Source organism: Geobacillus zalihae (assembly GCF_030414215.1).
Taxonomy (GTDB): Bacteria; Bacillota; Bacilli; order Bacillales; family Anoxybacillaceae; genus Geobacillus; species Geobacillus zalihae.
This window is the reverse complement of record NZ_CP129217.1, coordinates 3434819-3492489: the sequence shown is the minus strand read 5'-3', so window position 1 is coordinate 3492489 and position 57671 is coordinate 3434819. Positions and strand designations below refer to the sequence as shown.

At 50.3% G+C, this 57671-nt stretch carries 57 protein-coding genes and 1 pseudogene (2 of these 58 running past the window's edge); 32 read left to right on the top strand and 26 right to left on the bottom strand.

What is annotated here, in order from left to right; translation table 11 throughout:
- The 5 genes from QWV57_RS17585 to qoxD all read left to right on the top strand — a co-directional run.
- Positions 1–714 carry the 3' portion of a TrmH family RNA methyltransferase gene (locus QWV57_RS17585; protein WP_021321301.1) on the top strand. It extends 30 nt beyond the left edge of the window, so the window shows 714 of its 744 coding nt (coding positions 31–744); its start codon lies beyond the left edge, outside the window; the stop codon is at positions 712–714.
- Positions 715–959: 245 nt separating this feature from the next.
- Positions 960–1871, top strand: a complete 912-nt coding sequence (gene qoxA, locus QWV57_RS17580; protein ID WP_371198503.1) for a cytochrome aa3 quinol oxidase subunit II — start codon at positions 960–962, stop codon at positions 1869–1871.
- A 17-nt stretch (positions 1872–1888) separates the two neighbouring features.
- Entirely contained in the window at positions 1889–3835 is a 1947-nt protein-coding gene (gene qoxB, locus QWV57_RS17575; RefSeq protein WP_301100168.1) for a cytochrome aa3 quinol oxidase subunit I, read from the top strand.
- Positions 3836–3838: 3 nt separating this feature from the next.
- Positions 3839–4453 (top strand): cytochrome aa3 quinol oxidase subunit III, encoded by a 615-nt coding sequence (qoxC, locus tag QWV57_RS17570; protein WP_020754199.1) that lies wholly within the window; start codon positions 3839–3841, stop codon positions 4451–4453.
- 2 nt (positions 4454–4455) lie between these two features.
- Positions 4456–4755, top strand: a complete 300-nt coding sequence (gene qoxD, locus QWV57_RS17565; protein ID WP_013146682.1) for a cytochrome aa3 quinol oxidase subunit IV — start codon at positions 4456–4458, stop codon at positions 4753–4755.
- A gap of 189 nt (positions 4756–4944) precedes the next feature.
- Here qoxD and QWV57_RS17560 read toward each other — a convergent pair whose 3' ends face one another.
- From QWV57_RS17560 to QWV57_RS17550, 3 genes are all read right to left on the bottom strand, one after another.
- The gene (locus QWV57_RS17560) at positions 4945–5667 is read right to left on the bottom strand and encodes an amino acid ABC transporter ATP-binding protein (protein WP_015376110.1); all 723 of its coding nucleotides are present in this window, start codon (positions 5665–5667) and stop codon (positions 4945–4947) included.
- Complete coding sequence (locus QWV57_RS17555; RefSeq protein ID WP_011232918.1) at positions 5664–6320, bottom strand: amino acid ABC transporter permease; 657 nt, start codon at positions 6318–6320, stop codon at positions 5664–5666. Before QWV57_RS17555 ends, QWV57_RS17560 begins: the two co-directional genes overlap by 4 nt.
- Positions 6321–6388: 68 nt before the next feature.
- Positions 6389–7207, bottom strand: a complete 819-nt coding sequence (locus tag QWV57_RS17550) for a basic amino acid ABC transporter substrate-binding protein (protein ID WP_015376109.1) — start codon at positions 7205–7207, stop codon at positions 6389–6391.
- Positions 7208–7614: 407 nt separating this feature from the next.
- On the opposite strand from QWV57_RS17550, the gene putP reads away from it, so the two are divergent.
- Positions 7615–9072, top strand: coding sequence for a sodium/proline symporter PutP (putP, locus tag QWV57_RS17545; RefSeq protein WP_015376108.1), 1458 nt, complete (start codon positions 7615–7617; stop codon positions 9070–9072).
- A 54-nt stretch (positions 9073–9126) separates the two neighbouring features.
- Here the strand turns inward: putP and QWV57_RS17540 are convergent, their stop codons facing one another.
- The 6 genes from QWV57_RS17540 to QWV57_RS17515 all read right to left on the bottom strand — a co-directional run bounded on the left by QWV57_RS17540 (position 9127) and on the right by QWV57_RS17515 (position 15877).
- The gene (locus QWV57_RS17540; RefSeq protein WP_060788805.1) at positions 9127–9987 is read right to left on the bottom strand and encodes a carbon-nitrogen hydrolase family protein; all 861 of its coding nucleotides are present in this window, start codon (positions 9985–9987) and stop codon (positions 9127–9129) included.
- Between the two features lie 152 nt (positions 9988–10139).
- Positions 10140–10955 (bottom strand): pyridoxine/pyridoxal/pyridoxamine kinase, encoded by an 816-nt coding sequence (gene pdxK / locus QWV57_RS17535; RefSeq protein WP_053915334.1) that lies wholly within the window; start codon positions 10953–10955, stop codon positions 10140–10142.
- Positions 10956–11000: 45 nt separating this feature from the next.
- Positions 11001–11600 carry a Uma2 family endonuclease gene (locus tag QWV57_RS17530; RefSeq protein ID WP_015376105.1) on the bottom strand — a complete coding sequence of 200 codons (600 nt, stop codon included), beginning with the start codon at positions 11598–11600 and terminating at the stop codon, positions 11001–11003.
- Between the two features lie 208 nt (positions 11601–11808).
- Positions 11809–13140, bottom strand: coding sequence for an IS4 family transposase (locus QWV57_RS17525; RefSeq protein ID WP_129447597.1), 1332 nt, complete (start codon positions 13138–13140; stop codon positions 11809–11811).
- 250 nt (positions 13141–13390) lie between these two features.
- Positions 13391–14524, bottom strand: coding sequence for an alanine dehydrogenase (gene ald, locus QWV57_RS17520; RefSeq protein ID WP_129447221.1), 1134 nt, complete (start codon positions 14522–14524; stop codon positions 13391–13393).
- Positions 14525–14641: 117 nt separating this feature from the next.
- A complete protein-coding gene (locus QWV57_RS17515; RefSeq protein WP_301100167.1) occupies positions 14642–15877 on the bottom strand; it encodes a PucR family transcriptional regulator in 1236 nt (411 codons plus the stop codon).
- Positions 15878–16023: 146 nt separating this feature from the next.
- On the opposite strand from QWV57_RS17515, the gene QWV57_RS17510 reads away from it, so the two are divergent.
- The 3 genes from QWV57_RS17510 (at position 16024) to QWV57_RS17500 (ending at position 19629) form a co-directional block, all read left to right on the top strand.
- On the top strand, positions 16024–17085 hold the full coding sequence (locus QWV57_RS17510; protein WP_015376102.1) for a tartrate dehydrogenase: 1062 nt from the start codon (positions 16024–16026) through the stop codon (positions 17083–17085).
- A gap of 90 nt (positions 17086–17175) precedes the next feature.
- On the top strand, positions 17176–17670 hold the full coding sequence (locus QWV57_RS17505; RefSeq protein ID WP_301100166.1) for a PTS sugar transporter subunit IIA: 495 nt from the start codon (positions 17176–17178) through the stop codon (positions 17668–17670).
- A gap of 18 nt (positions 17671–17688) precedes the next feature.
- Positions 17689–19629 (top strand): BglG family transcription antiterminator, encoded by a 1941-nt coding sequence (locus QWV57_RS17500; RefSeq protein ID WP_301100165.1) that lies wholly within the window; start codon positions 17689–17691, stop codon positions 19627–19629.
- A gap of 48 nt (positions 19630–19677) precedes the next feature.
- On the opposite strand, the gene QWV57_RS17495 is transcribed toward QWV57_RS17500, so the two are convergent.
- Positions 19678–20865 carry an IS701 family transposase gene (locus tag QWV57_RS17495; RefSeq protein WP_081133251.1) on the bottom strand — a complete coding sequence of 396 codons (1188 nt, stop codon included), beginning with the start codon at positions 20863–20865 and terminating at the stop codon, positions 19678–19680.
- A 547-nt stretch (positions 20866–21412) separates the two neighbouring features.
- Between QWV57_RS17495 and QWV57_RS17490 the strand changes: the two genes are divergently transcribed.
- The 4 genes from QWV57_RS17490 to QWV57_RS17475 all read left to right on the top strand — a co-directional run bounded on the left by QWV57_RS17490 (position 21413) and on the right by QWV57_RS17475 (position 25754).
- The gene (locus QWV57_RS17490) at positions 21413–21730 is read left to right on the top strand and encodes a PTS sugar transporter subunit IIA (protein WP_301102150.1); all 318 of its coding nucleotides are present in this window, start codon (positions 21413–21415) and stop codon (positions 21728–21730) included.
- A gap of 222 nt (positions 21731–21952) precedes the next feature.
- On the top strand, positions 21953–22282 hold the full coding sequence (locus QWV57_RS17485) for a PTS cellobiose transporter subunit IIB (protein WP_301100164.1): 330 nt from the start codon (positions 21953–21955) through the stop codon (positions 22280–22282).
- A gap of 542 nt (positions 22283–22824) precedes the next feature.
- Positions 22825–24180 carry a PTS cellobiose transporter subunit IIC gene (gene celB, locus QWV57_RS17480; RefSeq protein WP_301100163.1) on the top strand — a complete coding sequence of 452 codons (1356 nt, stop codon included), beginning with the start codon at positions 22825–22827 and terminating at the stop codon, positions 24178–24180.
- A 137-nt stretch (positions 24181–24317) separates the two neighbouring features.
- Positions 24318–25754 carry a 6-phospho-beta-glucosidase gene (locus QWV57_RS17475; protein ID WP_301102148.1) on the top strand — a complete coding sequence of 479 codons (1437 nt, stop codon included), beginning with the start codon at positions 24318–24320 and terminating at the stop codon, positions 25752–25754.
- 150 nt (positions 25755–25904) lie between these two features.
- Here the strand turns inward: QWV57_RS17475 and pstA are convergent, their stop codons facing one another.
- From pstA to QWV57_RS17450, 5 genes are all read right to left on the bottom strand, one after another.
- Positions 25905–26801 carry a phosphate ABC transporter permease PstA gene (gene pstA, locus QWV57_RS17470; protein WP_011232904.1) on the bottom strand — a complete coding sequence of 299 codons (897 nt, stop codon included), beginning with the start codon at positions 26799–26801 and terminating at the stop codon, positions 25905–25907.
- A complete protein-coding gene (pstC, locus tag QWV57_RS17465) occupies positions 26798–27733 on the bottom strand; it encodes a phosphate ABC transporter permease subunit PstC (RefSeq protein WP_011232903.1) in 936 nt (311 codons plus the stop codon). The genes pstA and pstC overlap by 4 nt, the downstream gene beginning before the upstream one ends.
- Before the next feature lie 73 nt (positions 27734–27806).
- Positions 27807–28667: a phosphate ABC transporter substrate-binding protein gene (locus tag QWV57_RS17460; protein WP_011232902.1), complete on the bottom strand. Its 861-nt coding sequence runs from the start codon at positions 28665–28667 to the stop codon at positions 27807–27809.
- 16 nt (positions 28668–28683) lie between these two features.
- Positions 28684–30441, bottom strand: coding sequence for a stalk domain-containing protein (locus tag QWV57_RS17455; protein ID WP_301100162.1), 1758 nt, complete (start codon positions 30439–30441; stop codon positions 28684–28686).
- A gap of 394 nt (positions 30442–30835) precedes the next feature.
- On the bottom strand, positions 30836–31153 hold the full coding sequence (locus QWV57_RS17450; RefSeq protein WP_011232900.1) for a hypothetical protein: 318 nt from the start codon (positions 31151–31153) through the stop codon (positions 30836–30838).
- A gap of 122 nt (positions 31154–31275) precedes the next feature.
- Here QWV57_RS17450 and QWV57_RS17445 point away from each other — a divergent pair, with 122 nt between their 5' ends.
- From QWV57_RS17445 to QWV57_RS17425, 5 genes are all read left to right on the top strand, one after another.
- Complete coding sequence (locus QWV57_RS17445; protein WP_015376097.1) at positions 31276–32472, top strand: MFS transporter; 1197 nt, start codon at positions 31276–31278, stop codon at positions 32470–32472.
- A gap of 223 nt (positions 32473–32695) precedes the next feature.
- Complete coding sequence (locus QWV57_RS17440) at positions 32696–33553, top strand: glycosyltransferase family 2 protein (protein ID WP_015376096.1); 858 nt, start codon at positions 32696–32698, stop codon at positions 33551–33553.
- A 263-nt stretch (positions 33554–33816) separates the two neighbouring features.
- Complete coding sequence (locus QWV57_RS17435; protein WP_301100161.1) at positions 33817–35199, top strand: glycine--tRNA ligase; 1383 nt, start codon at positions 33817–33819, stop codon at positions 35197–35199.
- A 170-nt stretch (positions 35200–35369) separates the two neighbouring features.
- On the top strand, positions 35370–35519 hold the full coding sequence (locus tag QWV57_RS17430) for a hypothetical protein (protein ID WP_011232896.1): 150 nt from the start codon (positions 35370–35372) through the stop codon (positions 35517–35519).
- A gap of 173 nt (positions 35520–35692) precedes the next feature.
- Positions 35693–36328, top strand: coding sequence for an FMN-dependent NADH-azoreductase (locus tag QWV57_RS17425; RefSeq protein ID WP_015376094.1), 636 nt, complete (start codon positions 35693–35695; stop codon positions 36326–36328).
- Positions 36329–36812: 484 nt separating this feature from the next.
- Here the strand turns inward: QWV57_RS17425 and QWV57_RS17420 are convergent, their stop codons facing one another.
- Positions 36813–37331 (bottom strand): type II toxin-antitoxin system PemK/MazF family toxin, encoded by a 519-nt coding sequence (locus QWV57_RS17420; protein ID WP_015376093.1) that lies wholly within the window; start codon positions 37329–37331, stop codon positions 36813–36815.
- A gap of 150 nt (positions 37332–37481) precedes the next feature.
- Here QWV57_RS17420 and QWV57_RS17415 point away from each other — a divergent pair.
- Positions 37482–37577, top strand: a pseudogene (locus QWV57_RS17415) (FMN-dependent NADH-azoreductase); the annotation flags it as partial.
- A 173-nt stretch (positions 37578–37750) separates the two neighbouring features.
- Positions 37751–39661 (top strand): SpoIIE family protein phosphatase, encoded by a 1911-nt coding sequence (locus QWV57_RS17410; protein WP_301102146.1) that lies wholly within the window; start codon positions 37751–37753, stop codon positions 39659–39661.
- A gap of 49 nt (positions 39662–39710) precedes the next feature.
- Here the strand turns inward: QWV57_RS17410 and QWV57_RS17405 are convergent, their stop codons facing one another.
- Genes QWV57_RS17405 through QWV57_RS17395 form a run of 3 tightly spaced genes read right to left on the bottom strand, consistent with a single transcriptional unit; the run spans position 39711 to position 41276 of the window.
- The gene (locus tag QWV57_RS17405) at positions 39711–40481 is read right to left on the bottom strand and encodes a sigma-70 family RNA polymerase sigma factor (protein WP_020753862.1); all 771 of its coding nucleotides are present in this window, start codon (positions 40479–40481) and stop codon (positions 39711–39713) included.
- Positions 40441–40929 (bottom strand): anti-sigma B factor RsbW, encoded by a 489-nt coding sequence (rsbW, locus tag QWV57_RS17400; protein WP_015376090.1) that lies wholly within the window; start codon positions 40927–40929, stop codon positions 40441–40443. The genes QWV57_RS17405 and rsbW overlap by 41 nt, the downstream gene beginning before the upstream one ends.
- A complete protein-coding gene (locus QWV57_RS17395; protein ID WP_013146655.1) occupies positions 40926–41276 on the bottom strand; it encodes an STAS domain-containing protein in 351 nt (116 codons plus the stop codon). The genes rsbW and QWV57_RS17395 overlap by 4 nt, the downstream gene beginning before the upstream one ends.
- 128 nt (positions 41277–41404) lie before the next feature.
- Here QWV57_RS17395 and QWV57_RS17390 point away from each other — a divergent pair, with 128 nt between their 5' ends.
- From QWV57_RS17390 to QWV57_RS17375, 4 genes are all read left to right on the top strand, one after another.
- Entirely contained in the window at positions 41405–41788 is a 384-nt protein-coding gene (locus tag QWV57_RS17390; RefSeq protein WP_015376089.1) for a YkvA family protein, read from the top strand.
- Positions 41789–41958: 170 nt separating this feature from the next.
- A complete protein-coding gene (locus QWV57_RS17385) occupies positions 41959–42648 on the top strand; it encodes a uracil-DNA glycosylase (RefSeq protein ID WP_013524842.1) in 690 nt (229 codons plus the stop codon).
- A gap of 13 nt (positions 42649–42661) precedes the next feature.
- On the top strand, positions 42662–42961 hold the full coding sequence (locus tag QWV57_RS17380; RefSeq protein ID WP_033004742.1) for a YwdI family protein: 300 nt from the start codon (positions 42662–42664) through the stop codon (positions 42959–42961).
- Positions 42962–43226: 265 nt separating this feature from the next.
- Positions 43227–43598 (top strand): DUF423 domain-containing protein, encoded by a 372-nt coding sequence (locus QWV57_RS17375; protein WP_020753867.1) that lies wholly within the window; start codon positions 43227–43229, stop codon positions 43596–43598.
- A 195-nt stretch (positions 43599–43793) separates the two neighbouring features.
- Here QWV57_RS17375 and gerQ read toward each other — a convergent pair whose 3' ends face one another.
- From gerQ to hemQ, 3 genes are all read right to left on the bottom strand, one after another.
- On the bottom strand, positions 43794–44378 hold the full coding sequence (gerQ, locus tag QWV57_RS17370; protein ID WP_020753868.1) for a spore coat protein GerQ: 585 nt from the start codon (positions 44376–44378) through the stop codon (positions 43794–43796).
- Between the two features lie 18 nt (positions 44379–44396).
- Positions 44397–44843 carry a cell wall hydrolase gene (locus QWV57_RS17365; RefSeq protein ID WP_011232884.1) on the bottom strand — a complete coding sequence of 149 codons (447 nt, stop codon included), beginning with the start codon at positions 44841–44843 and terminating at the stop codon, positions 44397–44399.
- 205 nt (positions 44844–45048) lie between these two features.
- On the bottom strand, positions 45049–45795 hold the full coding sequence (gene hemQ, locus QWV57_RS17360; RefSeq protein WP_021321327.1) for a hydrogen peroxide-dependent heme synthase: 747 nt from the start codon (positions 45793–45795) through the stop codon (positions 45049–45051).
- 228 nt (positions 45796–46023) lie between these two features.
- Between hemQ and pta the strand changes: the two genes are divergently transcribed.
- Positions 46024–47004 (top strand): phosphate acetyltransferase, encoded by a 981-nt coding sequence (gene pta, locus QWV57_RS17355; RefSeq protein WP_015376084.1) that lies wholly within the window; start codon positions 46024–46026, stop codon positions 47002–47004.
- A gap of 123 nt (positions 47005–47127) precedes the next feature.
- Positions 47128–47979, top strand: coding sequence for an octanoyl-[GcvH]:protein N-octanoyltransferase (lipL, locus tag QWV57_RS17350; RefSeq protein ID WP_301100160.1), 852 nt, complete (start codon positions 47128–47130; stop codon positions 47977–47979).
- A gap of 139 nt (positions 47980–48118) precedes the next feature.
- On the opposite strand, the gene QWV57_RS17345 is transcribed toward lipL, so the two are convergent.
- On the bottom strand, positions 48119–48772 hold the full coding sequence (locus QWV57_RS17345) for an RsfA family transcriptional regulator (RefSeq protein ID WP_020753874.1): 654 nt from the start codon (positions 48770–48772) through the stop codon (positions 48119–48121).
- Positions 48773–49066: 294 nt separating this feature from the next.
- Here QWV57_RS17345 and QWV57_RS17340 point away from each other — a divergent pair, with 294 nt between their 5' ends.
- The 4 genes from QWV57_RS17340 (at position 49067) to QWV57_RS17325 (ending at position 52869) form a co-directional block, all read left to right on the top strand.
- Positions 49067–50434, top strand: coding sequence for an ISLre2-like element ISGsp3 family transposase (locus QWV57_RS17340; protein WP_015374689.1), 1368 nt, complete (start codon positions 49067–49069; stop codon positions 50432–50434).
- Between the two features lie 232 nt (positions 50435–50666).
- Entirely contained in the window at positions 50667–50894 is a 228-nt protein-coding gene (locus QWV57_RS17335; RefSeq protein ID WP_011232879.1) for a YuzB family protein, read from the top strand.
- Positions 50895–51038: 144 nt separating this feature from the next.
- On the top strand, positions 51039–52337 hold the full coding sequence (locus QWV57_RS17330; protein WP_013524829.1) for an HD domain-containing protein: 1299 nt from the start codon (positions 51039–51041) through the stop codon (positions 52335–52337).
- A 13-nt stretch (positions 52338–52350) separates the two neighbouring features.
- On the top strand, positions 52351–52869 hold the full coding sequence (locus QWV57_RS17325) for a YwgA family protein (RefSeq protein WP_013146644.1): 519 nt from the start codon (positions 52351–52353) through the stop codon (positions 52867–52869).
- A 182-nt stretch (positions 52870–53051) separates the two neighbouring features.
- Here QWV57_RS17325 and QWV57_RS17320 read toward each other — a convergent pair whose 3' ends face one another.
- Together QWV57_RS17320 and thmT are read right to left on the bottom strand one after the other, a co-directional pair.
- On the bottom strand, positions 53052–54353 hold the full coding sequence (locus tag QWV57_RS17320) for an NCS2 family permease (RefSeq protein WP_033004744.1): 1302 nt from the start codon (positions 54351–54353) through the stop codon (positions 53052–53054).
- A gap of 98 nt (positions 54354–54451) precedes the next feature.
- Entirely contained in the window at positions 54452–54640 is a 189-nt protein-coding gene (gene thmT / locus QWV57_RS17315) for a 2-hydroxymuconate tautomerase (RefSeq protein ID WP_025949649.1), read from the bottom strand.
- 131 nt (positions 54641–54771) lie between these two features.
- Between thmT and QWV57_RS17310 the strand changes: the two genes are divergently transcribed.
- Together QWV57_RS17310 and QWV57_RS17305 are read left to right on the top strand one after the other, a co-directional pair.
- On the top strand, positions 54772–55440 hold the full coding sequence (locus tag QWV57_RS17310; RefSeq protein ID WP_013146641.1) for a site-2 protease family protein: 669 nt from the start codon (positions 54772–54774) through the stop codon (positions 55438–55440).
- Positions 55441–55459: 19 nt separating this feature from the next.
- The gene (locus QWV57_RS17305; protein WP_063330595.1) at positions 55460–55975 is read left to right on the top strand and encodes a YwhD family protein; all 516 of its coding nucleotides are present in this window, start codon (positions 55460–55462) and stop codon (positions 55973–55975) included.
- 131 nt (positions 55976–56106) lie between these two features.
- On the opposite strand, the gene QWV57_RS17300 is transcribed toward QWV57_RS17305, so the two are convergent.
- Positions 56107–57671, bottom strand: the 3' portion of a protein-coding gene (locus QWV57_RS17300) for a transglycosylase domain-containing protein (protein WP_301100159.1). It continues 481 nt past the right edge of the window; only the last 1565 of its 2046 coding nucleotides appear in the window; its start codon lies beyond the right edge, outside the window; the stop codon is at positions 56107–56109.

Here is a 57671-nt window from a genome sequence, read left to right as displayed (position 1 = left end):
GAACAGCTGCGGCAAGAAGGGCTGATCACCGAATCGACGCGTCCGGTTTGGGAAATGATTTTGCCAAGGCGGCTTCGGCGGATGTATGAGGTTTTGAATGAGCGCACCCGCTATATTACCGTCTTGATCGAAGCGGTCGATGACCCGCATAACCAAGCGGCGGTGCTGCGGACGGCTGAAGCGTTTGGCGTTCAAGACGTTCATATCGTGACGGGAAAGGCGCCGTTTTCGCCGAACCGGCTTGTGACGCGCTATGCCGATCAGTGGCTGACGCTCCACCATAAGCCAGATATCAAAACGGCCATTGCCGATTTGAAAAGTCAAGGGTATCAAGTGTATGCAAGCTATCTTGGTGAGGGGACGATTCCGGTTTCCGACATCGATCTGTCCCAACCGACAGCGCTGTTGTTTGGCAACGAGCATAGCGGCGTGTCGGAAGAGGCGCTCCGCTTGGCGGACGGAACGTTTGTCATTCCGATGTACGGCTTTGTGCAAAGCTTTAACATTTCCGTCGCCGCTGCGTTAGCGCTCTATGATGTCACCGAGCGGGCGCGCCGCCAGGCCGGCCGACACTACTATTTATTGCCTGGAGAGAAAAAGGCGTTGTATGAACAATGGATGTGGCAAACGTTAAACCCACGCATTCGTAAACAGTTGCAGCAACAAGGATATGCCATTCAAACGAACGAAGGACAGCTGGGTTCTTTTTCATAAAGAATTCAGCTGTCTTGTTTTATGGCGGGCTTTTCCGCAACTCTCCTTTCTCATCAATATTTCCCTAAACGAGGAAAACAAGTGGCGATTTGTTGAACAATGATTGAACAGTTTGTGACAAATGTTTTGCTGATTTATGAACTTTTTCGCTCATTCGTTTCAAACATTTTCAATTTTGATATGGTAGAGACAAAAGAAAATGCATGGAAGGCCCCGAAATGGTTGGGGCAGAAGAGGGAGGACCGATAGCGATGAAACGGGCGAGATGGCGCGCGGTGCTGGTTTTGCCGTTTTTGTTTTTGCTTGGGGGCTGCGTGGAGCGCACGGCCGTGCTCAATCCGCAAGGGCCGGTGGCGCGCATGCAGTATGATTTGATCATGTGGTCTGTCGGCTTTATGTTGTTCATTATTGTTGTTGTATTTACGTTGTTTGCCGTTTTTCTCATTCGTTATCGCGAGAAGCCGGAAAATGCCGGCTATGAGCCGCCGGATGAGGAAGGAAACACGTTGCTTGAAGTCGTCTGGACGGCCATTCCGATTTTGATTGTCGCTGCGCTCGCTGTTCCAACAGTGAAGGCGACGTTTGCGTTGGAAAAGCCGCCGACCGAGAACGTGAAACCGATCACGATTCATGTGACGGCGGCGAACTGGAAATGGATTTTCAGCTATCCGGAAGAAAACATTGAAACGGTCAACTACGTCCATATTCCGGCCGGTGTGCCGGTCAAATTCAAGCTCACGTCCGTCGGACCGATGAATTCGTTTTGGGTGCCGGAGCTAGGCGGACAAAAATATGCGATGGACGGCATGGAGACAGAGCTGATTTTACAAGCTGATAAACCAGGATCGTATATGGGGCGGAGCGCCAACTTTTCCGGGGAAAAGTTCGCACATATGGAATTTGAGGTTGTCGCCCAAACGGGAACGGACTTCCGCAAATGGATAAATGAAGTGAAACAAACCGCCCCGAAGCTCGATGAGGAAAAATACACACAAATTTTAAAACCGGGGCTTGTTGGGCGAATGACGTTTTCGAACACCCACTTGCAATGGATTGACCATGCGAAACAGAACAGCCATCATGGAGATGGAAAGCCAATGAAAAATGACGATCAACATGATGAAACGATGACAAACGGTCACCATCATGGGGAGTAGGAAAGGAGGAGCGAAAGATGAAATGGAGCGAGTTTTTCGTAACCGGAGAGCCGCTCATTTACGCGGCTGATGTCGCGATCGTTTTAACGATAATCGGCATTGTGTTCGTCTTGACGTATTTTAAAAAATGGAAATGGCTGTGGAACGAATGGCTCACTACCGTCGACCATAAAAAAATCGGCGTCATGTACATTATTTGCGCAGTTTTGATGCTCTTCCGCGGCGGCGTCGATGCGCTTTTGATGCGGGCGCAGCTGACGGCTCCGAATATGAAATTTCTTGATGCCCAGCACTACAATGAAATTTTTACGACGCACGGGACGATTATGATCTTGTTTATGGCGATGCCGTTCATCATCGGTTTGATGAACATTGTCGTTCCGCTGCAAATCGGGGCGCGCGACGTCGCGTTTCCATATTTGAATGCGTTAAGCTTTTGGCTCTTTTTCTTCGGTGCGTTGCTGTTTAACATTTCGTTCGTCATCGGCGGATCGCCGGATGCCGGTTGGACGGCGTACTTCCCGCTTGCCGGCAACGAATTCAGCCATGGCGTCGGCAACAACTATTACGCCGTCGCTTTACAAATTTCCGGGATCGGAACATTGATGACCGGGATCAACTTCCTTGTCACGATTTTAAAAATGCGCGCGCCAGGCATGACGTTGATGCGCATGCCGATGTTTACGTGGACGATTCTCATTACGTGCGTGCTTATTATTTTCGCCTTCCCGGTATTGACCGTCGCCTTGGCATTAATGACGTTCGACCGCGTATTTGGCACGCAATTTTTCACGATGGCCAATGGCGGCATGTCAATGCTCTGGGCGAACTTGTTCTGGATTTGGGGTCACCCGGAAGTGTATATCGTCATTTTGCCTTCGTTCGGCATTTTCTCGGAGGTCGTCAGCACGTTTGCCCAAAAACGCTTGTTTGGTTATAAGGCCATGGTCGGTTCGATCGTCGGCATTGCGTTCCTGAGCTTTATCGTTTGGGTGCACCACTTCTTTACGATGGGCGCAGGGCCGGCAGTGAACTCTGCCTTCTCGATCACGACGATGGCGATCGCGATCCCGACCGGGGTGAAAATTTTCAACTGGCTGTTTACGATCCGAAAAGGGAAAATTCGTTTTACAACGGCGATGCTTTGGTCGCTGGCGTTCATTCCGAACTTTGTCATCGGCGGCGTGACAGGTGTGATGCTGGCAATGGCCGCGGCCGATTATCAATACCATAACAGCTATTTTCTCATCGCCCACTTCCATTACGTGTTGATCGCGGGTACGGTGTTCGCCTGCTTTGCTGGCTTGCATTACTGGTATCCGAAAATGTTTGGCCATATTTTAAACGAGCGGCTCGGCAAATGGACGTTTTGGCTGTTTATGATCGGCTTTAACATCTGCTTCTTCCCGATGTATTTCCTCGGGTTGATGGGGATGACGCGCCGCATGTACACGTACTCGGCTGGTCTCGGCTGGACGCCGCTCAACGTCGTCGCGACGGTCGGGGCGGTGTTGATGGGCATCGGGTTTATCGTGCTTTGTTACAACATTTATTACAGCGCCCGCTACGGCGAGCGCGACATGACCGGCGACCCGTGGAACGGGCGGACGCTCGAGTGGGCGACCGCGTCGCCGCCGGTGCATTACAATTTCCCGGTGACGCCGGTTGTCGAAGATGTGGATGCCTATTGGGTGATGAAGAAAAAATATGGCGGCTTCCACGTGAAAGAAGAAGACTTGAAGCCGATCCATATGCCAAGCAACTCAGGACGCCCGTTTTGGATGTCGGTGGCGTTTTTCGTCGCCGGGTTCGGCCTTGTGTTCAAGTGGTTTGCGTTGGCTATCGTTGGTGCGTTGTTCATTGTGCTTGGATTGATTCTCCGCTCATTTGAAGACGATGATGGCTACCATATTCCGGTTGACGAAATCAAACGGATGGAACGAGCGGCGCGGAAGGGGGCGTAACGAATGGGAGAAGCTGCACATCGCTATGATGAAACGCTGCCGTTGGAGTATCGGACGCAAGAGAGTCGGTTGAACATATTGGGCTTTTGGATTTTCCTCGGGGCGGAAGTCGCGCTGTTTGCGACGCTGTTTGCGACGTATCTCGTCTTGTTCCAACGGACCGGCTCGGGGCCGACGGCAGGGGAGCTGTTTGAGGTACAAGACGTTCTGATTGAAACGCTGTTGCTTTTAACGAGCAGTTTTACGTGCGGGTTGGCCATTTTTGAAATGCGCCGCGGCCGCATAAGCGGGCTCATCGCTTGGCTGCTGGTGACGCTTTTGCTCGGCGCCGGGTTTATTACGTTTGAAATTCGCGAGTTCATCCATTACGTCCATGAAGGAGCGACGATGCAGACGAGCGCATTTTTATCAAGCTTTTTCGTGCTCGTCGGCACGCACGGCGCCCACGTCAGTTTAGGAATTGGCTGGATGATTTTGATCATCATCCAGCTCCTCCAGCGCGGCTTTACGCCGAAAACAGCGCGGAAAGTGTTTATTGTCAGCTTGTACTGGCACTTTTTGGACGTCGTTTGGATTTTCATCTTCACGCTCGTCTATTTGTTAGGGATGGTGATCTAACCATGGGCACGAACGGCCATCACGAATCATTTCCGTGGAAACATATCATTGGGTTTTTGTTGTCGCTCGTCTTGACGTTTGCCGCTCTTTGGGTGGCGCTCTCATCCGGACTGCCGCTCAAAGCGGTCATTGTCATCATTGTTGTGTTTGCGGTGATTCAAGCAAGCTTGCAGCTGTTTATGTTCATGCATGTCAACGAAAGCGACAGCGGCCGCATTCAAACATTCAACATGGCGTACAGCTTCTTTATCGCCATTGTCGTTGTCGCCGGTTCGATTTGGGTGATGCAGTTTGTGTTGTAAAGCGAGGCTGGCCGGGGATTCGGCCGGCTTTTTATGTTCAGAAGGACTTTTGTGGTTGTCATAGATGCCTGAAATGGGGGAGCCGTTGACGGAACATTGAAGAGATGGGGAGGCAACATGGTTGCATTATAGGGGGCATGATATGTGCCTAAAAAAAGTCGTCTTGCCTCGAACAGGCAAGACGACTTTTTACAGCACTTTTGATAAAAACGCTTTCGTCCGCTCATGCTGCGGGTGGTCGAACAAGTCTTCCGGCTTCCCTTCCTCGACAATGTAGCCGCCGTCCATAAACAGGACGCGGTCGCCGACTTCACGGGCAAAGCCCATCTCGTGGGTGACGACGACCATCGTCATCCCTTCATTGGCCAGCTGCTTCATGACCGAGAGCACTTCCCCGACCATTTCCGGGTCGAGCGCTGATGTCGGCTCGTCAAACAGCATGATTTTCGGTTCCATGGCGAGCGCCCGGGCGATGGCGACGCGCTGCGCCTGCCCACCGGAGAGGGAGTCCGGGTAGACATGCGCTTTGTCTTGCAGCCCGACTTTGGCGAGCAGCTCCATCGCCTTCGCTTCCGCTTTTTCACGCGGCCATTTCCGCACTTTCATCAGTGCCAGCGTGATATTGTTCAGCACCGTCATATGCGGAAACAAGTTAAAGCGCTGGAACACCATTCCGACTTCTTCCCGCACTTTATTTAAGTTCGTGTCTTTCGCCTTTAAATTAATGCCGTCAATAATAATTTCACCTTCATCGAAATCCTCAAGCAAGTTTAAACAGCGTAAAAACGTCGATTTTCCCGACCCCGATGGGCCGATGACGACCACGACTTCTCCTTCGCGAATATGGACATCGATTCCTTTTAAAACTTGGAGCGAACCGAACGATTTTTTCAGCTGGCGTACGTCAATCATTGGGTCGAATACTTCCTTTCAAGATAGTGTGACAGTTTGCTTAACGAAAGCGTTAAGAGCAAATAGATGAACGCCACTGTTAAATACGGCTCCCAAACGCGGTAATACTCACCCGCGGCCGCTTTCCCCCAATACATGATTTCCGGGGCGGCGATGACCATCCCAAGCGACGAATCTTTAATTAAGACGATAAACTCGTTCGCAAACGGCGGAATCATTCGCTTTAACGCCTGCGGCAAAATAATGTAGCGCATCGCCTGCGCATGCGTCATCCCAAGCGAGCGGGCCGCTTCCATTTGCCCTTTGTCGATCGACTGGATGCCGGCGCGGAAAATCTCGGCCACATACGCGGCCGAGTTGAGCGACAGCGAGACGGCCAGGGAAGCGACGGCATTTGGCTGGGCGAAAAAGAGCGGCATGGCGCCGAAATGGACGAGCAAAATTTGCACGACAAGCGGCGTACCGCGGAAAAAGTTAATGTACCACGAAAACGGCAAACGAATAATCGGGTTGGACGACATTTTGCCAAGGCCGATGAACAGGCCGAGAATGAGGCCGAACACGATGCCGGCTAATGATACGCCGATCGTTACGAGCAGCCCTTGCCAAAAGTAAGGGGCGTATTCAACAATAATATCAAAACGAAAATCCATCGATCTCACCTTTCTCTACGAAAAATGCGTAACTTGCGGGTAGTTACGCATTTTCTTTGTTCGCACGCTTATTGTTGTTTTAATCGATCAAGCTTCGGTTCTTTTCCAAACCATTTTTTATAGATTTCAGTGTATTTGCCGCTGTTGATGACGTTTTTTAATGCTTCGTCCACTTTTGCTTTCAATTCGCTGTTTTTTGGGAAGATCATACCATAATATTCTGAAGCGAAGTTTTTTGGATCCTCAATGACTTGCAGTTTTTTATTGGGATTGTTTTTCACGTATTCGTTCGCCACTGCATTGTCCGTGATAACAGCATCAACGCCGCCGTTTAGAAGCTCCATAATGGCAACGACTGTTGTTTCGAATTTTTTAATATGAGGGCCTTTCCCAAAAAGCTTTTCTGCTGCTTCTTGACCAGTTGTCGCATTTTGCACGCCGATCGTTTTCCCTTTTAAGTCAAGGGCGTTTTTCACCGGGCTGCCTTGTTTGACTAAGATGACTTGTGTTGCTTCAAAGTACGGAGCTGAGAAATCATAAGATTGTTTCCGCTCGTCCGTAATCGTAATGCCGGAAATGCCCATGTCGATTTCTTTGCTTTGCAGCGAAGCGAACAGCGGATCCCAGCCGATGTTTTTTAATTCATAATCCAAGCCGGCTTCTTTCATCACCGCATCCAAAAGGTCGGCGTCAAACCCAACAATTTTTCCTTTTTGCATATATTCAAATGGCGCAAACGCCGCGTCCGTCCCGACGGTGATTTTTTGCTTCCCTTCTTTTTCAGCGCCTGACGGAGAGCTTGTTTCTGTCGACTTGCCACAAGCGGCGAGCGCCATAAACAACGCAGCAACGACCGCTACGATCAAACCTTTCTTCATTTTTAACATCCTATAAAATCCCCCTTTGGAATCATTGTCGATGAACGATTATCATACTATCAATATTTTTGTTATTATGCAATAGGTTTTATAAAAATAATTGTTTGAACATTTTGGTACTGCCGTATAAATGGGGAAAAGGCGCATTTTTCAATGTTTTTCGCCACATTAACTGAAGGGCATATGGCTAATATCATTTCGTGTGCATTTTTATAAAATAATTTTTTATGTATAAAAAGACATAAACGATTGATTTTTAATTTACAGAATATTATACCAGAAAGAGGGTAGAGTTGGCAAAGGTTTTGTCAATTTGTTTATTATAGCGGTATGGAAAAATAAATACTATTGTGTAAATACTATCAATTTCGTTATGATGAAAGTGGTGACAAGACAGTAGAGGAAGGAGAGTCCATATGGTTTTATTTTCCGTCATTGTGTATTTAGTCGGCATGCTTTGGATTGGCTATTGGGCGTATAAACGGACGTCGAATTTGTCCGATTATATGCTTGGCGGCCGGACGCTCGGGCCGGCGGTGACGGCGCTCAGCGCCGGGGCTTCCGACATGAGCGGCTGGCTGCTCATGGGGCTGCCGGGGGCGATGTATGTCGATGGGGTGAGCGCCGCCTGGATCGTCATCGGCTTGACGCTTGGCGCTTATGCAAACTGGTTGTTTGTCGCGCCGCGCTTGCGCGTCTATACGGAAGTAGCGAACGACTCGATTACGATTCCGGAGTTTTTGGAAAACCGTTTCGGCGATGCGTCGAAATTGTTGCGGATGGCATCTGGGATTGTCATTATGGTCTTTTTTACGTTTTATGTCTCGTCCGGCCTCGTTTCGGGGGGCGTTCTGTTTGAAAACTCGTTTGGTGTCAGCTACCATACGGGCTTGTGGATCGTCGGCGGCGTTGTCGTCGCTTACACGCTGTTTGGCGGCTTTTTGGCCGTCAGCTGGACGGACTTTGTCCAAGGGACGATTATGTTCATCGCGTTGATTTTAGTGCCGGTCGTGACGCTGTTCCATACAGGCGGGCCGGTGGATACGATGGAGACGATTCGCGACATCGATCCCAACTTGTTGAATATATGGAAAGGAACAAGTTTTCTTGGCATCATTTCATTATTCGCCTGGGGGCTTGGGTATTTCGGCCAGCCGCACATTATCGTCCGCTTTATGGCCATTAAGTCGGTGAAAGAAATGAAAAGCGCCCGCCGCATCGGCATGGGTTGGATGATTTTCTCGGTTGTCGGAGCGATGTTGACCGGTCTTTTTGGAATCGCTTACTTTTCGCAGCGCGGCATGAAACTTGATGATCCGGAAACGGTGTTTATTCAACTCGGACACATTTTGTTCCATCCGATTATTACTGGGTTTTTGCTGGCGGCGATTTTAGCCGCGATTATGAGCACCATTTCATCCCAGCTGCTCGTCACCTCGAGCTCGCTGACCGAAGACTTGTATAAAGTCGTGTTCCGCCGCGCGGCTTCGGATAAGGAGCTTGTCTTCGTCGGGCGTTTGTCGGTGCTCCTTGTCGCCATTGTCGCGACAGCGCTGGCGTATACGAAAAACGACACCATTTTAAACTTGGTCGGCTATGCGTGGGCTGGGTTTGGCGCATCGTTTGGCCCCGTCATTTTGCTTAGCTTATGCTGGCGGCGGATGACGAAATGGGGGGCGCTCGCCGGCATGGTCGCTGGGGCATTGACGGTCATTCTTTGGACGCAATCCGCCTACTTAAAAGGGCTGTTGTATGAAATGATCCCCGGTTTTGCCGCCAGCTTGGCAGCGATTGTGATCGTCAGCTTGCTGACGAAGGAGCCAGAAGGGAAAGTAGCTGAACAATTTGATCGATTCAAGCAGTTGCTGTCCTAAAAATAGGCAAAAGGGTGTCCCCTTGCGCAGGGGCACCCTTTTTGTCGTTTAGGACTATTTCACTTGATTCCAATCCGGGTACAAGTCGATGCGCCGGTCGCGCCATGTCGCGACCGATCCTTTTTCCCGCACTTTGCGAAGAAGCGATAAGTCGAGGTCAGCCGTAATGACCATGTCGTCGTTGATCTCGCCGGCCGCAAGCACGCCGCCGGGTGGGAACGGGATGTCGTTGGGCGTGATGACGGCCGCTTGGCCGAAATTGGCGCGCATAAAGTCGACCGTCGGAAGCGACCCGACCGTGCCGGTCGTGACGACATACACTTCGTTTTCGATGGCCCGCGCGTGGCAGCAATACCGTACGCGGTAAAACCCGTGCCGGTCATCGGTGCACGACGGACAGAAGATGACATCTGCCCCTTTGGCGCGCGCCATGCGAACGATTTCCGGAAACTCGATGTCATAGCACGTCAAAATGGCGATCGTCGCTTTGTCCGTTTCAAACACATGCACGCCGTCGCCTGGAGCGATATTCCACTCGTTGACCTCAGTCGGGGTGATATGCAGCTTCGCCTGGCGATGGACCGTCCCGTCCGGCGCAAACAAATGGGCGACATTGTACAGCTTGCCGTTTTGGCGGATGACATGCGTGCCGCCGATCAAATACATGCCGGTGTCTTTAGCGAGCGACACAAACAGCTCGGTGTATTTTTCGGTATAATTCGGCAAGTCATCAATCGTCGCTTGCCGTCCGTCGTCAAGCGGAATCGAGAGCAGCTGGGTGGTGAAAAATTCCGGGAACAACACAAACTCAGCGTCAAACTCTTGCGCCGTTTTGACGTAATGCGTCACTTGCGCGGCAAATTCATCAAACGAACGGATGGTATGAAGATGATATTGGACAGCCGAGACGCGCAATGGCGGCACCTTCCTTTCTATTTCTATATGGCATCTATTTTAGCGCCATGCAAATCGTTTGGAGGCATTTGCTTTTTCGGTATGCGCAGGCCTCGCTCCCTTCCTAATTCCAAGGAGGGGAGTTGCGGAAAAAGACAAGGACGAGGCCTTGTCTATTGTTCGCCGTAGCGGCGGTACGCGCCGTGATGCGTCGGCCCGACGTATTCGTTGAGCGGGAACGAGTGGCGGATGGCGGCGGTGATGAACGCTTTGGCCGTCGCAATGGCGTCTTTCACCGGCCGGCCTTTCGCCAGTTCGGCGGCAATGGCGGCCGAGAACGTGCAGCCGGCGCCGTGCGTATACGTCGTGTCAATCCGTTCCGACTCAAGCAGCTCGAACGTTTTGCCGTCGTAAAGGACGTCAACCGCATAGTCGTGCGGAATTTTCCGTCCGCCTTTGACGATCACATATTGAGCGCCGAGCTCATGAATGCGCCCGGCCGCCTCTTTCATGTCCTCAACCGTTTCAATGCGCGGCAGGCCGGCTAGCTGCGCCGCCTCAAACAAGTTCGGCGTCACGACCGTTGCTTTTGGCACGAGCGTTTCCCGGTAGCACACCGTATTTTCCGGGTGGAGCGGCTCATCCGCCCCTTTGCACACCATAACCGGGTCGATGACGGCGTTTTTCAAGCCATGTTTTTCAATGGCGCGCGCTGCCAATTCAATGATATCCGTCGTCGGCAGCATCCCCGTTTTGAAGGCGTCGACGCCAACGCCGACGATGATCGTCTCAAGCTGAGCTTCGATCGTCGCCAAGTCCACCGGAAACACTTGATGCGCCCAACGGTTGTGCGGATCCATGGCGACGATCGTCGTGATCGCCGTCATTCCGTATACGCCAAGCTCTTGGAACGTTTTCAAGTCCGCCTGCAGCCCGGCGCCGCCGCTGCTGTCTGACCCGGCGATCGTTAACGCTTTTGGCATCGTCATCGTCATCACTCCTTTGTTCTACAAGATTATATCATGAAGCCGCCCTCAAGGACGAAATAGTTGTTCTACATCAACAGAAAAACCGTCAAGCGCGCGCGAATAGGCCATGCCGGTTTCTTTCCAGACGCCGGCTTGTTCATATTGTCCGTCGTCATTGAGCGAGTAGATTTGCACAACAGAGTGCATAGGGTTCACGATCCAATATTCACCGACTCCGTATTGCATATACAAGTTCAATTTGAACACGAGATCATACGCCTGGTTGGAAGGACTTAAAATTTCAATGATCAACGTTGGGACGCCGACAAATTTGCTGTCCGTTAATCCGCTTCGATCGCAGATCACGGTTAAATCAGGGACGACAATTTTCTTGCCTTCGATTCGTTCGTTCTTTAGTTCGATATCAAAAGGGGCATGAAACACTTCACACGGCTTTCCTTCTAAAAAATGGAACAGTTGGACGTACAGCCGTCCCGATAGGCGTTGGTGCTGGGTCGAAGGGGAGGGAGACATCAACACAGCGCCATCAATATATTCTAAAATACGATCGGTTGTTTCCCGCATGCGATAAAATTCTTCAAGCGATACCGCCTGTTTTCCCGGAACGTTCACGAAATCACCTTCTTTCCCGCTTTCTATTTTCATTATACACGGCCTGCTTTGCTGAACGAAAATGATTTGGCATAACGCAACAGGGGGCATACTCCCATACCCGTCAAGTTAGCGGTATAAAATTTTTAAGACGATACTCGTGTTCATCCCCGCAGTGAATGATGGGGATCACATCCATTATTGGGCATACCAAATACCCCTCCAGAAGAGGGGTATTTGGTATTTATATCCATATCTAATTCTACCATATCTCTAATTTCGTTAAGATATCTGATGCCGTTTCTTCCCCTTTCCTTCGACCTTTCTTGGCATGTTTTCGTAACAGGGAAAGGAGAGAGAAAAGGTTGATTTCCGCCATATGCGAACGCAAAAGCAACTGGTGCCAATACGATTGGAGAAGATCGAGCGCTTTCCGTTCACTGATTTCAATGTCTTCCTTTTGATGCCAATACATCCGAGCTTGAAACAGAAACGTCTGGGTGACCAAAATGGCAATCAACGTCCCGTATAAATGGCATTCGAAACGTTCTTTTTTCATCTCCTTGACTTTCTCCAAATCAAATACGGATTTCCAGGCTTTAAACAACAATTCAATTTGCCAGCGCAGGGAATAGAGCTCATAAACCTGTTGACCATCAAACGACTCTTGTGGTAAATTCGTCAGTAAGATGTGGTATTTCTTTTGTTCGAGGGTTTGGCGTGCCAGCGCCTTCCCTTTTCTTTTTTCCTTTTTCCGCACATACGCCATCCGTTTTTGCCATTCTTCCGCCGTCAGACGGCGGAAAACCAACCGTGGAACATACAAGCGTTCATGTCCGATGTATACATGTTCCATTTCCACTGATTCCCCTTCCTCTAATTGATTCCCAAGGGATTCCCAATCCCATTCCTTCCACTGGCCATTCTCCTTGATATACACTTTCATATCGGAACGGAGCCGAGTAATATAATACGCTCCGCGGGCGTCGATCTCGGCCAGTGCGGCAACGGAGAAAAAGCCCAAATCCCGAATACATAGGTCATTCGGTAAAATCGTATGCTGGGCATGATAGGCAAAACGAGCGTCCGAGTCATTGGCCGATTGAACGCATAGCTGAAGGCAGGCGCCGGATAACAAGTCATATTCAAACTGAATTTTCACCCCCGACGAAACGGAACCTCGATAGTCTTCCCCATAGTCAGCGGGAACCAAAAAGCTGGTTGAGTCCAAAATCCGCAGGCGGGTAAAACAAGTTCGATAGGTCTCCATGGCTGACAAAAGCAATGGACGTTGATGCAGGAGGAGAAGGAAAAACACTTCTCGCAAAAATGCCACGGCCCGATCGGTAAAACGCTGATTCAAGCCTTCGCTTGAAAGGGAACAGCCATGCCAGAGCGTCAAGGCCGCACACAACCGCTGAAGCGACTGTTTGGCCAGTGAGCCATCTCCCCATGCACAGAGAGTCAGAAAGGCTTCCGCCGTTAACGAACGCTGCCGCCGGATAAAGCCTGTTTTCCGTGCGAGACGGGTTAATTCTTCGGGAGAAAAGAGTTGACGAATGGTTTGAACCCATGCTTTCATTTGTTTTTCCATGAAAAAAATCCTTTCTAACGTGGAGTGTTCGTTAGAAAGGATACCATGTTTTTGACGATGCACAAAGACCAAAATTCTTAACTTGATGGGTATGGGGCATACTCCCACCGCCTGCGCTCACTTGCCGAAATGGCGGCCTTGTCGGGTTAGGACGATAAAAAAAGCCGCCCGCTATGAGTGGGCGGTCATGGGAATGGACAATGATGAACAGGCGGCCGGCAGCGCGCGTTGTCGGCCGCGTCCATCATGGTTAGTTGGCGGCCAACGTTTTCCCGAGCGCTTCGCGGGCCGGGACGTAGCGATAGCCGAGGTCGCGGGCGACGGCTTCGTACGTGATTTCGCCGTTGGCGACGTTGACGCCAAGCTCGAGCGCCGGGTTGTCCGTAATGGCTTGCATGACGCCTTTATTGGCGATTTGCAAGGCGTATGGCATCGTGACGTTCGTCAAGGCGATCGTCGAGGTGCGCGGAACGGCTCCAGGCATGTTGGCGACCGCATAATGGACGACGCCGTGTTTGACGTACGTCGGGTCGTCATGTGTCGTGACGTGGTCGCTCGTCTCGACGATGCCCCCTTGGTCGATGGCGACATCGACGATGACCGAACCCGGTTTCATCGCTTTCACCATGTCCTCGGTGACGAGCTTCGGCGCCCGCGCTCCCGGGATGAGGACGGCGCCGATGACAAGGTCGGCCTCTGCGACCGCTTCGGCGATGTTCATCGGGTTGGACATGAGCGTCGTAATTTGGTTGCCGAAAATGTCGTCAAGCTCGCGCAGGCGATCCGCGTTCAAGTCGATGATCGTGACATCTGCCCCGAGGCCGACCGCGACTTTCGCTGCGTTCGTGCCGACGACCCCACCGCCGATGATGACTACTTTGCCGCGGGCGACGCCTGGGACGCCGCCAAGCAAGATGCCTTTGCCGCCGTACGGTTTTTCTAAAAATTGCGCCCCGATTTGCGCCGCCATCCGCCCGGCGACTTCGCTCATCGGCGTCAACAGCGGCAGCGTGCGGCCGACTTGCACCGTCTCATAGGCAATGGCGATGACGCCGCTTTCTTTTAAGGCGCGCGTCAACTCCGGGTCGGCGGCCAAATGCAAATAGGTGAACAAAATGAGACCTGGGCGGAAATAGCCGTATTCGCTTGGCAGCGGCTCTTTCACTTTCATCACCATATCGGCTTGCGCCCACACATCTTCCGCTCGCTCGATGATTTGTGCTCCGGCACGGGCGTAATCGCTGTCGCTGAAACCGCTTCCAACCCCTGCCTCTTTCTCAATGAGCACCGTATGTCCTGCCTGAACGAACGACAATACGCCAGCCGGCGTAATGGCGACACGGTTTTCGTTATTTTTAATTTCCTTTGGCACTCCAATAATCATGGATATCGTTCCTCCTCGTCAGAAGTGGCCTTACTTATAGTATAAAAGAGACGGAACGGGCCGGGCATTGTTCAAAAAAGAGAAAGAAGCGCCCGGTTTTTGTGGATTTCCACAAATTCAACCGCGCGCTTCGTATTTCGCTAATTTAATATCAATGTATAATTTGATTTTTTGATTCATGTCATTGAGATCAAGCTCGGCGATGTCGGCAATCCGCTTGAGCCGATAAGCAAGCGTGTTCGGGTGAACGTTGAGGACGTCGGCGGTTTCTTGCACATTTTCGTTATGGTCAAAAAATGTTTCAAACGTTTTGACCAAGTCGCTGTGGTGTTTCTGGTCGTACGATTGCAGCTTCGTTAACGCTGGGTTGGTCCATTCTCCTTGCCGCTTTTGTTCAAGCAAAAAATCAAAAAATTGGTAAATGCCAAGCTGGGCATAGCCGTAAACCGACTTGATTTCATCGCCGAGCTTTTCTTTCAGCGCCAGGACGGCGAGCGCTTCGCGGTAGCTTTTTTCAATGAGGCGATAGGCGCCGTACACGCCGCCAAACCCGCACTGCACATCGTGGATGTGAAATCGTTCTTTCATTTTGGCGGCGAACGACTCGATGAATGCATTCAGCTCTTTGAGCGGCTGGTCGGTTTTGGGTGCCGCCAGCAAAATCACATCGCGGCCGTCGGTCGTATAAAGAAGGAGCGGGAGTTGCTGGGTTGTTTGCAATAAGTAGGAAATTTGCCGCTCCATTTCGGCGATCAAATCGGCGGCAAAGCGGAAGACGACAACGGCAAACTGCGGTGCGGTCGGGATTTGCATGGCAGCGAGATGGGCGCGAATCTCGTCTTCGGCCGCGATATGGCTCGTCAGCAACTTCCAAAACAGCTCCTGCACCCGCTCTTCTTTTTTGTTTTTGCGCATATACAGTTGCAGCACTTTGTTTTTCGCCGCTTTCGCCGCCAGCTTCAGCCATTCCATCTCCTCGGGTGAAAGCGTCCGGTTTGTTTCGAGCACCCAGATGAAGCCGATCACCTCATCGTTTTTCCAGATCGAGACAGCGACGCGGCTGCCGAGGCCGACATCATGAATTGGCGGCACGCGCACCGGTTCGCGGCTTTTGAGCAGCGCCGGGATGGCGCCTTGTTTCCATAAGCTGTTGATCACTTTTTCCGGAACGCGCCGGCTGATGATCGTCGCCGTCCGCGCCGGGTCGGTGTAATCATCATGGGCGCTGTAGGCGATGAGCCGATGGTTCGCGTCTTCGATCGTCACCGGGCATTTCAGCACGTCGCTGACACGGTCGGCAAACTCTTCAAGGCTGTCAAATTCGCCGCGGAACGGGTCGGTATAGTGAGACATATTTGTTTCCCCCGCATCGTCCATAGGATTGTAGTTTGATTTTACCACAAATAAGGGTTGCCATTGTGTATTCTATAACGGAGAGGGTTCGGTGCGCTTTCTGTCGAATTAGGGAAAGGAAATGATTCATCAAGGAGGAGACTGTTGTGAAAAAATGGGAAATCGCCGTCATTCCTGGCGACGGCATCGGCAAGGAAGTTGTGCCCGCGGCGTTGGATGTGTTAAAAACGGTTGCGGATGTCCATGGAGGGATTTCCTTTTCTTTCACTGAATTTCCATGGAGTTGCGACTATTATATGGAGCATGGAAAAATGATGCCGGATGATGGGCTGGAGACGCTGCGGAACTTTGACGCCATTTTCCTTGGAGCGGTCGGCAATCCGAAGTTTGTCCCTGATCATATTTCATTATGGGGATTGCTTCTGAAAATCCGCCGCGAATTTGAACAAGTGATTAACATTCGCCCGGCGAAATATTTCCGCGGCTTATCCTCGCCTCTGACCGAGCCGCGCGACTTTGATTTCATCGTCGTCCGCGAAAACAGCGAGGGGGAATATAGCGAAGTCGGCGGGCGCATTCATCGCGGTGAGGATGAAATCGCCATTCAAAACGCTGTCTTTACCCGCAAAGGGACGGAGCGGGCGATGCGTTATGCGTTCGAGCTGGCGCGGAAGCGGAAACGGCATGTGACGAGCGCGACGAAATCGAACGGCATTTTCCATACGATGCCGTTTTGGGATGAAGTGTTCGCCGACGTCAAGCGCGACTACCCGGATGTCGCGACCGCGTCGTACCATATTGATGCATTGGCCGCCTTTTTCGTGACAAGGCCGCATACGTTTGACGTCGTTGTCGCGAGCAACTTGTTTGGCGACATTTTGACGGACCTTGGCGGCGCTATTATGGGCAGCATCGGCATCGCCCCGGCGGCGAACATCAACGTCAACGGCAAGTACCCGTCCATGTTTGAGCCGGTGCACGGCTCGGCGCCGGACATTTACGGCAAAGGCATCGCCAACCCGATCGGGCAAATTTGGACGGCGAAACTGATGCTTGACCATTTCGGCGAAGAAGAGCTCGGCGCCCTTTTGTTGCAAACGATCGAGGATGTCACCGCTGACGGCATCAAAACGCCGGATCTCGGCGGCACGGCGACGACAAAGGAAGTGACGGAAGAAATTTGCCGGCGGCTGCGCAAACGCGGCTGATGAAGACCGATTGGGTCGGCGCGGTTGGCACTGTCCTTCCGTTTCGGTATACTGAATGTCAGACAAACCGAATAGAAAGGATGACGCCCGTTGTTCAAAAAATGGTTTGGCAAGCAACAGCCGAAGGAAGAGACGATCACCGCGCCGCTTGACGGGACGATCATGCGGCTTGAAGACGTGCCGGATCCGGTGTTTGCGCAAAACATGATGGGCGATGGCATCGCCATCGATCCGGCGGATGGGGATGTCGTCGCTCCGGTCGATGGTGAAATCATCCAGCTCTTTCCGACGAAACACGCCATCGGCTTGCGTTCGGAAGCGGGTGTGGAGCTGCTCATCCATGTCGGCATCGACACCGTGTCGATGAACGGGGAAGGATTCACCGCCTATGTCAAAGCCGGCGACCGAGTGAAACGGGGCGATCGGCTTCTTTCTGTCGACTTGCCGCTTGTGCGCGAGAAAGCGAAAAGCGCGGTGACGCCGATCATCATCACGAACGGCGACGCCCTCGAAAGCCTCGAGAGAGAGGCCGAGGCCTCAGCCAAAAAAGGCGAGACGGTCTTATTTCATGTCAAAATGAAATAAGGGCGGCAGGGAGGAAATATGTTTACGAAGCGTCAAAAAGCAATTCTATCGTTTTTAGTTCAGAATAAAGACCCCATTCCAGCTGAGTGGATGGCAAGGCAATTAGGAGTAAGCGATCGAACAGTTCGAGACGAATTAAAAGGACTTCGATTGCAAAGTCATGTACTTGGTGTCAAAATTGAATCCATTAGGGGAAAAGGTTACAAACTGGAGATTCAAGATGTCGAACGATTTCAGAAAATGGGTCTTCTTTTGATAAAAAACCTCCATGTTGAAAATCAAACCTATCTTTTGGAACAAAATGATCGTGTTATATATATACTAAAAAAATTTTTGTTAGAGAAAAGGCCGATTAAGTTGGAAAGCTTAGAGGAAGAGCTATTTGTATCGAAGCCCACTATTCAGAGCGATCTAAAAATAGTGCGTGAAATTTTGCAAAAGTACAAACTAAAATTAACGGTTCGTCCTCGTCATGGTATGGTTGTAGAAGGAGAAGAGTACATGAAGAGGCTTTGCCTCTCCAATTATATTCTTCATCGTCATCATGGTCATAATGGTGGTACAAAAATTGCTTTTTTTGAAAATGAGGATGTTTTTGATCGAAATTTATTGACCGATATTAAGGAGATCATTATTAAAAAGGTAAATGAGTATAACATTGAGATATCAGATATTGCTCTTGAAAACTTGACCATTCACATTGCCATTGCCTGCAAACGAATCCAAGAGGGATTTATCATTGGGGATATTCAACATAATATGAATCGAAAGTATCCGCTCGAATATCTTGTTGCTACTGAAATCATAAAAGAAGTAGAACACCTAACAGGCTTAACTTTTCCTCAGGCTGAAATCAACTATGTCATCGTGCATTTGCTGGGAACTAAACTTATACAACAAGAGACGTTGGAAGAGTTTAGTGAATATGATGAAGTAAAATCCATTGTTCAATGTATGTTGGAGCAACTAAGAGAGAAACTAGGGTGGGATTTTTCAGATGATACAGAATTGATCCAAGGTTTAACGTTGCATATTCGTCCAGCAATGAATAGATTGCGGTATAAGATGAATATAAGGAATCCGCTTTTAGATGAAGTGAAGACAAAGTATACAAGCGCGTTTGAAGGCGCCGTTATCGCCAGCAAATGTATTTCGGATTATCTAGATATGGAAGTCGGGGAACATGAAATAGCGTATATTGCGTTGCATATAGGAGTTGCTTTGGAAAAACGCAAAAACAATGAAAAGAAAAAGTTAAGAGTCATTATTGTATGTGCTTCAGGCGTTGGGAGTGCTAAATTGCTTTTTTATCGTTTGCAAAGACTATTTAACGATGAAATAGAAATTGTCTCTTCTACAAACTACTACCAATTGCGAGATTGGGATCTGTCTTCTATTGATCTTATTATCAGCACAATTCCTATTCAAGAAAATATAGCAGTTCCTGTTCTAGTGGTGAGCCCACTTTTAAATGAACAAGATATTGGAGAGATTCGTCGAAGATTGTTGGATATGAAAGCACGTGACAAGGAAAATTATTTAGATGAATCTAGGGTGTTCATTCATAAAGATTTTGAAGATAAGGAGAGTGTTATACGCTTTATATGCCAGGAATTATATAAACAAGGACTTGTTTCTGAATATTATGTTAATTCTGTGCTTGAAAGAGAATCATTAGCTCCAACCAACTTTGGGAATCTTGTGGCGATTCCACATCCTTTAGTTCCTGAAACCGAGGAAACGTTTTGGGCGATGTGCACTCTAAAACGACCTATTGAATGGCATGGGGAACAAAAGGTTCAAGTTGTTTGCCTGCTGAATATTAAAAAAGGTCCTACGGGCAATTTAGAAAAAATGTATCAAAAGCTGTTGGATATATTAGAGGATAAGACCATTGTGCGGAAAATAGTTAAAAGCCAATCCCCTAAAGAAATAATTGAAATTACTGTAGATGAGTAATTTTCATTACAATATTTTCCATTAACAAAGAGACAAACAGGGTAACCCTTAGGCGACATGGAGTTGTTTTTTGACAACATCAATGGGAATATCTTGCTTCGCCGCGTTGTAAATGAACTCAACTAGGCTGTGTCCTTTCCGCGATCGAAGAAGCTCCAGTCCGGCGGAGAGGTCTTGTTGAGATTCGGCTATGCTGTACACGCAAGCCAACAACACGGTGATCCAATACCGTTTGACCGCCCGAACGTGGCGAACACGGTACCCATCAAGCTTCAGCTGGTCTTTTGCCTGCCGGAAAAAGCATTCGATCGACCAGCGTTGGGCATAGTAACGCAAGATGTCTTCGTCACTCAGCTCCCGATCGGTGCTCAAGATGCAATGAAGATGTTCGGGTGTCATCGGCTGAGCAGCCTTCCAAGTAAGCAGCACCACCGCATCATCAAGACCGTTGAGCGCACCTTCGTAGCGGTAGACACGATAGCGCTCGTTCCCCACCGTGACGAGGCGGGTGTCTCGCGGTTCGAGATAGCGGGCGAACTGCTTGGCTTGGACGGCGATGCCTTTCGGGTAGAGAATTCGGTTCGTCTTGAGCATCGCGATGACATGGAATCCCTTTTTCAGGCAGGCTTCGATGAGCTCTTTGGACGGATACCATGAATCCATGAGCACATACACCGGATGATCCGGCTTCACCTTGAGCGAAGAAAGCATCTCCATCGCTAGGTCGACTTTGCTTGTTCCCGCCGCCTTATCATAAAGACGAAACGCGAACGGGAATGCCTGAGTCATGGTGTGTACCATCAGCCAAACGAGCGAATGCCCCCAGACCGATTGATGATCTTTGTGGGAGAAATGCCAATCACACCCTTGAATGGCGTGCGTGGCCCGTGACGAAGGCTTCGTTTTTTGGCAAATGGTATCATCAATCGAAACAAAAAGGGGTTGATTCTCCCGTTTGGCGATTCGCTTGATGCGATGAAGGATCCATTGCTGGAGTTTGCGAAGCAACGTCTCTTCATCCCAAGGGCTTTTCGTGAAAAAATGGCTGAGCGTTGTTCGATGGTTGGGATGAAAACTCCAGTGATGGACATCGGTCAACGTTCCCGAAAATCCCTTGGTCGTCAAGGCATCCACAATATGAACGAGATGCTTGATGACCGGTTTCGAGAAATAAAGCGCCAACCCCAACGCCATGAAAAACTTGTGGATTCCTTGATGATGTGCTAATCTATTCATGAGACATGAGCCTCCTTGTGAATGGTTGGTTAGCACATCTATTTTAACCAAGGAGTCGGGTTCATGTCTCCTTTTTTGTTTGGTTGTAAATTTATGTTAGTAAATTTACTCAACTACAGTGAAATTATTAACTCGATGAAGAGATAGATAAATGAATTTGGATTTATTTTAGAAAGGCGCTTCAAGATCCTTCGTGAAGTGCTTTTTTGTTGTTGAAAAATGAATTAGGGGGTTGGTGAAAAATGGAGCATCGCGCGCAAATCAACGGCATCGGCTCAGAAGCCCAAGTCCATTTGGAAAGGTTTCTCTAATTGAAAAATAAGCGGAGGCCTCAGCCTTTTTATTAGGTATACAACATTTCCGTTGAGCAACGGAAAAACTTATTCTTAAAATTAAAACGCTTTCAAATTAGTATAAAGTCATAAAGGAATTTGCATAATGAAGAGAAAAAATGACTTGAGGTTATGAAGGGGGGTCTCTATGTTCCGTTTCCATTAGAATTTAGAGGGAAGAAAAATCAACAATAAGGAGGATTAAGGTGATTCAAGTGAATTTAGAGGAAATCAGCTTTCAAATTATTTTGCATGGTGGAAATGCAAGGACCTTAGCCATGGAGGCTATTCACCATGCAAAGAATGGTGAATTTACCTTGGCTGAACAGAAAATCGAGGAAGCCCATGAGGAAATGAGGGAAGCTCATCGCTTTCAAACGGAACTCATTCAGGGAGAAGCACGCGGAGAAAAAATAGAAATTCGCATTTTGTTAGTTCATGCACAAGATCATTTGATGAATGCCATGACTGTGATTGACTTAGCACAAGAAATGATTGGGATTTACAAAAAATTCCTTAAAAATGACCATTAGGGTTCTCACTAAACGTTGTACTTGGCCTTTCTTTATTAAAATCAGTGAATGAACGACTTTTATGAGAAGTACTTGAGAAAATCTTTGTTTATCAAGTGCATATTTTGATAATAAATGGAAAACAACAGGAGAAACGTTGCTTTCTGAATTTTTTGGTATTAAAGATGCTGATATGGTTTCAGTTTTGAATTTTCTAAAATACTTCTAGACGGGGGATAGATCATGAAAAAAGTATTAATCATTTGTGCAGCAGGAATGTCTTCTTCTTTAATGGCTAAAAAAACAACGGAATTTTTTAAATCGAAAGGTTATGATATTACCGTTGATGCTGTTTCTGCTAATGAAGGCAGCAAAATGATTGAAAAGGGTGAGTTCGACTTATTCTTGGTTAGCCCTCAAACGAAAATGTATTACCAAAAATTGAAAGAAGCGGGAGACCGAGTAGGGAAGCCGGTCATAAATATTCCTCCTCAAGCGTATATTCCTGTTCCAATGGGGATTGAAAAACTGGGAAACCTAATATTAAATGAATTCTCTGATCAATTATCATGATTGGAAGAAAGAGGAATTGGTATGAATGAAAGTGTAAGAGCCTTATTAGAGAGAAGGCGACAGGAACAAAGTGTGAAATCAATGTATTATAACCGTTATCTCCTGATTCGGTACGTTATGGCAGTAATATTTTTTGCTAACTTATACTGGTTCATCTGCATGATCATGGCTCATTCATCTTTGTGTGTTATTCCTTTGTTATTGATGATGATTCTAGCGATAAGCATGGCAGAACAGGTTAAAATCTATAGTGCTCCTACTAATGGCGCGCTATATACAAAATACGTCTTTCTCGTTTTGCTTTGGACAAATGTTCTTCTGGCAGTGATGTCTTGCTTCACTGCCCTGTTTGGCAAATTATATCCATTTTTGCTAAACGAGAACAAATCAAGGGGATTGGTTCTAGCAATCTTGTTCCTTCAAATATGTCTAATACTTGTATCTCTCAATCGTTTGCGACAAATTAAGAACAATGAAGATAAGAATTATTATCTTATTCAGCAATATGAGAAAACACTCCAACGAAAAAGGGGGAATTTCTAATGTCGTCGGAAAATAGGTTGTTTGTTTTGCTTGAAAAATATCTAATGGGCCCTATGGGGAAAGTTGCATCGTTTCGATTTGTAAGGGCTGTCATGGCAGCGGGAATGGCATCCATTCCGTTTACCATTGTAGGATCTATGTTTCTTGTTCTTAATGTTTTGCCGCAAACAATGACATTTTTAGAGGGATTTTTCAACAGTACTTTCTTCCGAATTAGCGATTTGTATATGTTGGCATTTAAAGCTACAATGGGCATCTTGGCTTTGTATTTTAACCTTGTCATTGGATATGAGTATACGAAACTATTTGCTGAGGAAGAAGGATTGAATGTAAATCCGTTAAACGGTGCTTTGTTGTCCATGTTTGCTTTTTTCATGACCATCCCACAATTGGTGTTAAAAAATGGAAAAATCTCTTTGGTGCAACAGATTGATGACCATACCAAAATTATTAGCGGCTGGGAAATGGCTGATAATGGTGTAAGTCGTCTAGGTACAACGGGGATTTTTGCTGCTATTATTATGGCCGTCGTAGCTGTGCAATTGTACCGACTGTGTGTAAAACGAAATTGGGTTATTAAGATGCCGGAAGCGGTTCCTGAAGGAGTATCGAGATCGTTCACAGCGTTAATTCCTGCCTTTTTCGTGGCTTTTGTTGTATTGATTATTAATGGGATTTTAGTGGCGTTGGGTACCGATATATTTAAGGTTGTGGCTGTTCCTTTCAGTTTTGTTGTCAATATAGCAAATAGCTGGCTGGGACTGATGGTAATTTACTTCCTAATCCATGCACTTTGGATTGTCGGAATTCATGGAGCGAATATTATCTCTGCTTTTACCACGCCGATTGTTTTGGCCAATATGGAAGCCAACATGCATGGAGCGAATATTCCGTTCGCTGGTGAATTTCAAAATTCATTTGTTATTATGGGCGGTTCGGGCTCAACGTTAGGACTGACACTTTTTATCGCTTTGTTAGCGAAATCACAGCAATTAAAAATTTTAGGAAGGGCTTCCATTGCGCCTGGAATTTTTAATATTAACGAACCGATCTTATTTGGTCTGCCGATCGTGTATAACCCGTATTTAGCGATTCCGTTCTTTTTAGCTCCTATGGCTACTGCCACAATTGGTTATTGGGCCATTAAGCTGCATTTTGTTAAACCGATTATTGCACAAGTGCCGTGGCCATCTCCCATTGGTATAGGCGCCTTCATTGGTACGGGTGGAGATTTGATGGCGGTTGTTGTCGCATTTATTTGTGGAATAGTAGCCCTTCTTATCTATTTGCCATTTATCAAATTATATGACAACAAATTGTTTGAGCAAGAAAAAGGCGGAGAGTCTGTTTTGTGATTTATCCTTAAAGTCCGGCAAGAATGCGGTTTAACGATCGGAGAAGACGGGTGTCTTGGCCGTCTTCTCCGTGTTTAAATTGCAATTGATAGGTTTCGCAATATTCAATATATGATCAGGTGAGGAGCTGATTCATGATGTCAACACATGTTTTTCCGGAAAACTTTCTTTGGGGAGGGGCGGTATCCGCACATCAGTTTGAAGGGGGATGGAAGCAAGGAGGAAAAGGCCTAAGTATTGCTGATGTTATGACAGCAGGGAGGCATGGTGTACCTCGTCAAATTACAGATGGGGTATTAGAGGGGTATTATTATCCAAATCATGAAGCTATTGATTTTTATTCTCGTTATAAAGAAGATATTAAATTGTTTGCTGAAATGGGGTTTAAATGTTTTCGAACTTCAATCGCTTGGACAAGAATCTTCCCGAATGGAGATGATCCAACGCCAAATGAAAAAGGATTAAAGTTTTATGATGCTGTATTTGATGAACTGCTCAAGTATGGCATTCAACCCGTTATTACATTGTCTCATTTTGAAATGCCGTATTACCTTGTAAAAAAATATGGAGGCTTTAGAAATAGAAAGTGTATTGATTTCTTTGTGCGATTTGCTGAGACAGTGATGAAACGCTATAAAGATAAAGTGAAATATTGGATGACTTTTAATGAAATCAATAATCAAGCGGATACAAGCATCGATTTCTTTTCTTTCACGAATTCAGGGATTATATATAAGGATGGAGAAAATAGAGAAGAAACGATGTATCAAGCTGCTCTTCATGAATTGATTGCAAGTGCAAAAGTTGTGAAATTGGGCCATGAAATTAATCCCGATTTTCGCATAGGTTGTATGCTAGCTTTTGTGCCTGTATATCCATATTCTTGCCATCCAGATGACGTTATGCTTGCTGCCGAGGCTATGCGCAATCGCTGGTTTTTTGGAGATGTGCATGTTCGAGGGGAAATCCCTAATTATATAAAGAAATATTGGGAGCGAAACAAATTGAATATTGAATATACAGAAGAAGATGAACAAGCTTTAAAGGAAGGCACGGTCGATTATATCGGATTTAGTTATTATATGTCAAAAGTCGTGAGTGCCCGTGAAGTAGAGGGAAGTGAATTTGATGGGGAATTTGGACGCATTGTTCGAAATCCGTATGTAAAAACAAGTGATTGGGGATGGCAAATTGACCCCGTAGGGTTGAGGTATTCATTAAGTGTTTTGTATGAACGATATCAACTTCCGTTATTTATTGTGGAAAACGGTTTAGGGGCTAAGGACGTCGTTGAAGAAGATGGAACGATTAACGATGACTACCGTATTCAGTATCTCCGGGATCATATTCAGGAAATGAAAAAGGCCATCCAATTAGATGGAGTTGATGTTATAGGGTATACGCCATGGGGTTGTATAGATTTAGTAAGTGCTGGGACAGGGGAAATGGAAAAACGTTATGGCTTTATCTATGTAGATAAAGATAATGAAGGAAAGGGAACCTTAGAGAGACGAAGAAAAAAATCATTTTATTGGTATAAAAGAGTAATTGAAACAAATGGAGAAGAACTTTAAATAGAGATGGTGAAAGATTATAGAAGCACGCGCAATCTTGTAGCGTTGGATCAGGGATGTAAAAATGTTTTGCGAATAACTGTTTAGTTAGATCATCTTTTTCGCCAAGATCACCGCTCTTTCGAAAAGAAAGAGCGGTGATCTTTTTTACTAATATCGTTTCTTCCGCTGGCTAAGCCATAGCGGAAAACGAATGATAAAGCTAAGGAACAGCACTAGCAACACAAGGAGGGCGGATGTTTTTTGGGCAATTTGCTGCGCATCGGCCACGAGCGCTTCAGACTGAATGTACCACAAATGGACCGGGAGAGTCGCGCCTTCGGAAAGGAGATGAAAATCCCACATCTCGCCAGATGACGATGTCCCACCGACTAGCAAAATGATGGCCGATTCGCCAAATGCTCGGCATGCGACAAGGCTGATGCCGGTCAAGATGCCTTTCATGGCGGCAGGGAGCACTGTTTTGACAATGGTCTGTGCTTTCGTTGCGCCTAAAGCGAAGGAGGCTTCCCTCCAAGTGGAGGGAACTGCCGTGATCGCTTCTTCGGAGACGCGGGCTAAAACTGGGAGATTGAGCAATGCCAGTGTAATGGATGCTCCTAAAATGGTCACGCCGATTTGAAAGTATTCCACAAACAAGGCGTAACCGAATAGACCAAACACAATTGATGGGACAGATGCCAAACTTTCAATGGCCGCCCTCACCCATTCCATGATTCGGTTGTTTGGGGCGTATTCCGCTAAAAAAATACCGGCTCCAATTCCGATGGGCAATGACAAAAGCAATGATAGCACGAGAATGTAAATCGAGTTCCATAAGAACGGCCCAACTCCTCCTCCAGCGTCGATTTCTTCAGGCAGTCCAATGAGGAAATGGATGTCAATGTCCGGCAATCCTTTTCGCACGATCATATAAAGAAGGGATAAGATGATCAAAAAGACGGTTGCGGAAATGATGCTGATTATACTCAGTACGAGTCGATTCATGAGACGGCGGATGCGGAGCCGACTCATTTTTCCATGAAGGCCAGGGGCTTGATTGTTCATGATGACGGTCCTCCTTTCAGACGCAAGCGGCGAATCATCATAATGAAAGAAATGGAGATGAAAAGCAGCAAAAGCGCCATCATATAAAGGGCATGGTTGGTCGTTGATTGAAAATCGACGTTTAAAATTTGCATCACGATATGGCTGGTCAACACACTTGATGGCGTGACCAAATCAAATCCCCATTGCGCCACGTTGCCGATGACCATGACGACGGCCATTGTTTCGCCAATGGCGCGTGCCATGCCGAGGATGACAGCAGCGGCAATCCCAGATTTCGCGGCAGGAAGCAATATTTTGGAAATCATTTCTATTTTGGTCCCTCCAAGGGCGTAGTTGGCCTCCCGCCATTCGTTGGGAACCGCGCAAAGTGCATCGTCGGTAATGCGGGTGATGGTAGGCAAGATCATCATCGATAGCACGATCGCTGCCGCAAGAATTCCATCTCCCACTGGAGCGCCTGTAAGCTTACGAATCCATGGGACGAGCAGGGTGGCTCCCAAATATCCGTAAACAATGGATGGGATGCCGACCAACAAATCAAGCAGCGTCCGAAGCCATTGTTGAAGCCGGGGAGGGGCCATCTCCGCAATAAATACGGCTGTCGAAATGGAAATCGGTGTGGCTATCAACAGCGTCACGAACGTTACATATAGCGTTCCGGTGATAAAGACGGCGGCTCCGTATCGATGATGTTCTGGATCCCATCGGGAGGAGAAGAAAAATTCCCACGGAGATACATCTCGAAACACGAGAAGGCCTGTTTTGCTGACGAATAGAACGATGGCGCTCAATACGACAATCAGAAATACGATGCTTGTCAAGCAAAAAAAACGAAACAGACGGTCGAATCGATATTTCGTGGTCCAGCGTTGACGTTGAGCGGTCAACAAGCGGGTGGCCTCAGTCCAATCAGGAGACAGCTTTTCCATTTTCCTTTCCCCTTTCTGTCATCGAACGGAAAATCAGCCTCTCCGCCAATAAAGGAGAGGCTGAAAGAGGTCGTTATTTCACAGGAATGAATTTTAATTTTTTCAAGGAGCCATTTTGGAATTTTTTGCTTAAAATATAATCGATAAAGGCTTTGTCCGCACCTTTGGCTTCCCCTTTGGTCAGTAAGTATCCATAGCCGTAAAAGATGTATTTGCCGCTTTTGGCATTAGCTGTGGTTGCTTTGACACCGTTGATGCTGACGGCTTTAATTCCGCCTTTCACATAAGCCAAATCAACAAATCCAATCGCGTTTGGATTCGACGCAACGGCATTCACCATATCCCCTGATTTTTGCACTTCTTTATAGTTATCTCCTGTCGTTTTGATCATATGGCCGTCCATGATTTTGTCTTCAAAATTGACGCGTGTTCCAGATCCTTTGGCTCGGTTGATGACGACGATTTCTTCATCTTTTCCACCTAATTGTTTCCAATTTTTGATTTTCCCTTCATAGATATCTTGGATTTGTTCGACGGACAGGTTGCTGACGGGATTGCCTTTGTTGACAATGACAGCAAACGGAATTTTGGCAATTTTGTATGCTTTTAATCCTTTGTAAGCAGGGAACCCTCCGACCGCTTTAGTGGCATCCCAGTCGCATGCTCCGATGGTGGCGACTCCTTTTGTGACTGACTGCGGGCCGGCGATGGAAGAAGAGCCGGAAACCACAATTTTGACTTTTGGATGGCTCTTTTTAAATTCTTTTGCCGCTTGTTGAGTTAACGGCAACAAAGCGGTGGAGCCGGCAATCACGATTTTTCCGGATACTTCAGCGGCATCGGCGCGATGCTCGGTGGCCAAGGCAGCTCCAAGCAACAAGGTAGATGACAGAACAGCAGAAATGACTCTTTTCCATAATGTGCTGCGTTTCATAAATCTCCCTCCATCCTCATTTTGTAAGATTCATCCATGAACCATGGCGAAGAAGAGATACGTTTTCTCCACCGTCGGTTGCCATCGTTACCGCAATTTGATCGTCATATGGCGATGGCGCAATCGAGGTGATTTCATGTTTCGTCCTTCCTATTGTTTTCCATGATTTGGTGGATGGATCGAAGCAGCGGATGGTGTAAAGGCCGTTTGCTTCAACAACAACGTAAATACGGCTTTTGACCACCGCCATGTCAATGATGTTCTGCTTATCAAGCAATGTTTGTTCTACTCCGTTCCGGATCATTTTCAATGATGGCGGACTCATGTCATCATCCGTTGCGCTTACATATACGATGTCATGGTTTGATAGAAACGCGCTGTCAACCTTATTGTCTGACGATGAAGTGAGTGGTGTTGGCTGTTTTGTTGGTGAAGACAGGTCGACAAGAATCAGCTGCGGATCGGTTCCGCTTGTATCAATGGAATCGACATCGGTTCTTTGATCGTCCGTGTAATTCGTTTTCCCTTCATTCGCTACTGTGTATAATAACTTTGTTCCATCGGGAGAAAGACGAAGATCTGTTTTGTACTTCACTTTGTCATCAATAATCTTGGTGATGGTTCCATTGTCTAAGGCAACGACTGCGACCGCCTCATTGTTGCTGCCGTAAATGCAATAGAGTGAGCGGCCATCGCTGGACCAAACGAGGTCGGTTTTGACCTCATCGTCTTCGCCGATTTGTTGGACCGTATTGGAAACGAGGTCTATGACAAACAAATGACCGTTTTCATCGACGTAAGCCGCTTTTTTCCCATCAGGTGATAACGTAAGATCCATTTCGTTGATGGAACGGAGAGCCGTTCGCGAGCGAATGTCCAAAAGCAGTGAAGAGGCTTCATCCGGTCGGCTGATGAGCAATGTATTTTGATTGATCCATTGTGGATGGATGCTCGTTCCTTTGATGAAACCAGACGTGGCGATAAATCGCTCTTGCTCCTCGATCTCTCCCCCTAGTGCATAGACGATGGCGGACAGATTGATGTACGGCACTCCATTTTGAATGAATGGCGCGGTCGGCAAGGAGGTTTTTTTGCCGCCGGCGTTTAATACATAACTAAACGGATTGAATATAATAGTTCTATTTCCTTTTTTGACCTTAACCATGCTCGTTTTTTTGTCAACGTGCACAGTAGCGCCAAAAGCAGCGGCAACATCATTGACTGAATAAAAAGATGTTTGTCCTAACACGAGACCGTGAATCGTAGCTGTGGAGCCGTTCACTTGCCATGTCTCGCGAAATGGGCGAAAGCTGCCGGATGTCGACACGATGGCGACACCAGCCTCTGCTTTCCATTGTCCACCTAAGAGAGCGGCGATTTGCTTCGCATCGACGTATAGTTCTTGACCAAAACGCTGTGGGGCGACAGACAATGAAATGGATTTGCCATTCACCAATGCCGCTTTTTTCCCCGTCTGAAGCACAATCCGTATGTTAGGAGATGTGCGTCGAATTTCGTAATATTGGTGTTTTGGATCATACCGATAATCGGCTGAAAACAGCTTGGCCATATCGCTCCCCGCCAATAAAACAGTTCCTGAACGATGGAGCGAACGGACCGTCATCAAATTGCCGTTGACATTGACAATATAGTGAGACGCGGCTGTATTCTTTTTCGCTGCGGCATAGGCATGTCCATCGAGAGCCGGCCACGATGAGGGGAGAGCCGTCAGCAAAGCTGTCGCCATGACAGTTCCGGCAATGATTTTTTTCACGAGAGCCTCTCCTTTCTATTTTTCCTTTGGCATGAGAAGCGGGTTTCATGGTTTGCTGGAAGGTGATCCTCCTTTCCGTTCAAAGGATTTAAGAAATTTTTCCTAAGCATAAACGATTATATGAGAAAAGTGTAAAAGGAATATTTTGTTTTATTTAAAGTGTATTAATATTTTGTTTTTTCTGTGTTAATTTCAAGATTCATTTTGACGACTTTTCCAGCCTCGCGCAAACTTATGCTGCCGCTCAACGTCGTGGATCATGCTGATGGCCAGCAGCGACAGGTTTTGGAGTTTCGCGATCTCCACTTCTCTTGACATTGACAGAATTGCTTGGTGAAGATTTGGATGTTTTGAAGAAAAATAAACCCGCCTCGACATGGACGGGTTTTTTCTGTCAATCCAAATACTTCTCGCATAACGATACAAACTTTCCATCTGACTTTAGCCCTTCCAAAATGCTTCTCAACATTGCACTTCTTTTGGGAAGCTGCTTCTCGAACTCTGCCACAAATGTATCCTTGTCCCACTGTGATTGGCCAGCGTGATAAAACAGCTTTTCCAGGCGTTCCAACTCGTCGGCAGTAAAGCCAGTGGCTAAGGCCAGAATCGCAAAGCTTTTGTGCTCCTTGTTCACCATATCTAAGAGTAACGTAATTGCATCGGTGGCTAGACTCAATTTTGCTTCAAGATCCTTGATTCTTTCCTCGTTCATAAGCACCGTCCTTTTATCGATTTGTTTATTCCAATGAATACTATAACAAAGTGGGTGCACAGGTGGGTGATTTTCTTTTATAATAAATATGTCTTTACATTGATAATGACAGGAGGATACACATGAACCAAACCGCGATTTCCCAGCGCAAGCTGTTAGGCATTGCCGGTCTCGGTTGGCTGTTTGACGCGATGGATGTCGGCATGTTGTCGTTTTTGATGGCGGCCTTGCAAAAAGACTGGAATTTGACGGCCAGCCAAGTCGGCTGGATCGGCAGCGTCAACTCGATCGGCATGGCGGTCGGAGCGCTCGTGTTCGGGCTGCTCGCCGACCGGATCGGCCGGAAAAATGTTTTCATTGTCACATTGTTATTATTCTCGATCGGCAGCGGGCTGTCGGCGCTGACGACGACGTTGGCGGCGTTTTTGGCGCTCCGCTTTTTGATCGGCATGGGGCTTGGCGGCGAGCTGCCGGTCGCGTCAACGCTCGTTTCGGAGGCGGTGCCGGCTGCCGACCGCGGCCGGGTTGTCGTGCTGCTTGAGAGCTTTTGGGCGGGCGGCTGGTTGCTGGCAGCGCTCATCTCGTATTTCGTCATACCAGTTTACGGATGGCGGACGGCGTTATGGCTGGCGGCGATTCCAGCGCTGTATGCGATCTATTTGCGCCTCCGCCTGCCCGATTCGCCGCGGTTTGCGGCCGCGCAAAAAGAGGAGACGGTGTGGAGCAATATCGTCAAAGTATGGTCCGCTCCCCATCGGAAAGAGACGGTCATGCTTTGGTTGCTTTGGTTTTGCGTCGTCTTTTCGTATTACGGCATGTTTTTATGGCTGCCGAGCGTCATGGTGATGAAAGGGTTTAGTTTAATTAAAAGCTTTGAATATGTGCTCATCATGACGCTGGCGCAATTGCCCGGCTATTTCAGCGCCGCATGGCTGATCGAGCGGGCGGGGCGGAAATTTGTCTTGGTCACGTATTTGCTTGGCACCGCATTGAGCGCCTACTTTTTCGGCACGGCCGAGTCGCTCGTTGGGCTGATGGCATCCGGCATTTTCTTGTCGTTTTTCAACCTCGGCGCTTGGGGAGCGCTGTATGCGTATACGCCGGAGCAGTATCCGACGTCGATTCGTGCGACCGGCGCCGGCATGGCGGCGGCGTTTGGCCGCATCGGCGGCATTTTTGGCCCACTGTTGGTCGGCTCGCTTGTCGCCCAAGGGGTGTCGGTGACGGCCATTTTCACGCTGTTTTGTCTATCGGTCCTTGTCGCCGTTTTGGCGGTCGCGGTGTTGGGCAGCGAGACGAAGCAGCAGGAGCTTGCATGAGTAAAATCGTTGTAAGGGACATTCTAAGGCAGATCTCTAATGAGGGGTTGCGGGCTTTGGTTCGTGGCGCTCGTTAGGGGAGGCAAGACGAAATTGACAAACAAACGGCAGGGGCGGTACCTTAAGGGTAAGCCCCTTTTTTGATTGGCCAAGCTTTTGGTGGGTGTGCGCATCGACGCCCGCGGACGCCAAGGGGAAAACCAGTGCGAGAGGCGGTGAATTGATGTTATGTCCGTCCGTGTCCGTCGTCATCCCGACGTACAATCGCCCGTATCCGCTTGCCGAGCTGCTCGAGTCGTTAAGCCGGCAAACGTACAAGCCGTTTGAGGTCATTATCGTCAACGACGGGGGTGTCCCGGTTCATGATGTCGTCGCCTTGTACCCGGAGCTTGACATCCGTCTCATCGACCGCCGCGACAACGAAGGACATGTCGCGGCCCGCAACATCGGCGTCAAGGAGGCGCGCAACGACCTCATCATGCTTTGCGACGACGACGACTTAGTGTTGCCATGCCATCTCGAGCGGATGGTCACAGCGCTTCGTGACGCTGATTTTGCCTATGCCGATGCGGAAATTGTCCAGTATCGGGTGGAAAACGATCAGCGCGTCCCATCGGCCCGTTTTTTATTTGCCTATGAGTACGATTTGGAGGCGATGCGGACGTTTTCGACGTACGTCCCGTCCGGGAGCGTGTATCGAAAATCGCTCCATGACGAGATCGGCTGCTTTGACCCGACTGTCCACCATTATTGGGATTGGGACTTCTTTTTGCGCGCCGCCTCTGTTTGTCGCGTCACGCGTGTCGCGGCGGCGACGGTCTTGTATGCGTTCAGCCCGGACGGCGACAACGTGTCGCGACATATGAGCGACAAGCGGCGGCATTACTTGCGGCGGCTTTGCGAGAAGCATGGGCTTGGGGACTTGCCGGTGAAAAACTTTTGGCTCTTGCTTGACGAGCCGGAAGTCGCGAAGCGCCGGGCGAAAAGCGAAGTCATCTGGGACGGGAAGCCGATCGTGTCGCGGTTTTGGATGCAAAAAAAGCAGGATGGCGTTGACAAAAGGTTTTGGGGTTTGCTATGATAATGGACAAAATCATATATGGATCGCGATGACGGATCAATAGTAGTTAACCCTCTCTTCCCAAGCGAGCCGGGGACGGTGGAAGCCCGGCGAAGATGGTTAATGAAACGGCAGTCCGGAGCGGAAATGGCAAAAAGGGGATGCGTGATTTGCGCATCAACTAGGGTGGAACCGCGGGAGCTACGCTCTCGTCCCTAGGCGTCAGGCCTAGGGGCGAGGGCGTTTTTGATTGTTGGACATCACATTGAAGGAGGATGAACACGATGGCTGTCACAATGGAAGAAATCGTCGCACATGCCAAGCATCGCGGCTTCGTGTTTCCGGGCTCGGAAATTTACGGCGGGCTGGCGAACACGTGGGATTACGGCCCGCTTGGCGTTGAGCTGAAAAACAACATGAAACGGGCGTGGTGGAAAAAATTCGTCCAAGAGTCGCCGTACAACGTCGGGCTCGACGCCGCCATTTTAATGAACCCGAGAACGTGGGAAGCGTCTGGCCACTTAGGCAACTTCAACGATCCGATGGTCGACTGCAAACAGTGCAAAGCGCGTCATCGCGCCGATAAGTTGATTGAGAAGGCGCTCGAGGAAAAAGGGATCGAGATGATCGTTGACGGGTTGCCGCTGGCCAAAATGGATGAACTCATCAAGGAATACGACATCGCCTGCCCGGAATGCGGCAGCCGCGATTTCACGAACGTGCGCCAGTTCAACTTAATGTTCAAAACGTACCAAGGCGTCACCGAGTCGAGCGCCAACGAAATTTATTTGCGCCCAGAGACAGCGCAAGGCATTTTCGTCAACTTCAAAAACGTCCAGCGCACGATGCGCAAAAAATTGCCGTTTGGCATCGCGCAAATCGGCAAAAGTTTTCGCAATGAAATTACGCCGGGCAACTTTACGTTCCGCACGCGCGAATTTGAACAGATGGAGCTCGAGTTTTTCTGCAAACCGGGCGAAGAGCTGCAATGGTTTGAGTATTGGAAGCAGTTTTGCAAGGAGTGGCTGCTGTCGCTTGGCATGAAGGAGGACAACATCCGCCTGCGCGACCATGCGAAAGAAGAGTTGTCCCACTACAGCAACGCCACGACGGACATCGAGTACCATTTCCCGTTCGGCTGGGGCGAGCTGTGGGGCATCGCGTCGCGCACGGATTACGATTTGAAGCGGCATATGGAATACTCGGGCGAGGACTTCCATTATCTCGACCAAGAAACGAACGAGCGCTACATCCCGTACTGCATTGAGCCGTCGCTTGGCGCTGACCGCGTCACGCTGGCGTTTATGATCGACGCCTATGACGAAGAAGAGCTGGAAGACGGCACGACGAGAACGGTGATGCACTTGCATCCGGCGCTTGCGCCGTACAAAGCGGCTGTCTTGCCGCTGTCGAAAAAGCTCGCGGACGGGGCGCACCGCATTTATGAAGAGCTGGCGAAACATTTCATGGTCGACTATGACGAAACCGGCTCGATCGGCAAGCGGTACCGCCGCCAAGATGAAATCGGCACGCCGTTTTGCATCACGTACGACTTTGAGTCTGAACAAGACGGCCAAGTGACCGTGCGCGACCGCGACACGATGGAGCAAGTGCGGCTGCCGATTGGGGAGCTCAAAGCCTTTTTAGAGGAAAAAATCGCCTTTTGATGCCATGAACGCCGGGGCAGCGACGAAACCCCGGCGTTTTTTTAAGAACGTGTATGGGGATAGAACCGCTTTTTTAGAAAAAAATTCAAAAAAATAGATGGATGTTCGCTGTATATAATGGTAAAATAGAAGTATAGACTAGTTCCTGCAATGGATCAAGGGGGTTCACCATGATGGAAGGGAAACCGATTTACTACGATGGAAGCGGCCATCCGCCTGGCAATGATGAAAGCGTCATCAAAAGCGAACCGTTTACGCTCACCGATGAGATACGAAAACAAATCAGCGGCAACCCGTTTGTCGTGGAACAAAGCGAGTAACATTGCCTTGGAGAAAGGCAATTTTTTTTTGCGGTCAAATTGTTTGCCAAGCGTTTCGGACCTTTATATAATTATCTTTTGTTGGAGATATTTGAATTCAAAACAATTGTATGCCGCTTCAACAAAGTGCAAACACTAAAGTGCCGAGATCATCACGAAAGGGAGTATGCATCATGACAAAAGTATTGTACATCACCGCCCATCCGCACGACGACACGCAGTCTTACAGCATGGCGGTCGGAAAAGCGTTTATCGACACATACAAACAAGTGCATCCGGATCATGAAGTCATTCATCTCGACTTATACAAGGAATACATTCCGGAAATCGACGTCGACGTGTTCAGCGGCTGGGGCAAACTTCGCTCCGGGAAATCGTTTGAAGAGCTGTCTGACGAAGAAAAAGCGAAAGTCGGGCGGATGAACGAGCTGTGCGAGCAGTTTATTTCCGCCGACAAATATGTATTCGTCACGCCGATGTGGAACTTTTCGTTCCCGCCGGTGTTAAAGGCGTATATTGACGCCGTGGCGGTCGCCGGCAAGACGTTTAAATATACGGAACAAGGGCCGGTCGGATTGCTTACTGATAAAAAAGCGCTCCACATTCAAGCGCGCGGCGGTTTCTACTCCGAAGGCCCGGCGGCGGAAATGGAAATGGGTCATCGGTATTTAAGCGTCATCATGCAATTTTTCGGTGTTCCGTCATTTGAAGGGTTGTTTGTCGAAGGGCATGCGGCGGTGCCGGAAAAGGCGGAAGAAATCAAAGCGAACGCCATCGCCCGGGCGAAAGACTTGGCGCACACGTTTTAACGGGAGGGCTGGTATTGCGCGGAAAATGGCCGCAAACTTGGCTTGGGAGCCTCTTCATTCGGAGAGGCTCCTTTTTTATTGGACAACCAAACGGCCGTGACGTTCATATACGCTGGTGGGGAGCCGTATGGTATAGCCTGATCAATAAAGTCCCTATTTCTTCGTGAGAAATTTTCCTCGATAAATACATAAAACCCCAGCACCGAAGTACTGGGGCAAAAACCATGAATTCCCCGCTGACGGGGTGAAATGGCCTGCGACGCGGCAGGCAACTTATCATTAGGTTATGATTCTCTTGGCGATAATATGCAAAGAGAGGAACCATTTAGGCTCCTCTCCGTTGTCAAAACAAACGAATCCACGTTTTTTCACGTGTGAAATGGTCTGTGACGAGACAGACAACTTATTTTGTACTCTAAGTATAGAAAAAACCTAGGGAAATGTCAATACGTCATAAATACGTCGTCAATACATTGTAAATACGTTACAGGTCAAATACCCATTTTACACGGTTCATAATCTTATTTAAGTCATCCTCGTTTATATTGCCGATATGTTGCTTTAATCGTACTTTGTTTACGGTCGTTAATTCTTCTACCTTTACCGCGGAAGTCTGAGCTAAAAAAGGATAAACTTCCTTTCGAAGAAAGTAATGTGTCTTGAAACGAGGCACTACTTTGGTTTTCCCTTTCCGATCTGTAACGGTTTTGGTTTTTAATTTTGTAGATAAAGGAGCTACCTTAACGTTTCCGGATGTGCGGTTAATCCAGTCATTAGAAAGAACAAGCACCGGCCGCTCTCCGTTTTGTTCTGTGCCGATATTTTCCCCGAGTTCACAAGTGAAAATAGCTCCTCGTATGATCGGGCGCTTCATCTGCGTTTGCTCATTCTCAATCCATTCGTTTGCTAAAGCAATCTTCTTTGGATGCCATTCATCTAGTTTTACCTTTTTGTCCACTTTGTTTAAACGTAATCGTTCGCGTTGAATAGCATCTGATTCCATTTTATTCCCCCTTTCCCTTCGTTTTATACCGCCACGCTCATGATTGTATCACATCTTGTCCTTAAAGTTCGGCCACGCTGCAATATTTTTTTGCGCTATACATTCCCATTATTTTGTCGTTGCAGGATATCTCCCATCACCAATAGAATGGTATTTGTCGAAGGGCATGCGGCGGTGCCGGAAAAGGCGGAAGAAATCAAAGCGAACGCCATCGCCCGGGCGAAAGCCTTGGCGCACACGTTTTAACGGGAGAACGGGTATTGCGCGGAAAATGGCCGCAAACTTGGCTTGGGAGCCTCTTCATTCGGAGAGGCTCCTTTTTTATTGGACAACCAAACGGCCGTGACGTTCATATACGCTGGTGGGGAGCCGTATGGTATAATAAACCATATAGAATGAAGAGTGGGGGTTCCTCGTTGGTGAATGAATACGAACGATATCGCCTAGTGCGTCTGCACAGCGCGATGGCCGTGCTGGCGGCCGGAATGTTTGGCTTGCTTCTGTTTGCGGCCGGCCGGCTGCCTGTTTCGCCCGGATTCTATCATTCTATTCATCTTGCCTTAGGGCTCGCCGTGGTGGTCGTTTGCTGGCTTGTTGCCGTGCAAGGGTGGGCCGTGTTTCCGCATACGTTGTCGCTGGAGCGGCTGATGATGGGGGCGCTGTTTTTCTCCTCAGGCTTGTTGTTTTCGCTGCATGTTGTCTTGTCTTTTGCGTCTGACGGCGCGGAGGCGCCGCTCTTTTCGCTTGCGGCCCGATTGACGCTCGCCTGGGGGCTTCTCTTTCTGTTTTCGCGCCGCGATGAGGTGATGGAGCGGAGAAGCGGACAACGGTGGCAAGCGTTTTTCGCCGCTTTTGCTTATGCGGCGGTCGTTGGGCTATTCATCCATTGGACAGCGCCGCTTTGGCCGGGAGACGGGACAAGCCGCTGGCCGCTCTGGTGGAAGGCCGGCGAGGGAATGATCGGGTTGCTCGATGCGGGCGCCGCTTTGCTTGTATGGCGTCGTTGGCGGCAAGGGAGTTCCCGGTCCTCCCTGTACTGGCTGCTGGCGTTATGGTGGTTTGCCCTCGGTCAATGGCTGCTCATGTTTGGCGGCGGCCATGCGCTGTGGGGGCAGCTGTATGAAATGGCCGGATTTTTGTATATCGTGCGTGCAATGTACGTCGAGACGGTCGAAAAACCGTACGTGGAGCTGAAACAGCACGAACAGCAACTGGAAATGATGGCGAACGCCCTTGGCGAGGGATTGATGATGTTAAACCGCGACGGCCGGATTGTTTGGATGAACCCGGAAGCCGGCCGTTTGCTTGGCCTTGATCCGGAGGAAGCGAAAGGGAAGCCGCTGTTTTCCTTTGTCTCGCTCGCCGGGCCGGATGGCGACAAGTGGGACTGGAAGCAGCTGCGCCGTGTTGTCAAACGGCTGAAAAGCGGCGAGGTGATTCGCGTCGAGGAGGAGCCGTTTCGCCGCCATGACGGCGTGTGCCTGCCGGTCGGCTACACGCTGGCGCCGGTGATGGAAAACGGTGCCCTGACAGGGCTTGTCGCTGTTTTGCGCGACATGACGGAGAAAAAAGAGAAAGAGCGGCTCGAGCGCGAGCGGGAACAGCTCGACTTTGAGCTGTCGCTTGCCGCGAATATGCAGCGGGCGCTTTTGCAGACATCATCGAAGGCGGATTTGCCTTCGTACGTCGACATCGGTGTCCTCAGCGTCCCTGCCCGGGTGTTGAGCGGCGATTTTTATCACTTTGCTGTCCATCAAACATCGGTGTCCGTCGGCATTGCTGATGTATCGGGAAAAGGCATTCCAGCGGCGATGCTCATGACGCTGATGAAATTTATTCTGGACCGGACCGTCCATTACGGAACGCAGCCGCACGTATATCTTGACCTGCTGAACCGATTCGCCTACGACTACACCGAGCCGTCGATGTTTGTCACGATGTTTGTCGGCAATTACAACGAAAAAACGCATACGTTCTCGTACGCGTGCGCCGGGCACGAACCGGCGCTTTGGTATCGGGCGAAAACGAAGCAATGCGTGCCGCTAGGCGCCAAAGGCTGCGCGCTCGGCTTGTTTCCGCAATTTTCATTTGAGACCAAATCGGTTGTGCTCGAACCAGGCGATTTTGTGCTGCTGTACACCGACGGGGTGACGGAAAAGCGTACCGAAGAGGCGGACGATGACTTTTCCGTTCTCGCCGCGATGGTCGCCCGCGTCAACCTTGATCAGCCGGCGCCGGAGATCGTGCGCGAGTTGTACGAGCATATTCAAGCGTATCATCAATACGAACAAAAAGATGACCAAACGTTGTTGCTGCTGCGCCGCCGCTAGCATGGACAGTTCGACCGCTTGATGCGTCCGGCGGCGCGATGTTTGACCGTTATGGCGAATAGGCGGCGAGCTGCCGCTTCAATTTCGCGATGGCCCGCTTTTGAATGCGGCTGATTGTCATTTGCGAGACGCCGAGCCTCTCGGCTAACGAGCGCTGCGTTTCCCCGCGCCGGAAGATGGCGTCGATGACGATTTGTTCTTGCTCGCTCAGTTTGCCGATCGCCTGCTCTAAATCCATTCGCTCGATCAGTGACTCGATTTCGTTCGCTTCATCAGCGACGAATTCACCGATCGTCGTCGCATCCTTTTCCCCGTCTTGCACCGGGGCATCGAGCGAAACGGCTTGGTAATGGTCCCGTCCGGCCAAAATTTCGATCGTTTCTTCGACCGATAAGCCTAAGTGGCCGGCGATCTCATCGAGCGTCGGCGACCGTTCGAGCTTGACGGTCAGCTCATCGATCGCCTGCTGCACTTTGCTTCCTTTTTCTTTCACCTTGCGCGGCACTTGGATGTACCATGCTTTGTCGCGCAAATAGTTTTTCATATAGCCGATCAAGCTTTTCATGGCGTATGACTCAAAGCTTGTTCCTTGTTTAGGGTCGTAATGGTCAAGGAGACGCAAAAACGACAGCCGTCCGATTTGAAACAAGTCTTCGTAAAAGTCAGGGCGGCTGCGCGCCATTTTTTTCGCTGCGGCCGCAATGAGCGGCTCGAAGCGCACGAGCAAGGCGGTCGCCGCTTCTTCCGTTTTTGTTTGTTGATAGGCGGAAATGAGGGCGTCAAGCTTGCTCTTGGACAGAGGAGGGGGATATACAGTCATGGGCATGCTCTCCTTCGCCGCGATGGCGGAATTTCGTCAGGCGGACTTCCGTTCCGCCCTTTGTGGTGACGGTGACATCGTCCATGAGCGCTTCCATCAAAAACAGGCCGAGGCCGCCAGCTTTGACGTCTTCAAGCGGCTTTGCGGACAGGGGCGCTGCTTGTTTGGACACCCGTTTGTAATCAAACCCTTTGCCCTCGTCTTTAATGATGATCGAAAGCGCATCGGCGCGCATCTCAAAGCGAAGATGAATGATGCCACCCCTTCCGTTGTACGCATGCAAAACAGCGTTGTTGCACGCTTCTGAGACGGCCACTTTCATATCTTCAATCTCTTCATAGGAAAACCCCATCTTGGCGGCCAGCCCGTATAGCGTCAAACGCGCGACATCGATAAACTGCGCATCAGCTGGAATCGACAGCTGTACGACGGTTTCATGCTCTTTCATGATTGGCCCCCGATCCTTTCTGTCGTCTGATCCATTTCCGAAAAGAAGTAAGATACACCTGTTAAATCGAACAAACGTTTCACTTTTGGCGGCACATTTTCAATCATAAACGGCGCTTCTTGTTTTTTGCGTGTTTTCAGCAGTGCGACAAACATCCCGATGCCGGTGCTGTCGATATACGACAATTCTTCAAGGCGGATGACAAGCGGTTTTGATGCGTCATGAGCAAGCGGTTCGACGGCGCGTTGAAACTGTTCGGCCGTCGCTAGATCAAGCTCCCCTTTTATGTATACAACATGCCGATCCGGCTGTTCATCATGCACGATATGAAATCGTTTCCTGTCCATAGCCGTTCACCTCACATAATCAATGAGTTAGCTGGATGATGGTACGGGAAGGTTGTCCACCTTGCAATGTTTACACTACTATACCCATATTTTATACTATATGAAACAGGAAAGGGCAGGGGAACGCGATGTTCACAAAGTGGAAAGAATGGGCAAGGGTGCTGAAACGAGACATATTCGTCTTGTATTCTGCGGTTCGCGACCGGCGCGTTTCCATCTGGCTGCGGCTGTTTATGTTGGTCGTTGTGGCGTATGCGTTCAGTCCGATCGATTTGATTCCCGATTTCGTTCCGGTTCTTGGGTATATCGATGATTTGCTGCTTGTGCCGCTTGGCATTTACATAGCGCTCAAATGGCTGCCGAAAGACGTCGCTGCCGAACATCGGGCGCGGGCGGAAGAGCTTGCCAAGCACGGCAAACCGACAAATTGGGCCGCTGGGGTGCTGATCATTTTTTTATACGTGCTGCTTGGCGTCTGGCTGCTCCGCTGGTTGATTTCGTGGACATTTTGATTTTCTCTTCAATATTTTGATGGCTACGGCAGGGGATTGGCGCATTTCCTGTTGGGGAAACAGGTTTCGCTGTGGTTGCCTCAATCTGAACATTCACTTCGCTTTGACGCTGGGGTCTTTTTGGTTACAATGATAAAAGGAAAAAGCCGATGGCAAAGGAGTTGCTCGCAATGCCGATTCTCAAAAACGACTGGGCTCCGCTGCTTGAAGAGGAGTTTCAAAAACCATACTACTTGAAGCTGCGCGAATTTTTGAAAGTAGAGTACCGAACGCGGACGATTTATCCGGATATGCACGATATTTTCAACGCCCTTCATTATACACCGTATGCAAACGTCAAAGTCGTGCTGCTCGGGCAAGATCCGTACCACGGCCCGGGGCAGGCGCACGGGTTGAGTTTTTCCGTCAAGCCCGGCGTACCGGTGCCGCCGTCATTAGTCAACATCTTCAAAGAGCTGCATGATGACCTTGGCTGCTACATACCAGATAACGGCTATCTCGTGAAATGGGCCGAGCAAGGGGTGTTATTGTTAAACACGGTGCTGACCGTCCGCCGCGGCCAGGCGAACTCCCACCGCGGCAAAGGGTGGGAACAATTCACCGACCGCGTCATTGAACTCGTCAATGAAAAAGACGATCCGGTCGTCTTTTTGCTTTGGGGCCGGAACGCTCAGGAGAAAAAAGAACGGATTACGAATCCGCGCCATCTGATTATTGAAGCGCCGCACCCGAGCCCGTTTTCCGCCGCACGCGGCTTTTTCGGCCATCGCCCGTTTTCGCGGACGAACGCGTTTTTGATGAAATGCGGACGCGAACCGATCGACTGGCAAATCGAAAACATCGGCGTCCGTGCTGAATAAGGAGGGGAGAATGATGTCCATCTCGTTTGCGGCCGTTATCGCCAAGATGGAAGATGAGCTGCGGAAAGCGAGGTCCACGAACGACCTGCAGCGGGTGCGTGAACACGTCGCCGCCATTCGCGTTTTATGCGATTTGATGTTGGAAGCAACAAGCCATCCGCAGCCGTCCGCTTCGTCTGCCGCAGCCGGGCCGCTTGTCGTCGGCGGGCCGATTTCGGTTGCTGGCGGGCTTTCGCTTGGAGCCGTTTCTGTCCGGGGACGCTCCCCTGACATTGACGATGAGGCGAACGGGGAGTCGTTGTTGGATTTTTGAGGGGGCAACGAAACACCGTGGAAAACGGTCTTCTCCACGGGGAATGTTGATCAACAGAACTCCGTTGAATCGCTTGCCTTTGTTTGCGCCAAAAAACAAGAAGCGGTTCACCGGCTTGGATGCGGGTCTTGCCGGTGGCGCTCCCGATTGACCGGTTCTGTCGAGTGAAGTGGCTGACATTCATTAGTAATTTGTTGTCGGGGAACATTCCCATTATATTAATGAATGAGGGAAAACAATCTTTCATTAGAAAGGCGGAACAGCTATGAAAACATTCATCCTTCTCGGCGCGCTCAATGCGTTTTTAGCCGTCGCATTGGGAGCGTTTGGCGCGCACGGGCTGGAAGGGAAGATTCCGGATCGTTATTTGGAGATTTGGAAAACGGCGGTCCAATACCAGATGTTCCACGCATTAGGGCTGCTTGTTGTCGGATTGCTCGCTGGCAAGGCGCCGAATGTCGGGCTGATCGGTGCGGCGGGCTGGGTGATGTTCGCCGGCATCGTGCTGTTTTCCGGCAGTTTGTACGTATTAAGTGTTACGCAAATCAAGCCGCTTGGCGCCATCACCCCGTTGGGCGGCGTCGCCTTTTTAATCGCTTGGGTGATGATCGGATATGCGGCGTTGAAATGGCTGTAAGCGAAGCGCGGGCAAGGTGTACCCCGAACAGGAAATCACGCGCCGTCCCAATCATAGAAGGCACCTTTTTTGTTTCGTTTGCCACCATGATAGACAACTGGGCGTCAGCAACTTGTGATGGCCGTCGCATCGGATGAAAAAAAGCAGGCTACCCTGGGGCAGCCTGCTCATCGAACATCGGTTTTGCGCTTGCACTCAGCGCGGCGAATAGGAGGCGAGCGGCGTGGCGGAGGCACCGGCAAACGGATATTCGTAGGCGATTTCTCCTTCAAACGTGACGTAATCGAGGTAAATCATCGGGATCAAATAGCGTGTGCCTGTTTGTGGGTCGCTTAAAATGACATGGTCACGTCCAGCCGCTTCAATGACGCCGCGAAACACCTTGGCATTCCACTCACGGTTGTTTTCAAACGTCGCATAGATAGTGGCGACTTTTCCTTTGTTTAACCGTAAAATGTTTTCAATGTACGATTCTTCAATCGGCAGCATCCCTGGAATCGATGGGCCGGTGGTGGTCGGCATCGGTGTCGGGGCCGTAAACGTCGGCGCCTGCAAACCGAACGTCGGAGCGGCGGCTGTCGCCGGCGTCACGGTTGGAGCGGCAGCCGCTTGCGGATAGTAATAATACGGGTACGCCGCCGGATAGTACGGCTGCGGATACGGATAGCCGTATGGATAGGATGCATACGGTTGTTGCCGTTCTTGACCGAACGGCGAATAATAAAATGATTGTTGCTCCTCATCAGGTGGATAAAATTGATTTTCTGGATTGTTCGGCATAAAGAACCCTCCTCAATATTAAGAATAGACGCGTGGGCAGTCGGATGGAGTCGGTGCAAAAAAGCAATGCGATTTGTAGCGGCCGACGTTCCACTGGCCAAACCATTGCGGTGGGCACGGTTGACCTTCAGGTGGTTTAAAAAACCAAAGGGCGTTTGTCGCTGGGTGGTAGCGCCAACCGCGGAGCACTTGGCGGGCTAGGCCGATGTCCACTTCGCGCGCCCGTTGGTAAAAGTACCCTTTTTGCACCGCCTCAAAGCCGCCCGGGCTTTGAAACACCATTTGCCGGATAGAGCGGATGCCGCGGAAGTCAAGGCAGTCGGCGATGACGCGGTTGACGCCGACGTTGCCGACCATGAGCATCCCAAGCCGCCCGTCTCCTTCCGCTTCGGCTCGCATGAGCCGAGCCAACAACTTTACTTCCTCTTCTGTGTGGGCTACAATGGAGGGAGCGATCTGACCCATATCGTCACCTCAGTCGTTGTGAATTTCGACAGTAATAGGCTATTGGTGGAACAAGAAAATGGTGACACACGAATAGAATGTTTCTGAAGAGATTTTCTGTTTTTATGTGTATGGAGCGGTCAGGCCGCATATGACAGAAAAGCGGGATGATTGTCCAAAAAGCAGCGAAAACGAAGCAAAGCCCCGTATCGTTCGGGGCTTTGCTTCATACATGGAGGAAAGAAGGCACCTTTTCCACTGGCAGCCGGGTGCCGACGAAAAATGAGCCAAATTCGCCAAAGCGGGCGCTGACTTCATCAAAGCGCATTTCATAGACGAGCTTTTTGAACTGGAGCGCATCATCTGAAAACAAGGTGACGCCCCATTCAAAATCATCCAAGCCGACCGACCCGGTGATGATTTGCGTCACTTTGCCGGCGTATTTTCGGCCGGTCATGCCGTGGGCGCGCATCAGTTCGCGCCGCTGTTCCATCGACAACATGTACCAGTTGTCGTTGCCTTGGCGCCGCTTGTCCATCGGATAGAAGCAAATGTAGTTCGTTTTCGGCAAAATTGGATACAAACGGCGGCGCACCTCTGGAATTTGGTACGGATCTTCGCTGCCGGACGCCAAGTAGTTGCTCAACTCCACGACTGAAACGTACGAATACGCAGGTAATAAATAGTCGGCGAGTTTCGTTTTGTTAAGCGCTGTTTCGATTTCATGCAGCTCATCCAGCGTCGGCCGCAAAATCATGAACAAAATATCGGCTTTTTGCCCGACGATCGTGTAGACGGCATGGCTTCCTTGCTTCTCGCTTTCCGTCGTCTCCCATTGGTCGACAAGCGCTAAAAACTCACTGATCGCTGCCTCGCGCTCTTCGTTTGGAAGTGTTTTCCACGCGCTCCAGTCGATCGTGCGGAAATCGTGCAAACAATACCAACCGTCCAACGTTTGGGCCGCTTCGCTCATCATCGTCACTCCTTTATTCAATCAATTGTACAGTACCACTATATCATAGTTTGGCCAAAAAAGCGGGTGTCCGTGCATAAAGCAAAAGATACTGAATTGTTCCAAAAGGTGAATTATTGATTGGAAGGGCTTACGATCGTTGCGTTTTCGTATCGAAGCGGTATGCTTAATGTAGAGAAAGGCTGATGCCTGGAGACAGGCGGGCCAACCGTGAAGGAGGCATGAATCGTGACAACCGATTTATTTACGGCATTAAAAGCGAAAGTAACCGATACGGGTCGAAAAATCGTGTTTCCCGAGGGAACCGATGACCGCATCTTAACGGCGGCGAGCCGTTTGGCGACGGAGCAAGTGCTTCAGCCGATCGTCCTTGGCGATGAGCAAGCGATAAGGGTGAAAGCAGCTGCGCTTGGCTTGCCGCTTGAAGGGGTGGAGATTGTCAACCCGCGCCGCTACGGCGGGTTTGATGAGCTAGTTTCGGCGTTTGTGGAGCGGCGCAAAGGGAAAGTGACAGAAGAAACGGCGCGCGAGTTGCTTTTCGATGAAAACTATTTCGGTACGATGCTCGTTTATACGGGAGCGGCCGACGGCCTCGTCAGCGGGGCGGCACATTCGACGGCGGATACGGTCCGACCAGCCTTGCAAATCATTAAAACGAAGCCAGGCGTTGGCAAAACGTCCGGCGTGTTCATCATGGTGCGCGGCGACGAAAAATATGTGTTTGCCGATTGCGCCATCAACATTGCTCCTAACAGTCATGATTTGGCTGAAATCGCGGTCGAGAGCGCCCGGACGGCCAAAATGTTCGGCCTTAAGCCGCGCGTAGCGCTGTTAAGCTTTTCCACGAAAGGGTCGGCCTCGTCGCCGGAGACGGAAAAAGTCGTTGAGGCGGTGCGGTTGGCGAAAGAAATGGCGCCGGATCTGATCCTTGACGGTGAGTTTCAATTTGACGCCGCGTTTGTGCCAGAGGTGGCGAAAAAGAAAGCGCCGGACTCGGTCATTCAAGGGGACGCAAATGTCTTTATTTTCCCGAGCCTTGAGGCGGGCAACATCGGCTACAAAATCGCCCAGCGCCTTGGCGGCTTTGAAGCGGTCGGCCCGATTTTGCAAGGGCTGAACAAGCCGGTGAACGACCTATCGCGCGGCTGCAGCGCCGAAGACGCCTACAAGCTCGCGCTCATCACCGCTGCCCAGTCGCTTGGGGAGTGACGGGGCTGCCGCTCGATAAAAACGAGGGAGGCATGCGCCCCTTGTCCTTTTTGCGCCATTTGCTAATGGCGATTATGTTATAATGAATAGAGTTGGAATGATCTATGCAAGGGGTTGCTCGCGATGGGCCATGAATTGCTGTGGCAGCCGAAATGGCGGGTCATCGACCAGTCGCACTTCGGGCCGCTGTTTGATGCGAAACAATCGTTTGCCATCGATGATGCATTATGCACCGCGGTTGGTGCGGGACAGTCGGATGCGGTCGTCCGCACATGGGTGCATGACGACACCATCGTGTTGGGTATTGCGGATACAAAACTTCCCCATTTCCACGAAGCGGTTTCGTTTTTGCATAAGGAAGGATACCGCGTCGTCGTCCGTAATTCCGGCGGGCTGGCCGTTGTCCTTGACAGCGGGGTGTTGAATATTTCGCTCATTTTTCCGGAAACGAAAAACACGATTGCCATCGAGCAAGGGTATGAGGCGATGTACGCGCTCATGGCCGCCATGCTTGCCTCATACGGCGCCCGCGTTGAGGCGGGGGAAGTGGTTGGTTCCTATTGCCCTGGGAGTTATGATTTGAGCATAGGAGGCAAAAAATTTGCCGGCATTTCGCAGCGACGGGTGCGCGGCGGCGTTGCCGTGCAAATCTACCTTTGCGTCAACGGGAGTGGAGCCGCGCGGGCTGAGCTTATTCGCCGCTTTTATGAGCTCGGCCGCCAAGGAGAGAAAACGAAATTCGCCTACCCCGATGTTGTCCCAGCTGTCATGGCGTCGCTGTCTGAGCTTCTCGGCTGCGAGTTGTCGATCGATGAGCTGCTTGTCGCCCTTTGGCGCACGCTGCAGTCGTTTGGCGGCGAGCTATATTCGTCTGCCCTCGAGAACGGCGAATGGAATTGGTATGAGCAGTATTGGGCGCGCATCGTCGAGCGGAATGAAACGGCGCTCAAGGGCGAGCTCCCAGCAGGAGAATAAGGGGGCGGTCCGCCCGGCGGCAAGAGCCCGCGTTTATCGCCTGACGCCGCCGGCAGGCAAAAAGGATGCTCCGTGTCTCGGCCGCACCGGAGGAGAGTGCGATCAAGGCGCAGCCATGGACAGGGCATCCTTATTTTATTTACTCCGCGATTTTTTCCAAGTTGCCGTTCGGGTCCATACGGAAGGTCAGTCCCCGCTCTTCTTCCTCTTTTAACACCATTTTGCGCGCTCGGTTGATGATTTTCACGAGCGTCTCAAAATCTTCTTGGACGGTCGACGAATTTTCTTCTAATTTCGCAACCTTTTCTTCAAGTTCTTTATTTTTTTGCTTTAATTCTTCAATTTCGCGGCGCAGCCGCTCGTTTTCTTTGATCAGCGCCTCCCGTCTCCGCTCATGGGATTGGAACGTTTTTAAGAACGCGATCACTTGATCCAGCGTCACTTGTTGCGGCGGGGAGGATGGGATGACGGCAGGCAGCTGCATCACCTCTCCCAGCTCCTCGAGTGATGGCATCGGCGGCTCGTACAGACGCCGCTTTTTCGCGCCGCCTTGTTTGGCGAGCAGCCGTTGCCGTTCTTTTCGCTGTTTTTTTGCCAGCTGCAATGCTTCTTCGTAGCGATGGCGGACGACCGCGTTCCAGCGAAAGCCGCAGGCGGCCGATGTCCGATTCAGCTTGTCGCCGACTTCTTCAAAGGCGTTGAGCTGGGTGCTCCCTTCACGCACATGGCGCAATACGGTCTCTGCCAACAATAAATCGTCTTCTTCCGTCCAAGCGTCTTGCCGTTGTTTCATTGTTCTCCACTCCTTTTTCCCATGCTAGTAAAAGGGTGGACCAAAAGGAAAAAATTTATACGTTGCAAGTTTATGGGATTGGCAAATTACAAGGGTGAAAGCAGTGTGAGTAAAATATTTGTGGGTGACATTCCGAAATGATCCCCGACGAGGGTTGCGAACTTTTGTTCGCGACGCTCGTCGGGGCCACCAAGCGAAGCGCGGTAGAAAAAAGCAAATGTCATGCAAAAAGGACTCTCTCCCTGCTATGATGGTGATTGTCAACATCAACCGAAAACAGGAGGGAGAGAGTCCATGAAACATCTTACCACAGAATGGCCTTTATTAAAAGAGCTGGAGGAACAATTAGTCAGAACTCTTCAAAAGGTGTTCGCTGTCTTGTTGGCGGCCCTTTTGGAGGAGATTGATCAACAACTGGCGGAAGCGCGGGACAAGCGCCGGTATCAGCTGAAAGACAAACGGCCGACTACGATCCAAACGCTGTTTGGAGAAGTGACGTTTCGACGGAACTACTACTATGACCGGCAAACGGGGAACTATACCTTCTTGCTGGATGCCGAATTAGGCTTTGATGGGGCCCGATCGATCAGTCCTTGCCTCGAGGAAACGGCGGTCGAGTTGGCCGTCGAGTGCTCTTCCTACCGCAAAGCGGCTCGTACGCTGGAGTCGATCGTGGGGTATGCGGTCATGAGCCACGAGGCGATTCGCCAACTGGTGCTGGAGGCCCCTGTCTCGCTGCACCGCCCTGTTTCCCAACGGCACGGCCGGGTGCTGTTTGTGGAGGCGGATGGACTGTTTATTTCCCGCCAGGGGAAAGGGAAACGGGCGAAAGAAGAGAAAATCCTGGCGGTTCACGAGGGATGGAAACGAAACGGTTCGCAGCTCGAGCTCGTGAACCGGCGCCACTACCTCCATGAAGGGGAGGGAGACGTGTGGGAACGGTTCGAAGAGTGGCTGATGAACGAATATGCCTATGATCCGTGCCGGGACCTGTTGATCATCAACGGCGACGCGGCGTCGTGGATCACGGCCTGCCGGGAGTATTTTGGGAAGCGGGCGTGCTTTCAGCTGGATCGATTTCATGTGGCGCGGGAGCTGCGTCAGTGTCTGTCCGGCCATCCGCGTTGGCGGGAGGTGCGGAAGAAGCTGGCGAAACAAGACGAAGAGGGGCTTCTCGTGGAGCTGAACAGCGCGGTCGGCACGTTGGAGGACGAAGCGAAAGAGAAGCAGATGGCTGCCATGATCCGCCGGATCGAGTCGATGCCGGGATGCATCCGGGACTATCGGGAGTGGCTGTCGGAGCAAGGGGTGGAGACGACCGGCATGCGTCCGATGGGCCACGCCGAGAGCGTGATGAGCCGGTTTGCGCATCGGGTGAAATCCCGCCGCAGCTGGAAAGACCAAGGGCTTCGGGCGTTTCTGAGGGCGATGGCGGCCCGAATCGACGGGATTTGGCGGAGAAATGGGCAGTTGGTGGAGGAAGAAGAGACCCGAACGGCGGCCTCGGCCTCAACAAAGTCCAAGCGGATCGAACAGGCCAAACGGAAGGCCGGACGGTTATGGGCAGATGTGGTGCGTCAGAATCTACCGTGTCTGCAGCGGTCATCCGGGACACCGATCCATCAAGCGTTGTCGGCGCTCCGGGATGGTGGTTGGGTGTAAAAAAATGGAATATCGTATCATCGCCTCAAGATGAGGGATGAGAGTCCGAAAGCGCTTACGATATTAATTCCTGAAAATGGTTCGCTAACTAGTGATTGACAACGCCCGTAGTGAACCGAAAAAATGTTCTCCACAAAGTCTTGACTGACTCGTGAAAGCATGCCAACTTGCAATTTTCCGGAAAAAGCGGTAGAATACACAAAGCAAACGCTGCAGAAAGGGATGACGCATAATGGCAAATGAGTTTCGCGTTTGCGACGACTGCAAGGCGCCGAATTTAAAAACATTGATTCCGCGCTTGAAAAAGCTTGATCCGGATGCGGTCATCAAAATCGGCTGCCAGTCGTATTGCGGCCCAGGGCGGAAAAAGACGTTTGCCTTCGTCAACAACCGTCCGGTGGCGGCGCTGACGGAAGACGAACTGATTGATAAAATTGCCGAAAGGTTGAAAAAGCGATAACCGATCACCTTCTTTGCCGAAAGAAGGTGATTTTTTGTTTTTTCCGTCAATAATGGAGAAAGACGGAGAAAAAAGTCAACTATTTCTTTGCCAAAAGAAACGGCGTATAATAGATGTATGTTGGAGACGGAAGAGGAGGATGCGATGTATTCCGGCGGGCAGCTTGACGAAGAAAAAGTGTTTAAAGATCCGGTGCACCGATACATACATGTTCGCGACAAAGTGATTTGGGATTTGATCGGCACAAAAGAATTTCAGCGCCTGCGCCGCATCAAGCAGCTCGGCACGACATATTTGACGTTTCACGGCGCCGAGCACAGCCGGTTTAACCATTCGCTCGGCGTTTACGAAATCATCCGCCGCATCATTGACGACGTGTTTGTCGGCCGCGATCATTGGGATCATAGCGAGCGCCTTCTTTGCCTATGCGCGGCGCTCTTGCACGATTTAGGGCACGGCCCGTTTTCCCATTCATTTGAAAAGGTGTTTCGCCTCGACCACGAAGATTTTACACAGGCCATCATTTTAGGCGATACAGAAGTGAACGCCGCCTTGCGCGAAGTGGGCGACGATTTTCCGCAAAAAGTGGCGGAAGTGATCGCCAAAACGTACCCGAACAAGCTTGTGGTGAGCCTCATTTCGAGCCAAATTGACGCCGACCGGATGGATTATTTGCTGCGCGATGCGTACTACACCGGCGTCAGCTACGGCTATTTTGACATGGAGCGCATTTTGCGCGTCATGCGCCCGCGCGAAGACCAAGTCGTCATCAAACGAAGCGGCATGCATGCGGTCGAGGATTACATTATGAGCCGCTACCAAATGTATTGGCAAGTGTATTTCCATCCTGTGACGCGCAGTGCGGAAGTCATTTTAACGAAAATTTTGCATCGGGCGAAAAAGCTGTATGAAGAGGGGTATCGTTTTCAGACGAAGCCGGTCCACTTTTTGTCGTTTTTTGCAGGCAATGTGTCGCTTGGCGATTACTTGGCGCTGGATGAGGCAGTCATCTTGTTTTACTTCCAGCAATGGCAATACGAACGGGATCCGATTTTAAGCGATCTGTGCCAGCGGTTTGTCCGCCGCCGCCTGTTCAAATATACGGAGTTCCATCCGACGAACGAGCAAATGGAGAAGCTCATTGAGCTGACCGGTTTGTTTAAAAAAGCGGGCATCGACCCGGACTACTACTTGGTCGTCGATTCGTCCTCGGATTTGCCGTATGACTTTTACCGGCCGGGCGAGGAAGGCGAGCGCCTTCCGATTTATTTGTTGATGCCAAACGGGGAGCTTCGCGAGCTGTCGCGCGAATCGGTGCTCGTTGACGCCATTTCCGGGAAACGGCGCACCGACCATAAGCTGTATTTCCCAGCTGATTTCCTGGAAGACTTGTCGACGAAGCGGACAGTGAAGAAAAAGATTATGGAAATTTTAAAGGGTTAGGAGATGACGGAGAGTGCTCACAGAGCATGCGAAAGTAATGAAGGCGTTGGCGGCCGCCGGGGAAATTGCCGGCCGCAAAAAGCTGCAAAAAATGATCTACATCGCGAAAAAGCTCGACTTTCCGTTTTATGAGAAGTTTGACTTCCACTTTTACGGCCCGTATTCGGAAGAGCTGACATGCCGCATCGAAGAGCTGTGCGCGCTCGGCTTTTTGCATGAAGTGAAAGAGAAAAAGAGCGGTTATATGCAATATCGCTATACATTGACCGAAGCGGGCGAACAGTTTTTGCGCCATTATGACTGGGACATGCCGGGCTTGGCGGAGTGCATGCAAGCGATGAACGAACAAAATGCCCGTTTTTTGGAACTTGTGTCCACCGTGCTTTATTTTGAACATTTGCCGAAAGACGAAGTGAAAGAGAAAATTGCGGTGTTAAAAAGCAAGCAGCGCTATACGGAAGAAGAAATCGAGGAGGCGTACGCGTACATTGAGGCGCTGCGCAGCCGATGCCACAACAAAGCCCGCGTGTAGGCGGGCGGAAAAAGCTGCTTCAACGTATCATCAGTTGGCCATAGACGAAAAGGGGTTGACCCAAAAGGCCGTCTGTCTTCAGGATAGACACAAAATATAGTGCGAAAGAAGCGGTTAGTGCGTATATATGAGACGAAAGAGGGTGTCCCGATCCTTTTGGGACACCTCCTTCTTCTTTTTGGTTAATGCGGCAAAAACGCCAGCTGCAAAAAGAACAGCACGGCAAGCACATACAGCAGCAACGGCACATCGCGCCAGCGGCCGCGGGCGATTTTTAAGAGCGGGTACGAGATGAAGCCGAGCGCGATGCCGGTCGCGATGCTGGAGGTGAGCGGCATGCTTAAGATGATGAGAAAGGCTGGGAACGCCTCGTCCAGTTCGCGCCAATTGATATGGGCGATGTTGCTGATCATCAAGCTTCCGACGATAATGAGCGCCGGGGCGGTGATGGCGGATAACCCGGCGACCGCGCCAACCAGCGGGCTGAAAAAGGCCGCGATGACAAACAGTACAGCGACGGTGAGCGCCGTCCAGCCGGTGCGTCCGCCAGCGGCGACGCCGGTTGACGACTCGATGTACGCCGATGTCGGGCTTGTGCCAAACATGGCGCCGATGGTCGTCGCGACCGAGTCGGCCAAGAGCGCCTCGCGGGCGCGCGGCAGCGTGTTTCCTTTCATCAGCCCGGCTTGCTGGGCAACGCCGATCATTGTGCCGGTCGTATCAAACAGCGTGACAAGCAAAAAGGAGAAGACGACCGCGTACAAACTATGACCGATGACGTCCCCGATGGCCGCGAATGGATTGGTAATGATCAGCCCTTCTGGAAGCGACGGCAGCGAGACGATACCTTTGTCAAAGTGAAGCTGCCCGGTCGCGTAGGCGATGACGCCGGTCGCGACCATGCCGTAAAAGAGCGCGCCGTTGACGCCGCGCATCATGAAAACGAGCGTCACCGCCAGGCCGATGAGCGTCAACACGGCCGACGGGGCATGCAAGTTGCCAAGCGCGACCAAATTTTGCGGATGGGCTTGGATAATTCCGGTCAGCCGCAGGCCGATAAAGGCGATAAACAGCCCGATGCCGGCGGTGATGCCATGTTTTAAGCTGTCGGGGATCACTTCGATCAGCTTGCTGCGGAGCGGGGTGAGCGACAGCAACAAAAACAGCAATCCCGCGACAAACACAGCGGAAAACGCGGTTTCGTACGAAATGCCGCCGTGCGAGCCGACGACGGAATAGGCAAAATACGCGTTCAGCCCCATGCCGGGGGCAATGGCGATCGGATAGTTGGCGAATATTGCCATCCACAGCGTGCCGACGACGGTCGCGATGACGGTGGCGGTGAACGCCTGTTCAAACGGGACGCCGGCGTCTGATAAGATGACCGGATTGACGACGATGATGTACACCATGGTGAAAAAAGTCGTCAGTCCAGCGAGAAACTCTGTTTTGCGATTGCTGGCATGGTGCGGAAGACGAATCATAGGCAACCTCCTAAAGGCGAACAATATGAAAGACAACTATAATAATATTCGTTTTTATTCCAAAAAGCAACGGGGACGCCCGATGGCGCCCCCGTTTGTTACTCCGCATCGCTCAGCCGTTTTCCAGCGATGGCGTAATGGTCTTTCGTCATTTCCTCGATGAACACAACAACGCTCTCTTTTTTCGCCCCGGTTGTCTCTACAACGGCGTCGGTCACTTTTTCCACCAGCGCTTTCTTTTGCTCATCCGTGCGGCCGGCGAGCATTTTGATCGTGACATACGGCATCATCATTCCCCCATTTCCTTGTCGAGTGCTGTCGCGCTTATTATACCATGGAACCGTGAAGTTCAGTCCACTTTTGGCGGTAAATCATGTATACTAAGGATAGTGAATACAGGGGAAAAGGAGTTAATCAAGTGGAACACATTTTGCCGTATTCGTTAAGCGAAATTCCGTACGTGCTGTTGACGCTGGCGCTGGCGTTTTCCGTGCATGAGTTCGCTCATGCATACGTCGCCTACAAGTTCGGCGATCCGACGGCGAAAAACGAGGGACGGCTGACATTGTCACCGTTTGCCCATTTGGATTTGCTTGGCACCCTGCTGATTTTTCTCGCTGGGTTTGGCTGGGCGCGCCCGGTGCCAGTCAATCGCTTTTATTTCAAAAATCCGCGCCTTGCCGGCATTCTCGTGTCAGTTGCCGGACCGCTGAGCAACCTCGTGCTTGCCGCGCTTGGATTTGTCATTTGGTACGCGATGATCGATTTCGGCATCATGCGGGCGCTGCCGGATTGGTTTGCGGCCGGGTTTGATCTGTTTTTCCAAATTTTTATCAGCTTGAACGCTGTCTTGTTTGTGTTTAATTTATTGCCGTTTCCGCCGCTTGATGGGTATCGTATTATTGAAGACTTGGCCCCGGATGGGCTGCGGGCGAAAATGACGCAATGGGAAAACTACGGGGCGCTCATTTTTCTTATCCTTGTGCTCACGCCGCTTGACCGATATACGATTGAGCCGGTGTTTCAAGTGGCGCTGCCGTTTGTATTGGAAAATTTGCAGTCGTTGGTCGCCAATTTGTTTATGTAAGGAAGGAGGAACAAGCGGAATGGAGCAAAAAAAGAAAAAAAACATCGGCTTTAATATCATCAAAGACGATCCGACCGACGGGCACCGCGGCTTTGGCGCCGGGGCGTTGAGCTTAGAAAACGTTTCGCCGGTCATCATTGACGTCGAAGCGGGCGAAGCGTTCGTCGATATGGGGGCGATGCATGCCCGCAGCTCTGTTGAGCGCGGCATCAAGTTTTTGCCGGACCGTTCCGCCGTGCCAAACGGCAAGCCGTATTGGATCGTCTGGGTGACGATCGAGCGCCGTGAAGACGGCCCGTATTACGCCGGGGTGACGGCGTGCGAAATGACGATCGACCGTGAGGCGCGCCGCGGCTATAAGTTATTGCCGGAACATGTGAACCGGCTCGATAAATCGCTGAAACGGCATATCATCGTCGATCATATGGACGCTAAGTCGAAGCGGGTGCTCGCCGACTTTTTGAAAGGACATGACATCGGGATGTGGAACCGTTCGAGCGATGAACTGAAAAAAGGGCTCGAAGGCGAATTGTGACGGTTTTGTGAACATGTTTGCTCAAGGGCTTGTTCTCGTTTGGAAAAAAGGATAAACTAAATCTATATGTATAACACAGGAAAACTAGGACAAGAAAATCCCCTGCGGGCAAACGCAGGGGATTTTCTTGTTTAAAACCATGGGAACCATTTCTCGAACCAGCTTTTTCCGTCTTCTTTTTTCTTCTTTTTCTTTTCCAAATGGTCGGTGCAATAGTCGGTCGGTTCTGTACCGATGAGATAGTACGTTTTTCGTTTCACCGGACAGGAGTCGGTGGCCAGCTTGCCGTTTTGCGGGTCGATGTAGACGCCGATGACGCCTTTGGTCGGTTTGAACGATTTTTTCGGTTCGCCGGCGAGGCTTTGTTCCATAAAGTGAACCCATATTTGTTTGGCATATTGCCTTTCGGCAGGACGATCCATCGTTTCCCCGCGGTCGTAGCCGGTCCAGACGCCGGCGACAAGTTGCGGGGCGAACCCGATCATCCAACTGTCCGTTTTCGTCGTTCCCGACTTGCCGGCGTACGGACGCGTGATGTCATCGATGATGGACTGCCCGGTGACGGTTGTATAGCCGTTAAGCTTTGGGTCGAACATCCCGGTCATTAAATGGGTCGTCACAAACGCCGCGTCGCGGTCGAGCACTTGCCGGCTCTCCGGCTTATGTTCATACAGCACGTTTCCGTTTGCATCAACGACTTTTTGAATAAACACCGGTTCGGTTTGTTTGCCGTAGTTGGCCAGCGTGCTGTACGCGGCCACCATGTCGATCACTTTCACGGGCGAGGTGCCGAGCGCCAATGACGGCACTGCTTTCAATCTGCTTGTAATGCCAAGCGCTTTCGCTGTTTCGACGAGTTTGTCGGCGCCGATGAACTGGAGCGTTTTCACCGCAAAGACGTTGTCGGATACAGCGAGCGCCTGAGCGAGCGTGATCGGGCCATTGGCGTAGTAGTCATTGTAATTATGGGGGGTGTACGACGATCGGCCGCCGTTAAACGTAAATGTCGTCAGCTCGCTGCGCAGTTGGGTCGATGGGGTGAATCCTTGCTCGATCGCCGCGTAATACAAAAACGGCTTAAATGTCGACCCTGGCTGGCGTTCCGCCTGCACGGCCCGGTTGAACGGGCTCTCTTCGTAGTTGCGTCCGCCGACGAGCGCCTTTACTTCCCCGGTGCGTGGATCCATCGCCACAAGCGCCGCTTGAATGGCAGAGTGCGGATCGATGATGCGACGGATTTGCTCTTCGGCAATCCGCTGCAGACGCGGATCCAGCGTCGTATAGACGCGCAGCCCCCCGAGCTCGATCGTCCGCTCATCCAGGCCGAGTTTGATGCGCAGCTGCTGTTTGACGACATCTTGAAAATACGGAGCGATCGGCTGCTCTTGTTCGTGGTGGCGGACGTAGACGAGCTTGTCGCGGTACGCCTGCTCCGCTTCTTCGCGGCTGATGTAGCCGGCTTCCACCATGGAGGTAAGCACGATTTTTTGACGCGCTTTCGCCCGCTGTTCATTGACAAACGGCGAGTAGTAATACGGCCCTTTCGGAATGCCGGCCAGCATCGCTGCCTCGCTGAGCGTCAGCTCGCTCGCGTGCTTGCCGAAATAGTAGCGAGCCGCTGCTTCAATGCCGTAGACCCCATGGCCGTAGTAAATCGTGTTTAAATAGCCTTCCAAAATTTGATCTTTGCTGTAGT

Bases quoted from the DNA above. Each gene is read 5' to 3' on its own strand.
- qoxB (WP_301100168.1), top strand. From the start codon at position 1,889: ATGAAATGGAGCGAGTTTTTCGTAACCGGAGAGCCGCTCATTTACGCG.
- qoxC (WP_020754199.1), top strand. From the start codon at position 3,839: ATGGGAGAAGCTGCACATCGCTATGATGAAACGCTGCCGTTGGAGTAT.
- qoxD (WP_013146682.1), top strand. From the start codon at position 4,456: ATGGGCACGAACGGCCATCACGAATCATTTCCGTGGAAACATATCATT.
- QWV57_RS17560 (WP_015376110.1), bottom strand. From the start codon at position 5,667: ATGATTGACGTACGCCAGCTGAAAAAATCGTTCGGTTCGCTCCAAGTT.
- QWV57_RS17555 (WP_011232918.1), bottom strand. From the start codon at position 6,320: ATGGATTTTCGTTTTGATATTATTGTTGAATACGCCCCTTACTTTTGG.
- QWV57_RS17550 (WP_015376109.1), bottom strand. From the start codon at position 7,207: ATGTTAAAAATGAAGAAAGGTTTGATCGTAGCGGTCGTTGCTGCGTTG.
- putP (WP_015376108.1), top strand. From the start codon at position 7,615: ATGGTTTTATTTTCCGTCATTGTGTATTTAGTCGGCATGCTTTGGATT.
- pdxK (WP_053915334.1), bottom strand. From the start codon at position 10,955: ATGACGATGCCAAAAGCGTTAACGATCGCCGGGTCAGACAGCAGCGGC.
- QWV57_RS17530 (WP_015376105.1), bottom strand. From the start codon at position 11,600: ATGAAAATAGAAAGCGGGAAAGAAGGTGATTTCGTGAACGTTCCGGGA.
- QWV57_RS17525 (WP_129447597.1), bottom strand. From the start codon at position 13,140: ATGGAAAAACAAATGAAAGCATGGGTTCAAACCATTCGTCAACTCTTT.
- ald (WP_129447221.1), bottom strand. From the start codon at position 14,524: ATGATTATTGGAGTGCCAAAGGAAATTAAAAATAACGAAAACCGTGTC.
- QWV57_RS17515 (WP_301100167.1), bottom strand. From the start codon at position 15,877: ATGTCTCACTATACCGACCCGTTCCGCGGCGAATTTGACAGCCTTGAA.
- QWV57_RS17500 (WP_301100165.1), top strand. From the start codon at position 17,689: ATGTTTACGAAGCGTCAAAAAGCAATTCTATCGTTTTTAGTTCAGAAT.
- QWV57_RS17495 (WP_081133251.1), bottom strand. From the start codon at position 20,865: ATGAATAGATTAGCACATCATCAAGGAATCCACAAGTTTTTCATGGCG.
- QWV57_RS17485 (WP_301100164.1), top strand. From the start codon at position 21,953: ATGAAAAAAGTATTAATCATTTGTGCAGCAGGAATGTCTTCTTCTTTA.
- celB (WP_301100163.1), top strand. From the start codon at position 22,825: ATGTCGTCGGAAAATAGGTTGTTTGTTTTGCTTGAAAAATATCTAATG.
- QWV57_RS17475 (WP_301102148.1), top strand. From the start codon at position 24,318: ATGTCAACACATGTTTTTCCGGAAAACTTTCTTTGGGGAGGGGCGGTA.
- pstA (WP_011232904.1), bottom strand. From the start codon at position 26,801: ATGAACAATCAAGCCCCTGGCCTTCATGGAAAAATGAGTCGGCTCCGC.
- pstC (WP_011232903.1), bottom strand. From the start codon at position 27,733: ATGGAAAAGCTGTCTCCTGATTGGACTGAGGCCACCCGCTTGTTGACC.
- QWV57_RS17460 (WP_011232902.1), bottom strand. From the start codon at position 28,667: ATGAAACGCAGCACATTATGGAAAAGAGTCATTTCTGCTGTTCTGTCA.
- QWV57_RS17450 (WP_011232900.1), bottom strand. From the start codon at position 31,153: ATGAACGAGGAAAGAATCAAGGATCTTGAAGCAAAATTGAGTCTAGCC.
- QWV57_RS17445 (WP_015376097.1), top strand. From the start codon at position 31,276: ATGAACCAAACCGCGATTTCCCAGCGCAAGCTGTTAGGCATTGCCGGT.
- QWV57_RS17440 (WP_015376096.1), top strand. From the start codon at position 32,696: ATGTTATGTCCGTCCGTGTCCGTCGTCATCCCGACGTACAATCGCCCG.
- QWV57_RS17435 (WP_301100161.1), top strand. From the start codon at position 33,817: ATGGCTGTCACAATGGAAGAAATCGTCGCACATGCCAAGCATCGCGGC.
- QWV57_RS17430 (WP_011232896.1), top strand. From the start codon at position 35,370: ATGATGGAAGGGAAACCGATTTACTACGATGGAAGCGGCCATCCGCCT.
- QWV57_RS17425 (WP_015376094.1), top strand. From the start codon at position 35,693: ATGACAAAAGTATTGTACATCACCGCCCATCCGCACGACGACACGCAG.
- QWV57_RS17420 (WP_015376093.1), bottom strand. From the start codon at position 37,331: ATGGAATCAGATGCTATTCAACGCGAACGATTACGTTTAAACAAAGTG.
- QWV57_RS17405 (WP_020753862.1), bottom strand. From the start codon at position 40,481: ATGACTGTATATCCCCCTCCTCTGTCCAAGAGCAAGCTTGACGCCCTC.
- rsbW (WP_015376090.1), bottom strand. From the start codon at position 40,929: ATGAAAGAGCATGAAACCGTCGTACAGCTGTCGATTCCAGCTGATGCG.
- QWV57_RS17395 (WP_013146655.1), bottom strand. From the start codon at position 41,276: ATGGACAGGAAACGATTTCATATCGTGCATGATGAACAGCCGGATCGG.
- QWV57_RS17390 (WP_015376089.1), top strand. From the start codon at position 41,405: ATGTTCACAAAGTGGAAAGAATGGGCAAGGGTGCTGAAACGAGACATA.
- QWV57_RS17385 (WP_013524842.1), top strand. From the start codon at position 41,959: ATGCCGATTCTCAAAAACGACTGGGCTCCGCTGCTTGAAGAGGAGTTT.
- QWV57_RS17380 (WP_033004742.1), top strand. From the start codon at position 42,662: ATGTCCATCTCGTTTGCGGCCGTTATCGCCAAGATGGAAGATGAGCTG.
- QWV57_RS17375 (WP_020753867.1), top strand. From the start codon at position 43,227: ATGAAAACATTCATCCTTCTCGGCGCGCTCAATGCGTTTTTAGCCGTC.
- gerQ (WP_020753868.1), bottom strand. From the start codon at position 44,378: ATGCCGAACAATCCAGAAAATCAATTTTATCCACCTGATGAGGAGCAA.
- QWV57_RS17365 (WP_011232884.1), bottom strand. From the start codon at position 44,843: ATGGGTCAGATCGCTCCCTCCATTGTAGCCCACACAGAAGAGGAAGTA.
- hemQ (WP_021321327.1), bottom strand. From the start codon at position 45,795: ATGAGCGAAGCGGCCCAAACGTTGGACGGTTGGTATTGTTTGCACGAT.
- lipL (WP_301100160.1), top strand. From the start codon at position 47,128: ATGGGCCATGAATTGCTGTGGCAGCCGAAATGGCGGGTCATCGACCAG.
- QWV57_RS17345 (WP_020753874.1), bottom strand. From the start codon at position 48,772: ATGAAACAACGGCAAGACGCTTGGACGGAAGAAGACGATTTATTGTTG.
- QWV57_RS17340 (WP_015374689.1), top strand. From the start codon at position 49,067: ATGAAACATCTTACCACAGAATGGCCTTTATTAAAAGAGCTGGAGGAA.
- QWV57_RS17335 (WP_011232879.1), top strand. From the start codon at position 50,667: ATGGCAAATGAGTTTCGCGTTTGCGACGACTGCAAGGCGCCGAATTTA.
- QWV57_RS17330 (WP_013524829.1), top strand. From the start codon at position 51,039: ATGTATTCCGGCGGGCAGCTTGACGAAGAAAAAGTGTTTAAAGATCCG.
- QWV57_RS17320 (WP_033004744.1), bottom strand. From the start codon at position 54,353: ATGATTCGTCTTCCGCACCATGCCAGCAATCGCAAAACAGAGTTTCTC.
- thmT (WP_025949649.1), bottom strand. From the start codon at position 54,640: ATGCCGTATGTCACGATCAAAATGCTCGCCGGCCGCACGGATGAGCAA.
- QWV57_RS17305 (WP_063330595.1), top strand. From the start codon at position 55,460: ATGGAGCAAAAAAAGAAAAAAAACATCGGCTTTAATATCATCAAAGAC.